This is a genomic window from Parahaemophilus parainfluenzae (assembly GCF_001055095.1).
GTDB lineage: Bacteria > Pseudomonadota > Gammaproteobacteria > Enterobacterales > Pasteurellaceae > Haemophilus_D > Haemophilus_D parainfluenzae_Z.
On record NZ_JVHG01000026.1, the window covers coordinates 57,672 to 115,342 of the forward strand.

Annotated in this window: 48 protein-coding genes and 4 tRNA genes (2 of these 52 cut by a window edge); 32 read left to right on the forward strand and 20 right to left on the reverse strand. The window is 38.5% G+C overall.

Translation table 11 applies throughout. The features are described from left to right. Together ADA56_RS09120 and dnaK are read right to left on the reverse strand one after the other, a co-directional pair. A protein-coding gene (locus ADA56_RS09120; RefSeq protein WP_014065655.1) for a GyrI-like domain-containing protein crosses the window boundary here: on the reverse strand, window positions 1-174 show its 5' end (the start). 225 nt of this gene lie to the left of the window's left edge; only the first 174 of its 399 coding nucleotides appear in the window; its start codon is at window positions 172-174; its stop codon lies beyond the left edge, outside the window. 120 nt (window positions 175-294) lie between these two features. Further along, on the reverse strand, window positions 295-2,196 hold the full coding sequence (gene dnaK, locus ADA56_RS09125) for a molecular chaperone DnaK (RefSeq protein ID WP_049370243.1): 1,902 nt from the start codon (window positions 2,194-2,196) through the stop codon (window positions 295-297). Window positions 2,197-2,465: 269 nt separating this feature from the next. On the opposite strand from dnaK, the gene ADA56_RS09130 reads away from it, so the two are divergent. Then, window positions 2,466-3,968: a YdgA family protein gene (locus ADA56_RS09130; RefSeq protein WP_049370244.1), complete on the forward strand. Its 1,503-nt coding sequence runs from the start codon at window positions 2,466-2,468 to the stop codon at window positions 3,966-3,968. A gap of 49 nt (window positions 3,969-4,017) precedes the next feature. On the opposite strand, the gene mgsA is transcribed toward ADA56_RS09130, so the two are convergent. Next, window positions 4,018-4,476 carry a methylglyoxal synthase gene (gene mgsA / locus ADA56_RS09135; protein WP_049370245.1) on the reverse strand — a complete coding sequence of 153 codons (459 nt, stop codon included), beginning with the start codon at window positions 4,474-4,476 and terminating at the stop codon, window positions 4,018-4,020. A 308-nt stretch (window positions 4,477-4,784) separates the two neighbouring features. Here mgsA and aceE point away from each other — a divergent pair, with 308 nt between their 5' ends. The 4 genes from aceE (at window position 4,785) to ADA56_RS09155 (ending at window position 11,656) form a co-directional block, all read left to right on the forward strand. After that, window positions 4,785-7,451: a pyruvate dehydrogenase (acetyl-transferring), homodimeric type gene (aceE, locus tag ADA56_RS09140; protein ID WP_049370246.1), complete on the forward strand. Its 2,667-nt coding sequence runs from the start codon at window positions 4,785-4,787 to the stop codon at window positions 7,449-7,451. An 88-nt stretch (window positions 7,452-7,539) separates the two neighbouring features. After that, window positions 7,540-9,426, forward strand: coding sequence for a pyruvate dehydrogenase complex dihydrolipoyllysine-residue acetyltransferase (aceF, locus tag ADA56_RS09145; RefSeq protein WP_049370247.1), 1,887 nt, complete (start codon window positions 7,540-7,542; stop codon window positions 9,424-9,426). A 91-nt stretch (window positions 9,427-9,517) separates the two neighbouring features. After that, window positions 9,518-10,942 carry a dihydrolipoyl dehydrogenase gene (gene lpdA, locus ADA56_RS09150; RefSeq protein WP_005695688.1) on the forward strand — a complete coding sequence of 475 codons (1,425 nt, stop codon included), beginning with the start codon at window positions 9,518-9,520 and terminating at the stop codon, window positions 10,940-10,942. Between the two features lie 162 nt (window positions 10,943-11,104). After that, on the forward strand, window positions 11,105-11,656 hold the full coding sequence (locus tag ADA56_RS09155; protein WP_049370248.1) for an NlpC/P60 family protein: 552 nt from the start codon (window positions 11,105-11,107) through the stop codon (window positions 11,654-11,656). Between the two features lie 78 nt (window positions 11,657-11,734). Here the strand turns inward: ADA56_RS09155 and ADA56_RS09160 are convergent, their stop codons facing one another. Further along, the gene (locus ADA56_RS09160; protein WP_080972366.1) at window positions 11,735-12,184 is read right to left on the reverse strand and encodes a LexA family protein; all 450 of its coding nucleotides are present in this window, start codon (window positions 12,182-12,184) and stop codon (window positions 11,735-11,737) included. A gap of 272 nt (window positions 12,185-12,456) precedes the next feature. On the opposite strand from ADA56_RS09160, the gene sstT reads away from it, so the two are divergent. The 6 genes from sstT to ADA56_RS09190 are packed head-to-tail and all read left to right on the forward strand — an operon-like array spanning window position 12,457 to window position 17,856. Then, window positions 12,457-13,698 (forward strand): serine/threonine transporter SstT, encoded by a 1,242-nt coding sequence (gene sstT / locus ADA56_RS09165; RefSeq protein ID WP_049370249.1) that lies wholly within the window; start codon window positions 12,457-12,459, stop codon window positions 13,696-13,698. A gap of 58 nt (window positions 13,699-13,756) precedes the next feature. After that, window positions 13,757-15,205: a molybdate ABC transporter ATP-binding protein ModF gene (modF, locus tag ADA56_RS09170; RefSeq protein ID WP_049370250.1), complete on the forward strand. Its 1,449-nt coding sequence runs from the start codon at window positions 13,757-13,759 to the stop codon at window positions 15,203-15,205. Between the two features lie 45 nt (window positions 15,206-15,250). Next, complete coding sequence (locus ADA56_RS09175; protein ID WP_049366068.1) at window positions 15,251-16,165, forward strand: SPFH domain-containing protein; 915 nt, start codon at window positions 15,251-15,253, stop codon at window positions 16,163-16,165. Window positions 16,166-16,217: 52 nt separating this feature from the next. Next, window positions 16,218-16,673, forward strand: a complete 456-nt coding sequence (locus ADA56_RS09180) for an NfeD family protein (protein ID WP_049370251.1) — start codon at window positions 16,218-16,220, stop codon at window positions 16,671-16,673. Continuing rightward, complete coding sequence (locus ADA56_RS09185) at window positions 16,670-17,275, forward strand: NAD(P)H-dependent oxidoreductase (RefSeq protein ID WP_049370252.1); 606 nt, start codon at window positions 16,670-16,672, stop codon at window positions 17,273-17,275. Before ADA56_RS09180 ends, ADA56_RS09185 begins: the two co-directional genes overlap by 4 nt. 23 nt (window positions 17,276-17,298) lie before the next feature. Then, window positions 17,299-17,856 (forward strand): TorD/DmsD family molecular chaperone, encoded by a 558-nt coding sequence (locus ADA56_RS09190; protein WP_049370253.1) that lies wholly within the window; start codon window positions 17,299-17,301, stop codon window positions 17,854-17,856. A 96-nt stretch (window positions 17,857-17,952) separates the two neighbouring features. On the opposite strand, the gene gyrA is transcribed toward ADA56_RS09190, so the two are convergent. Together gyrA and ycaO are read right to left on the reverse strand one after the other, a co-directional pair. Continuing rightward, window positions 17,953-20,598, reverse strand: coding sequence for a DNA topoisomerase (ATP-hydrolyzing) subunit A (gene gyrA, locus ADA56_RS09195; RefSeq protein ID WP_049370254.1), 2,646 nt, complete (start codon window positions 20,596-20,598; stop codon window positions 17,953-17,955). Window positions 20,599-20,751: 153 nt separating this feature from the next. Further along, entirely contained in the window at window positions 20,752-22,515 is a 1,764-nt protein-coding gene (gene ycaO / locus ADA56_RS09200; RefSeq protein WP_049370255.1) for a 30S ribosomal protein S12 methylthiotransferase accessory factor YcaO, read from the reverse strand. 179 nt (window positions 22,516-22,694) lie between these two features. Here ycaO and ADA56_RS09205 point away from each other — a divergent pair, with 179 nt between their 5' ends. Further along, complete coding sequence (locus ADA56_RS09205; protein WP_049370256.1) at window positions 22,695-23,033, forward strand: YegP family protein; 339 nt, start codon at window positions 22,695-22,697, stop codon at window positions 23,031-23,033. Here ADA56_RS09205 and ADA56_RS09210 read toward each other — a convergent pair whose 3' ends face one another. After that, window positions 23,034-23,750, reverse strand: a complete 717-nt coding sequence (locus ADA56_RS09210) for a class I SAM-dependent methyltransferase (RefSeq protein ID WP_049370257.1) — start codon at window positions 23,748-23,750, stop codon at window positions 23,034-23,036. It abuts the gene before it with no gap. 10 nt (window positions 23,751-23,760) lie between these two features. On the opposite strand from ADA56_RS09210, the gene gloB reads away from it, so the two are divergent. The 7 genes from gloB (at window position 23,761) to ADA56_RS09245 (ending at window position 27,161) form a co-directional block, all read left to right on the forward strand. Next, on the forward strand, window positions 23,761-24,462 hold the full coding sequence (gloB, locus tag ADA56_RS09215) for a hydroxyacylglutathione hydrolase (protein ID WP_049370258.1): 702 nt from the start codon (window positions 23,761-23,763) through the stop codon (window positions 24,460-24,462). 135 nt (window positions 24,463-24,597) lie between these two features. Further along, window positions 24,598-25,920 (forward strand): glutamyl-tRNA reductase, encoded by a 1,323-nt coding sequence (gene hemA, locus ADA56_RS09220; RefSeq protein ID WP_049370259.1) that lies wholly within the window; start codon window positions 24,598-24,600, stop codon window positions 25,918-25,920. A gap of 4 nt (window positions 25,921-25,924) precedes the next feature. Further along, window positions 25,925-26,647: a phosphodiester glycosidase family protein gene (locus ADA56_RS09225; RefSeq protein WP_239658996.1), complete on the forward strand. Its 723-nt coding sequence runs from the start codon at window positions 25,925-25,927 to the stop codon at window positions 26,645-26,647. Window positions 26,648-26,770: 123 nt separating this feature from the next. Then, window positions 26,771-26,847, forward strand: a tRNA-Met gene (locus tag ADA56_RS09230). A gap of 5 nt (window positions 26,848-26,852) precedes the next feature. After that, window positions 26,853-26,937, forward strand: a tRNA-Leu gene (locus tag ADA56_RS09235). A gap of 27 nt (window positions 26,938-26,964) precedes the next feature. Then, window positions 26,965-27,039 (forward strand) — tRNA-Gln (locus ADA56_RS09240). Window positions 27,040-27,086: 47 nt separating this feature from the next. After that, a tRNA-Gln gene (locus tag ADA56_RS09245) sits at window positions 27,087-27,161 on the forward strand. A 140-nt stretch (window positions 27,162-27,301) separates the two neighbouring features. On the opposite strand, the gene ADA56_RS09250 is transcribed toward ADA56_RS09245, so the two are convergent. The 10 genes from ADA56_RS09250 to ADA56_RS09295 form a co-directional block, all read right to left on the reverse strand. Then, the gene (locus tag ADA56_RS09250) at window positions 27,302-27,832 is read right to left on the reverse strand and encodes a hypothetical protein (protein WP_049370261.1); all 531 of its coding nucleotides are present in this window, start codon (window positions 27,830-27,832) and stop codon (window positions 27,302-27,304) included. A gap of 35 nt (window positions 27,833-27,867) precedes the next feature. Continuing rightward, the gene (gene prfC / locus ADA56_RS09255; RefSeq protein WP_049370262.1) at window positions 27,868-29,451 is read right to left on the reverse strand and encodes a peptide chain release factor 3; all 1,584 of its coding nucleotides are present in this window, start codon (window positions 29,449-29,451) and stop codon (window positions 27,868-27,870) included. A 125-nt stretch (window positions 29,452-29,576) separates the two neighbouring features. Beyond that, window positions 29,577-30,236 carry a HEPN domain-containing protein gene (locus ADA56_RS09260; protein WP_049370263.1) on the reverse strand — a complete coding sequence of 220 codons (660 nt, stop codon included), beginning with the start codon at window positions 30,234-30,236 and terminating at the stop codon, window positions 29,577-29,579. Between the two features lie 104 nt (window positions 30,237-30,340). Continuing rightward, the gene (locus ADA56_RS09265) at window positions 30,341-30,745 is read right to left on the reverse strand and encodes an SMI1/KNR4 family protein (protein ID WP_049370264.1); all 405 of its coding nucleotides are present in this window, start codon (window positions 30,743-30,745) and stop codon (window positions 30,341-30,343) included. Between the two features lie 9 nt (window positions 30,746-30,754). Then, on the reverse strand, window positions 30,755-31,411 hold the full coding sequence (locus ADA56_RS09270; RefSeq protein WP_053086268.1) for an HNH/ENDO VII family nuclease: 657 nt from the start codon (window positions 31,409-31,411) through the stop codon (window positions 30,755-30,757). Between the two features lie 9 nt (window positions 31,412-31,420). Beyond that, window positions 31,421-34,447: an ATP-binding protein gene (locus tag ADA56_RS09275; RefSeq protein ID WP_053086269.1), complete on the reverse strand. Its 3,027-nt coding sequence runs from the start codon at window positions 34,445-34,447 to the stop codon at window positions 31,421-31,423. A 9-nt stretch (window positions 34,448-34,456) separates the two neighbouring features. Beyond that, complete coding sequence (locus ADA56_RS09280; RefSeq protein ID WP_049370265.1) at window positions 34,457-35,035, reverse strand: hypothetical protein; 579 nt, start codon at window positions 35,033-35,035, stop codon at window positions 34,457-34,459. A gap of 10 nt (window positions 35,036-35,045) precedes the next feature. Beyond that, window positions 35,046-38,264, reverse strand: a complete 3,219-nt coding sequence (locus ADA56_RS09285; RefSeq protein WP_049370266.1) for a dynamin family protein — start codon at window positions 38,262-38,264, stop codon at window positions 35,046-35,048. Window positions 38,265-38,320: 56 nt separating this feature from the next. After that, on the reverse strand, window positions 38,321-38,566 hold the full coding sequence (locus tag ADA56_RS09290) for a hypothetical protein (RefSeq protein WP_049370267.1): 246 nt from the start codon (window positions 38,564-38,566) through the stop codon (window positions 38,321-38,323). 11 nt (window positions 38,567-38,577) lie between these two features. After that, window positions 38,578-39,471, reverse strand: a complete 894-nt coding sequence (locus tag ADA56_RS09295) for a helix-turn-helix transcriptional regulator (RefSeq protein ID WP_049370268.1) — start codon at window positions 39,469-39,471, stop codon at window positions 38,578-38,580. A 332-nt stretch (window positions 39,472-39,803) separates the two neighbouring features. Between ADA56_RS09295 and ADA56_RS09300 the strand changes: the two genes are divergently transcribed. The 3 genes from ADA56_RS09300 to argG all read left to right on the forward strand — a co-directional run bounded on the left by ADA56_RS09300 (window position 39,804) and on the right by argG (window position 42,953). Next, window positions 39,804-40,664 carry a phosphoribosylaminoimidazolesuccinocarboxamide synthase gene (locus tag ADA56_RS09300; RefSeq protein ID WP_049370269.1) on the forward strand — a complete coding sequence of 287 codons (861 nt, stop codon included), beginning with the start codon at window positions 39,804-39,806 and terminating at the stop codon, window positions 40,662-40,664. A 72-nt stretch (window positions 40,665-40,736) separates the two neighbouring features. Beyond that, window positions 40,737-41,567, forward strand: coding sequence for an NAD-dependent dehydratase (locus tag ADA56_RS09305; RefSeq protein ID WP_049370270.1), 831 nt, complete (start codon window positions 40,737-40,739; stop codon window positions 41,565-41,567). A gap of 51 nt (window positions 41,568-41,618) precedes the next feature. After that, window positions 41,619-42,953 (forward strand): argininosuccinate synthase, encoded by a 1,335-nt coding sequence (argG, locus tag ADA56_RS09310; protein ID WP_049370271.1) that lies wholly within the window; start codon window positions 41,619-41,621, stop codon window positions 42,951-42,953. Window positions 42,954-43,048: 95 nt separating this feature from the next. Here argG and fur read toward each other — a convergent pair whose 3' ends face one another. The 3 genes from fur to ADA56_RS09325 all read right to left on the reverse strand — a co-directional run bounded on the left by fur (window position 43,049) and on the right by ADA56_RS09325 (window position 44,951). Continuing rightward, window positions 43,049-43,483: a ferric iron uptake transcriptional regulator gene (gene fur, locus ADA56_RS09315; RefSeq protein ID WP_049370272.1), complete on the reverse strand. Its 435-nt coding sequence runs from the start codon at window positions 43,481-43,483 to the stop codon at window positions 43,049-43,051. Window positions 43,484-43,514: 31 nt separating this feature from the next. Further along, the gene (gene fldA / locus ADA56_RS09320; RefSeq protein ID WP_049370273.1) at window positions 43,515-44,039 is read right to left on the reverse strand and encodes a flavodoxin FldA; all 525 of its coding nucleotides are present in this window, start codon (window positions 44,037-44,039) and stop codon (window positions 43,515-43,517) included. Window positions 44,040-44,165: 126 nt separating this feature from the next. Beyond that, window positions 44,166-44,951 carry an alpha/beta fold hydrolase gene (locus ADA56_RS09325; protein ID WP_049370274.1) on the reverse strand — a complete coding sequence of 262 codons (786 nt, stop codon included), beginning with the start codon at window positions 44,949-44,951 and terminating at the stop codon, window positions 44,166-44,168. A gap of 70 nt (window positions 44,952-45,021) precedes the next feature. Between ADA56_RS09325 and seqA the strand changes: the two genes are divergently transcribed. The 10 genes from seqA to ADA56_RS09375 form a co-directional block, all read left to right on the forward strand. Continuing rightward, complete coding sequence (gene seqA, locus ADA56_RS09330) at window positions 45,022-45,663, forward strand: replication initiation negative regulator SeqA (RefSeq protein WP_049370275.1); 642 nt, start codon at window positions 45,022-45,024, stop codon at window positions 45,661-45,663. Between the two features lie 4 nt (window positions 45,664-45,667). Beyond that, window positions 45,668-47,020 (forward strand): o-succinylbenzoate--CoA ligase, encoded by a 1,353-nt coding sequence (menE, locus tag ADA56_RS09335; protein ID WP_049370276.1) that lies wholly within the window; start codon window positions 45,668-45,670, stop codon window positions 47,018-47,020. Between the two features lie 13 nt (window positions 47,021-47,033). Next, window positions 47,034-50,378 carry a mechanosensitive channel MscK gene (mscK, locus tag ADA56_RS09340; RefSeq protein ID WP_049370277.1) on the forward strand — a complete coding sequence of 1,115 codons (3,345 nt, stop codon included), beginning with the start codon at window positions 47,034-47,036 and terminating at the stop codon, window positions 50,376-50,378. A 15-nt stretch (window positions 50,379-50,393) separates the two neighbouring features. Further along, complete coding sequence (gene aroC / locus ADA56_RS09345) at window positions 50,394-51,467, forward strand: chorismate synthase (RefSeq protein WP_049370278.1); 1,074 nt, start codon at window positions 50,394-50,396, stop codon at window positions 51,465-51,467. A 65-nt stretch (window positions 51,468-51,532) separates the two neighbouring features. Next, the gene (mepA, locus tag ADA56_RS09350) at window positions 51,533-52,405 is read left to right on the forward strand and encodes a penicillin-insensitive murein endopeptidase (protein ID WP_049370279.1); all 873 of its coding nucleotides are present in this window, start codon (window positions 51,533-51,535) and stop codon (window positions 52,403-52,405) included. 10 nt (window positions 52,406-52,415) lie between these two features. Beyond that, the gene (locus ADA56_RS09355; RefSeq protein WP_049370280.1) at window positions 52,416-53,183 is read left to right on the forward strand and encodes a TSUP family transporter; all 768 of its coding nucleotides are present in this window, start codon (window positions 52,416-52,418) and stop codon (window positions 53,181-53,183) included. A 9-nt stretch (window positions 53,184-53,192) separates the two neighbouring features. Continuing rightward, window positions 53,193-54,152 (forward strand): lauroyl-Kdo(2)-lipid IV(A) myristoyltransferase, encoded by a 960-nt coding sequence (gene lpxM / locus ADA56_RS09360; protein WP_049370281.1) that lies wholly within the window; start codon window positions 53,193-53,195, stop codon window positions 54,150-54,152. Between the two features lie 113 nt (window positions 54,153-54,265). Next, complete coding sequence (gene apt, locus ADA56_RS09365) at window positions 54,266-54,808, forward strand: adenine phosphoribosyltransferase (protein ID WP_005698770.1); 543 nt, start codon at window positions 54,266-54,268, stop codon at window positions 54,806-54,808. A 16-nt stretch (window positions 54,809-54,824) separates the two neighbouring features. Beyond that, window positions 54,825-56,984, forward strand: a complete 2,160-nt coding sequence (gene dnaX, locus ADA56_RS09370) for a DNA polymerase III subunit gamma/tau (RefSeq protein WP_049370282.1) — start codon at window positions 54,825-54,827, stop codon at window positions 56,982-56,984. Between the two features lie 40 nt (window positions 56,985-57,024). Then, window positions 57,025-57,671, forward strand: the 5' portion of a protein-coding gene (locus tag ADA56_RS09375; protein WP_049370283.1) for a DUF808 domain-containing protein. Its footprint extends 202 nt past the window's final position; the window shows 647 of its 849 coding nt (coding positions 1-647); its start codon is at window positions 57,025-57,027; its stop codon lies beyond the right edge, outside the window.

The following is a 57,671-nucleotide window of genomic DNA, read 5'->3' on the forward strand; positions in this document are numbered from 1 at the left end:
AATCGCAAAATCATAGTCTGCTAGGTGATTCGTAGCATAATTAAAATAGATGCCATAACAACAGTGACCTTGTGGTAGTTTATCAAGATTGTTTTGCCAAAGGGTTGAGATTATCTCATTTGCTATGTTGTTATTTAAGCGTTGTTGTACGATTGGGTAGAGTTTTAACGCCATTTATCCTCCGGGTTTATTTTTCCTGACTTCACTTTTTTAAATAAAGTCAGGAAAAATGACATTTAATGAATATGCCAAAAGGGCGTATCGCTACGCCCTTTGATTTAGGTTAAAGTGAAATTATTTGTTGTCTTTCACTTCTTCAAACTCAGCATCAACAACATCATCATTTGGTTTGCTGTTGCTTTGAGCTTGTTGTGCATCAGCTTGTGGTTGAGCCGCTTGAACAAGTTTTTGCGCAACTTCTGCAAGCGCTTGAAGTTTAGCTTCGATTGCTGCTTTATCTTCGCCTTTCGCTGCAGTTTCTAAATTGCTTAATGCGCTTTCAATTGCTGCACGATCTTCAGCTGGAACTTTGTCACCTGCTTCTTCTAATTGTTTACGTGTGCTGTGTACAAGATGATCTGCTTGGTTGCGAGCTTGTACTAATTCTTCAAATTTACGGTCTGCTTCAGCGTTTGCTTCTGCATCACGAACCATTTTTTGAATTTCTTCATCACTTAAACCTGAAGAGGCTTTAATGGTGATTTGTTGTTCTTTACCAGTACCTTTATCTTTCGCAGAAACGTGGATGATACCGTCAGCGTCGATGTCGAAGGTTACTTCAATTTGTGGCATACCGCGTGGAGCTGGGTTAATGCCTTCAAGGTTGAATTGACCTAACGATTTATTCGCTGATGCTTGTTTACGTTCACCTTGTAACACGTGAATGGTTACTGCACTTTGGTTATCTTCTGCTGTTGAGAACACTTGCGATTTTTTAGTTGGAATCGTCGTATTTTTCTCAATTAAGGTAGTCATCACACCACCCATGGTTTCGATACCTAAAGATAACGGTGTTACGTCTAACAATAATACATCAGTTACATCACCCGCTAATACACCACCTTGAACTGCTGCACCGATAGCAACGGCTTCATCCGGGTTCACATCTTTACGAGGTGCTTTACCGAAGAATTCTTCTACTTTTTGTTGTACTAATGGCATACGGGTTTGACCGCCCACTAGGATAACATCATCAATTTGTGATGCACTTAAGCCAGCATCGTTTAATGCAACTTTTACAGGTTCAAGTGATTTAGCCACTAAATCTTCTACTAAAGATTCTAATTTAGCACGAGTTAATTTAATGTTTAAGTGTTTAGGACCTGTTGCATCTGCAGTGATGTAAGGTAAGTTCACATCAGTTTGTTGTGCAGAAGAAAGTTCAATTTTCGCTTTTTCACCCGCTTCTTTTAAACGTTGCATTGCAAGTGGGTCATTACGTAAATCAACGCCTTGTTCTTTTTTGAACTCATCCACTAAGTAGTTGATTACACGGTTATCGAAGTCTTCACCACCTAAGTGAGTATCACCGTTGGTTGCTAATACTTCGAAGGTTTTTTCGCCACCTACTTCATCAATTTCGATGATAGATAAGTCGAATGTACCACCACCTAAGTCATATACAGCGATAGTTTTGTTGCCTTGACCTTTATCTAAACCGTAAGCTAATGCAGCTGCTGTTGGTTCGTTGATAATACGTTTAACTTCTAAGCCTGCGATACGACCGGCATCTTTTGTTGCTTGACGTTGAGCATCGTTAAAGTATGCAGGAACAGTGATTACTGCTTCAGTCACTGGCTCACCTAAGAAGTCTTCTGCAGTTTTCTTCATTTTTTTCAATACTTCTGCAGAGATTTGTGGTGGTGCAAGTTTGTCACCTTTTACATTTACCCATGCATCACCATTGTCTGCTTTGGTGATTTCAAATGGCATAATGCTGATATCACGTTTTACTTCAGCATCTTCAAAACGACGACCGATTAAACGTTTGATTGCGAATAATGTATTTTTCGGGTTGGTCACTGCTTGGCGTTTTGCCGGTTGACCCACTAAAATTTCGTTATCATTTGTATAAGCGATAATTGACGGGGTAGTACGATCGCCTTCTGCGTTTTCAATTACGCGTGGTTTATCACCATCCATTACAGCGACACAAGAGTTTGTTGTACCTAAGTCAATACCAATAATTTTTCCCATGTTGTTACTCCTAATTAAATTTTAAATTCGTTGTAAATTGTTACGATGAATAAGATGTGGATACTTTTTCGCATTTCAAGAGGCAAGATTTAAAATTTTTTCTTCCTTTTAAAGTGCGGTCATTTCCGTTCTTGTTTTACAAAATAAGTCCAGAGATGAGAAGTTCAAGGGGGGGATATAAAATTATTTTTGAAAAATAAGAAAAAAATTGTAATTTGTGATAAATTGCCCGCAATTTTAATCATCTATTAGTTAGCAAAGGAATCAAAATGAAAAAATCAACTGTAGCATTAGGTGTCATTGTAGCCCTTGGTGTTGTCGGCGTCGGTGGTGCATGGTTTACTGGTGAAAAAGCACAAACTGAATATTTACGCCAAATTGAATTAGCGAACCAAAAATTACAAAGTTTAGGTTTGTCAGATTCAGTGAATCTTGTTTATAAAAATAAGCAATTTGATCGCAGTTTCTTTACCTCTCAAGTGGAAGATGAAGTGGTTATTTCTTTACCAAAAGAAGGACAAGTATTTACAATTCCACTTTCAACCAAGCTTTATCACGGTCCATTTCCACTTAATCAGCTAGAAAAATTCAACTTTGTACCAACAATGTTTTCTGCACAAGGTGTGATTGGTAAAAATGAAACAACTCAGCCGTTATTTGATTTTCTTAAATCAGATAAACCTGTTCAATATCAAGCTTCGACTAGCTATAGCTTAGCAACAAAAGGTAAAGTTGAATTAGCAGCAGGGGAAATGACAGATCCTCACTCACCGCAAAATAAGATCTCATGGTCAAATATCAACATTGGTTTCGATGTAGATAAAGATCGAGCAGGTAAATATGACATGACCTTAGACGAAGTGACTGCTGATTTAGGCCCTAGCAGTGCAGATGGGGAAGATAGCCAGGACGCTACTGCAGTTAAATCAGTAAAAACAAAGATGAAGGGCATGAAATTAGATGCTTCATTCAACCCTACAAAATGGGCTTATATTTATACGGGGAAAGGTTCTTATACAACTGAAAGCTTCGAAATGACGAGCACGGATTATGCTGGGAAAACGACCTCTCTTATTGAAAAAGGTTTAAAAGCGACCTCTGATTTTTCACTTAATGGTGATTTTGTAAACTTCAAAAGTGAAAGTACAGTAGATTCATTCGTGTTAGATGGAAAAGAGTTAGGGAAATTAACTAACAATAGCGAGTTAAATCATATTGAAGCAAATGCAGCAAATGCGTTAATTGAAGCTGTTTTCACTGTCTTTAAGTCAGTCAGAGATGATAAAAATGTGAATGATGAAGTGGTATCTGAAATTTTAAGTTCATGGGTTGAAAATCATGGTATGGCTATTTTTAATAATCAGCCTCAACTTAAACTCAACCCTGTGTCAATTTCAGATAATCAAGGTAAAGTGTCATTAGATTTAAATGTGGCGTTAGCGAAAGATCCGAAATTTGATTTAATGAAAGGGAGCTTATATAAACAATTTACGGATTTTGCAGTGCATATTCATGTAGATAAAGCGACAGCAGAAAAAATCCTGACACAATTTTCTCCAAAAGAAGATAAAGCGTTGATTAAAGAGAAAATTGAAGAGCAAGCTAAACAAGCGGCGGCACAAAATATTGTGGTGAATAACGATAAAAATGTGACGCTTGCCCTAGTGCTCGAAAAAGGCGAACTCAAACTTAATGGTCAAGTGATTCCTGAAGAGCAGGTGCAAGGCGTGCTGTTTATGTTAATCATGAGCGCAGCAATGCAGGGTAAATAATTAACGACTAAATAAAGGAGATAAAGTGATTTATCTCCTTTTTATTTGGTTAATTTAAACGCGCTTTTAAATATCCTTCATAATCAGGGATATCAATATTGATTTCTTGATCAAATAAGCTTGATGTTAAAAGGAAATCGGCTGTGCTTTGATTAATCGCTACGGGAATATTCCAAACAGTAGCAATACGCATGAGCGCTTTGACATCGGGATCATGTGGTGCTGCGTTCATCGGATCCCAAAAGAAAATCATCATATCAATTTTTTTCTCAGCAATCAGTCCGCCAAGTTGTTGATCGCCACCCATCGGGCCACTTAATAGCGAGGCTATTTTGAGTCCCGTTTCTCTTTCCAATAGATGGCCTGTTGTACCTGTCGCATAAAGTTGATGGGGAGCAAGTGCATCTTTATGTTTCTTTACCCAATTGAGCAGATTTTGTTTACAGCTGTCATGTGCAACGAGCGCTATGCGTTTATGAGAAAAGATTGGGCGAGTTGTCGTATTCATATTTTGTCCTCTAAAAAAGCTTAAAAGCATGCGGACACTTTAGATCAAAGCGGGTAGTGAATGCAATACATAAAACAGGCTTTAAATTAAACCAGAAAATCCTTTCAAAATGACCGCACTTTTAGTGAAGAGTATTGCAATAACTCGAAGAAATGCGTGAGAACAGTGAAAATCTACTATCTTTCTTGCAAAAAATCTTCTAAAATTTACAAGATTTGTTAAATGTTTGTAACATTGATTAACAAGCTTGATTTTCGTGTTTGGTCATAACCAAACTTCATTTTCACTCAGTAAAATAAGGAAAGACTATGTCAGATACCTTAGTAAACGATATTGACCCAATTGAAACACAGGATTGGTTGTCAGCTGTTGATTCATTAATTCGTGCCGAAGGCGCAGAGCGTGCGCATTACATCATCAATCAGGTGATCGACCAGGCTCGTAATGGTGGTGTGAACATTGCAAAAGGTGGCGTAACAACCCCATATGTTAATACCATCCCAGTTTCTGAACAGCCAGCATACCCAGGTGATAAAGCTATTGAGCGTCGTATTCGTAGTGCTGTACGTTGGAATGCGATCATGGCGGTATTACGTGGCCAGAAAAAAGATCTTGAATTAGGTGGTCACATTTCAACTTATCAATCTGCAGCAAGCATGTATGAAGTTTGTTTTAACCACTTCTTCAAAGCGGCGACAGATAAAAACGGCGGTGACTTAGTCTTCTTCCAAGGCCATGCGGCACCAGGTATGTATGCTCGTGCATTCGTTGAAGGTCGTATTACTGAAGATCAAATGAATAATTTCCGTCAGGAATGTGAACCTGGTAAAGGTCTTTCATCTTACCCACACCCGAAATTAATGCCTGAATTCTGGCAATTCTCGACCGTATCTATGGGTTTAGGTCCGGTAAATGCGATTCGTACTGCTCGTTTCTTAAAATACTTAGACAACCGTGGTTTAAAAGACACCAAAGATCAAAAAGTGTATGCTTTCCTTGGTGACGGTGAGATGGACGAAATCGAGGCAAAAGGTGATTTAACATTCGCTGCACGTGAAGGCTTAGATAACTTAATCTTCGTCGTAAGCTGTAACTTGCAACGTTTAGATGGACCAGTAACAGGTAACGGTAAAATCGTTCAAGAATTAGAAGGTTTATTTGCTGGTGCTGGTTGGGAAGTGATCAAAGTTATGTGGGGCTCTAACTGGGACAAATTATTTGCCAAAGATACCTCAGGTAAGTTAACTCAATTGATGATGGAAGTGCTTGATGGCGACTATTTAACCTTCAAATCTAAAGATGGTGCTTATGTTCGTGAACACTTCTTTGGTCGTTATCCAGAAACTGCAGCATTAGTAGCGGATATGACAGATGATGAAATCTGGGCATTAAGACGCGGTGGCCATGATTCTGAAAAACTTTATGCGGCATTCCATAAAGCGCAAACAGCAGGTAAACCTGTAGTAATCCTTGCACACATGGTTAAAGGTTATAAAATTCCTGAAGCAGAAAGTAAAAATACGGCTCACCAATCTAAAAAAATGTCGATCGAAAGTCTTAAATACTTCCGTGATCATTTCCACCTAGATATTAAAGATGAAGATATTCCTAACTATCCATACATTACCTTCCCAGAAGGTTCGGAAGAGTACAATTATCTTCATGGCAGACGTAAAGCGTTAAACGGTTACTTACCGAAACGTTTACCAAAATTCACCACTGAATTTAAAGTGCCATCTTTAGAAGAATTTGCCCCATTATTGGAAGCTCAAGCTCGTCCAATTTCAACTACAATGGCATTCGTGCGTTTCTTAAATACCTTATTGAAAGATAAAAATATTGGTAAACAAATTGTGCCAATTGTTGCTGACGAAGCACGTACTTTTGGTATGGAAGGTTTATTCCGTCAAATCGGTATTTACAATCCACATGGTCAAAACTATGTGCCTTCTGACCGTGATTTAGTGGCTTACTACCGTGAAGCGAAAGATGGCCAAGTATTACAAGAAGGTATCAATGAATTAGGTGCTGCATCATCTTGGTTAGCGGCAGCAAACTCATACTCTGTAAATAACCTGCCAATGATTCCATTCTTCATCTACTACTCAATGTTTGGTTTCCAACGTGTGGGTGACTTAATGTGGGCAGCAGGTGACCAATTAGCACGTGGTTTCATGATTGGTGGTACTTCTGGCCGTACAACATTAAATGGTGAAGGTTTACAACACGAAGATGGCCACAGCCATATTCAATCTCTTGTTATTCCTAACTGTGTGTCTTATGACCCAGCTTACGTTTATGAAGTGGCAGTTATCCTACAAGACGGTATCAACCGTATGTACGGTGAAAAACAAGAAGATGTGTTCTACTACATCACCACATTAAATGAAACTTACGAACAACCAGCAATGCCAAAAGGTGCAGAAGAAGGTATTCGTAAAGGTCTTTATAAATTTGAAACCGTTGAAGCGAAAGGCAACAAAGGTCATGTTCAATTATTAGGTTCTGGTGCGATCTTCCGTCACGTTCGTGAAGCAGCACAAATTCTTGCAAATGAATATGGAGTAAGCTCAGATGTATATAGCGTGCCTTCATTCACTGAAGTGGCTCGTGAAGGTGCGGATGCTGTACGTTGGAATATGTTACATCCAACTGAGACACCACGCGTACCTTACATTGCACAAGTAATGAACGATGCTCCAGCTGTTGCAGCAACTGACTACATGAAATTATTTGCAGAACAAGTTCGTGCATTCATCCCAGCACAAAGCTATCACGTATTAGGTACTGACGGTTTCGGTCGTTCAGACAGCCGTGAAAACTTACGTGAACACTTTGAAGTGGATGCACGTTATGTTGTGGTTGCAGCATTACATGAGCTTGCAAAACAAGGCAAATTTGATGCGAAAGTGGTGGCTGATGCAATCGCGAAATTTGGTTTAAAAACTGAAATTTTAAATCCGCTTTACGCTTAATTAAAACATCCTGTGTGTGAGAGCACACAGGAGCATCTACAAATAAAGTGCGGTTGATTTTAACTGCGTTTTTTAAAGGTAAGATAACATGTCAAAACAAATTCAAATTCCTGATATCGGTAGTGATGAAGTTACCGTAACAGAAGTGATGGTGAAAGTAGGTGATACCATTACTGCTGATCAAAGTATTATCAATGTTGAAGGTGATAAAGCTTCAATGGAAGTCCCTACACCTGAAGCCGGCGTGGTAAAAGAAGTATTAGTAAAAGTGGGTGATAAAGTCACAACTGGCACACCAATGCTTGTATTAGAGTCAGCGGATGCGGCAGCGCCTGCTCCAGCTGCAGCAGCACCTGCACCGGCAGCCGCACCAGCAGCTGCAAGTGTAGTTGAAGTCAATGTACCCGATATCGGTTCAGACGAAGTAAACGTGACAGATATCATGGTGAAAGTAGGCGATACCGTTGAAGTTGATCAGTCAATTATCAATGTTGAAGGTGATAAAGCGTCAATGGAAGTGCCTGCTCCAGTTGCTGGCGTCGTAAAAGAAATTTTAATCAACGTGGGTGATAAAGTTGTTACTGGCAAATTAATCATGAAATTTGAAGTGGCAGGTACTGCACCAGCCGCAGCACCAGTTCAACAGGCGGCAGCACCTGCAGCAGCACCAACAGCTTCAGCCATTAAAGAAGTGAACGTACCAGATATCGGTGGTGATGAAGTTAACGTAACTGAAATCATGGTTGCCGTTGGTGACAGTGTTTCTGAAGAGCAATCTTTAATTACCGTTGAAGGCGATAAAGCCTCAATGGAAGTGCCAGCTCCGTTTGCGGGTGTGGTAAAAGAAATTTTAGTGAAATCAGGTGATAAAGTTTCAACCGGTTCATTAATTATGAAATTTGAAGTGGCGGGTGCAGCACCTGCTCCAGCAGCGGCTCCTGCGGCAGCAGCTCCTACTCCTCAAGCAGCACCTGCAGCACAATCAGGTAATGTATCTGGCTTAAGCCAAGAACAAGTTGTCGCAAGCGCAGGCTATGCACATGCAACTCCAGTGATTCGTCGTTTAGCGCGTGAATACGGTATTAACCTTGATCGCGTAAAAGGTACGGGTCGTAAAGGTCGCGTAGTAAAAGAAGATATCCAAGCTTACGTGAAAACCGCTGTTAAAGCGTTTGAAACCAGCACGGTTTCTTCTGCAGCAGTGGGTAATGGTGTGGCAAACGGTGCGGGCTTAGGTTTATTACCATGGCCGAAAGTTGACTTCAGCAAATTTGGTGAAGTGGAAGAAGTTGAATTAAGCCGTATCAACAAAATCTCTGGTGCAAACTTACATCGTAACTGGGTAATGATTCCACATGTTACTCACTTCGATCGCACAGATATCACAGATTTAGAAGCATTCCGTAAAGAACAGAACAAGATTGTTGAAAAACAAAAATTGGATGTGAAAATTACACCAGTTGTGTTCATTATGAAAGCGGTAGCGAAAGCATTAGAAGCGTTCCCACGTTTCAATAGCTCTATCTCTGAAGACGGTCAAAAATTAACACTTAAAAAATACATCAACATTGGCGTAGCGGTAGATACACCAAACGGTCTCGTTGTACCTGTATTTAAAAACGTGAACAAAAAAGGTATTATCGAACTCTCTCGTGAATTAATGGAAGTCTCCAAAAAAGCACGTGACGGTAAACTTTCAGGTTCTGATATGCAAGGTGGTTGTTTCACCATTTCAAGCTTAGGTGGTATTGGTACAACTCACTTTACGCCAATCGTAAATGCACCTGAAGTGGCAATCTTAGGTGTGTCTAAATCAGAAATGCAACCAGTTTGGAATGGTAAAGAATTTGAGCCACGCTTAATGCTTCCATTATCATTATCTTTCGACCACCGTGTGATCGATGGTGCTGATGGTGCTCGTTTCTTAAGCTATATCAATGGCGTATTAGCTGACTTACGTCGCTTAGTGATGTAATTAACACGGTAAGATGTGAGTGATTAGGCTCACATCTTACAGAAAGGACCGCAAGTGCGGTCAAAAATTTGAACGTTTTTACGAGGTAAAAATGAGTAAAGAAATTAAAACCCAAGTTGTGGTACTTGGTGCTGGTCCTGCAGGTTATTCAGCGGCATTCCGTTGTGCGGACTTAGGTTTAGAAACAGTACTTGTTGAACGTTATTCAACATTAGGTGGGGTATGTTTAAACGTAGGTTGTATCCCTTCTAAAGCATTACTTCACGTTGCTAAAGTAATTGAAGAAGCAAAACACGCAAGCAAAAACGGTGTGTATTTTGCTGAGCCTCGCATTGATTTAGATGAAGTGCGCGCAGGTAAAGAAGCGGTTGTGGCTAAATTAACAGGCGGTCTTGCAGGCATGGCTAAACAACGTAAAGTCACCGTTGTTGAAGGTTTAGCGGCGTTTACCGATCCACATACATTAGTAGCACGTGATCGTGATGGTAAACCAACCACTATTAAATTTGATAATGCAATTATCGCAGCAGGTTCTCGTCCAATTCAATTACCATTCATTCCACATGAAGATCCGCGTGTTTGGGATTCAACGGATGCACTTAAATTAAAAGAAGTACCGAAAAAACTGTTAATCATGGGCGGTGGTATCATCGGTTTAGAGATGGGTACCGTATATCATGCATTAGGTTCTGAAGTTGAAGTGGTTGAAATGTTTGATCAAGTGATTCCAGCAGCAGATAAAGATGTTGTTGCAATCTACACCAAACAAGTTGAGAAAAAATTCAAGTTAATGCTTGAAACTAAAGTGACCGCAGTTGAAGCAAAAGATGATGGTATCTATGTTTCAATGGAAGGCAAAGCATGTAACGATACTAAACGTTATGATGCAGTGTTAGTGGCAATCGGTCGTACACCAAACGGTAAATTGATCGATGCAGGTAAAGCAGGCGTTGAAGTGGATGAGCGTGGTTTCATTCATGTTGATAAACAAATGCGTACCAATGTGCCTCATATCTTCGCAATCGGTGATATCGTTGGTCAACCAATGTTAGCTCACAAAGGTGTTCACGAAGGTCACGTTGCGGCAGAAGTGATTGCAGGACAAAAACATTATTTCGATCCAAAAGTCATTCCTTCTATTGCTTATACTGAACCAGAAGTAGCTTGGGTAGGTAAAACTGAGAAAGAGTGTAAACAAGAAGGTTTAAACTACGAAGTTGCGAAATTCCCTTGGGCAGCTTCTGGTCGTGCGATTGCATCTGAATGTGCAGAAGGTATGACCAAATTAATCTTTGATAAAGATACTCACCGTATACTTGGTGGGGCTATCGTAGGTGCTAACGGTGGTGAATTATTAGGTGAAATCGGTCTTGCGATTGAAATGGGGTGTGATGCGGAAGATATCGCATTAACCATCCATGCTCACCCAACACTTCATGAATCTGTGGGTCTTGCGGCTGAAGTCTTTGAAGGTTCAATTACCGATCTTCCAAATGCAAAAGCGAAGAAAAAATAATCGATTTTAATCCTTTTAAGGGCTGCTCATTGAGTAGCCCTTATTTTTTTGAGATCTCACTCACAAAATTGCATAAAAATTCAATAAAGACTGGCGGGCATAATGACTTTTTGATAAAATCCGACCAGTTTTGTTTTTATATTTTTTTATTATTTAAAAGCTATGTTAAAGAAGATTTTGATTATTGTAGGTTTGGTTGTTTTGACAACAGCCTGCTCTAACAACTCGGGGCAGGCACAAAACGGCATGATTAGTGAAAGTGATGATGCTGAGTTAACGGGTTTGATTGCTGGTTTAGATGGGAAAAAAGGGGGCGTTTACCCTAAATTAAGAACTAACCGTCCTAAATCAGGTTTAATTGGTGATAAAGCGCTTGCTCAAGTTTATAACGAATGGGTTGGTACTCGTTACAGAATGGGGGGCACTTCAAAACATGGTATTGATTGCTCTGCATTTATGCAAACTGCTTTTCTCGATGCTTACGGCATGGAGCTTCCACGTTCAACCTCAGAACAACGCTATTTAGGTCGCCAAATCCAAAAACATGAATTACGTAAAGGTGATTTAGTGTTCTTCCGTCGCAACAATCATGTTGGCGTTTATATTGGTAATAACCAATTTATGCATGCAAGTACAAGTCAAGGTGTAACAATTAGTTCATTGGATGAAGATTATTGGTCAAGAACTTATACACAATCTCGTCGTGTGATGTAATGACAATTTTATTTCAATAAAAAAGTGCGGTTAATTTTAACCGCACTTTTTCTTTATTTAGATTATCTGATTATTGGCTTAAGCCGCAAATTTCATTAAGTCTCTTCTTGGTTTCATTTGATGGATAGTATTCGTCACCGTGCCAACTAATGGTAGGTTTGTCCATTGTGTTGTTTTAATATTTTCCACTTTAGAATCTAATGCCATGAATACAAATTCATTACCGCTTACGCCGGCAAATTCATAAATATGGAATTCGTCTTGTTTTTCTAAAACAATAAGATCACCAATGAAAAGGCTGTCATTTTTTTCAACCACTAACATATCGCCCATTTCAATTCCCCAAGCAAGCATATTTGGATTCGTTACACGAATAAAACAAGTTTGTTGTGGACGTTTGATGCAATAAAGGTTGAGATCTAATTTTTTATTAAATGTCGATTTGCTTTCAACATCATTGAAAAATGGCATAGGATGATAAGAAAACGTCATATTATTTTGTGCAACTGTATTTGCGTAGTTCATCATCTTGTGTTCCTTTTAGTTTGTGTGTTTTTAATCAGTGGTTGTTTATACAGTGTAATATACTGGTATTAGATACAGTGTGTCAATAGGGCATAGAAAAAATTTTTTTATAGGCGAAAATTTTAGAAAAAATTCATTCCTTACTGAAAAAGTTCAATTTTTTAACAAAATAATAAAGAAAAAATTTTCTTTTAAATAAAATTTGAGCTATCTTTATCTTGTTTCGGTGGATCGTAACGATCTGAAGTTCAACTTAATCTTCATTTAAAACTATTATGAATACAACACGTTTATTTCATTTTTTGTTCCAAGGTAATTTGGTAAAACGAATTGCCGTTGGTTTGGTACTCGGGATCCTTGTTGCCTTGGTGAATGAGAGTGTAAAAAATTCAACAGGTGTTGATCTTGCATCTAGCTTTGGTGTGCTCGGTCAAATCTTTGTTAAAGCATTGCGTGCTGTTGCACCAATTTTAATTTTCTTCCTTGTTATGGCGGCCTTAGCGAATAAAAAAGTTGGCTCTAAAAGTAACATGAAAGAAATTATTATGCTTTACCTTGTAGGGACTTTCTTAGCCGCTGTTGCTGCGGTAATTGCAAGTATGGCATTCCCGTCAGATGTGGCTCTTGCAGTAAAAGAGGATGCGAGTTCAGCACCTCAATCTGTTGGTCAAGTCATGTTAACGTTAGTATTGAATGTGGTGGATAACCCATTAAATGCAATTTTCAAAGCAAACTTTATCGGTGTTTTAGCGTGGTCTATCGGTTTAGGTTTAGCCCTTCGTCATGCATCAGATGCAACTAAACAAGTTGTGGCTGATTTTGCAGAAGGCATTTCTAAAATTGTTCATATCATTATTTCTTTTGCGCCTTTCGGTGTATTCGGTTTAGTGGCTGAAACATTATCTGACAAAGGTTTATCTGCGTTAGGTGGATATGTTCACTTATTATTCGTGTTAATCGGTACAATGTTATTCACTGCATTTGTGCTAAACCCAATTCTCGTTTATTGGAAAATCCGTCGTAACCCATATCCATTAGTTTGGACTTGTGTACGCGAAAGTGGTGTAACGGCATTCTTTACACGTAGTTCTGCAGCAAACATTCCTGTAAACATTGAATTAGCAAAACGCTTAAATCTTGATGAAGAAACCTATTCTGTGGCAATTCCATTAGGTGCAAATATCAATATGGCGGGTGCGGCAATTACAATTACTGTATTAACCTTAGCAGCTGTTCATACATTAGGCATCGAAGTATCTTTCATCAGTGCGGTGTTATTAAGTATTGTGGCGGCGCTTTGTGCATGTGGTGCTTCTGGTGTGGCAGGTGGTTCATTATTATTAATCCCATTAGCTTGTAGCTTATTTGGTATCAGTGATGACATCGCGGCACAAATGATCGGTGTAGGTTTTGTGATTGGTATCTTACAAGACTCAACAGAAACCGCGCTAAACTCTTCAACTGACGTATTATTTACTGCGGCAGTATGTATGGAAGAAGAGCGTAAAAACGGTTAATTAAATTAATCTGACAAGGCGGGCAAATTGCTCGCCTTTTGTTTTTAAAGGAAAGCGAATGACACTTTTAATTCAGCAGGCAAAATTTGAGCTTCATCAAAAACAGACCTTAAACTTACCGCACTTTGCGATTGAGCCACGACAATATTGGGTTGTGGTAGGCAGTAATGGGAGTGGAAAATCAGCGTTTGCTCTCGCTTTGCAAAATGAATTGTCTTTGCAGGAAGGGAAGTATCATAATTCCTTTCAACGGGTTCAATCCTTTTCTTTTGAAAAACAACGAGAAATTCTTGAGTCCACATTAAAGAATTTAAACAACGATGATACCGATCCGGATTTTTTTGGTCAAACGGCAAGAGAAACCATTTTAAATGGTGGTTCTGAACTCACTTTTTGTGAACAAATTGCAGAAAAATTAGGGATTACTTATCTCTTAGATCGTTTCTTTATCAAACTTTCCACTGGAGAAGCGCGTAAAGTCTTATTGACACAAGCGTTATTACAAAAGCCCGATCTATTAATTTTAGATGAGCCTTTTGAAGGGCTAGATCAACAATCAGTGCAAGATTGGATGGCGATGTTGAATGAACTGGAAAAAGAATGCGCAATCGTTCTAATCGTTAATCGTCTGGCCGATATTCCGGCTGAAGCAACTCATTTAGCCATGTTGGAAAATTTAGAGTTAGTATTAGAAGGTGAACGACAAACCATTGAGCAACAAAGTATTTATCAACAATTAGTTTATGCGGAGCAATCTGTTGATGTGGCTTTGCCAGAACCAGCATCACCATTACTAAAACTGCCTGAAAACCAACCGCACTTTGAGCTTAAAAATGTCACGGTCCAGTATGGCGATAAAGTCATTTTGGATCATTTAAACTGGGTTGTTCAACCTCATGAAAATTGGTGGATTAAAGGACCAAATGGTGCAGGAAAGTCAACCTTACTTTCTTTGATTACAGGCGATCATCCTCAGGCATTTTCGAATCATGTGGTGATCTTTGGTAAACAACGAGGCTCAGGTGAAACGATTTGGGATATTAAACAAAAAATTGGTTACGTAAGTAGCCAACTGCATTTAGATTATCGTGTGAATTGTTCAGTGCTTGATGTGATTATTTCGGGCTTTTTTGACAGTATAGGGATTTATCAACAGGTGCCAGAGGCAATTCGTTTGAAAGCCATGCAGTGGTTAGCTCGTTTAAATCTAACTCATTTAGCAAAAACGCCATTTCGTTCACTTTCTTGGGGGCAGCAACGTTTGCTTTTAATCACACGAGCGATGGTAAAACATCCGCCTGTTTTAATTTTAGATGAGCCTTTTCAAGGGCTTGATGGGTTAAATCGCAAGTTAGTAAAACATTTTATCGAACAACTGGTAAATAATAGTGAAACGCAGCTTTTATTTGTTTCTCATCAAGATTTAGATGCCCCGAATTGCATTACGCATCTTTTTGAATTTATAAGAGAAAACGATAAATATATTTATGTACAAAGTGCGGTCTAATTTGATAGACTTTTCTTATATTTCCTCATCATTAAGGAGCAATCTATGGAAGGCTTATCTATTGCCGCAATCGTCTTTATTGTATTAGTTGTTGTTGTGCTATTTTCGGCACTTAAAACTGTACCGCAAGGTTATAACTGGACGATTGAGCGTTTTGGGCGTTATACCCACACCTTAATGCCAGGCTTGAACTTTGTGGTCCCATTTGTGGATCGTGTTGGTCGTAAGATCAATATGATGGAACAGGTATTAGATATTCCCTCACAAGAAGTTATTTCTAAGGATAATGCGAACGTATCCATTGATGCGGTTTGTTTCGTCCAGGTGATTGATGCTCGCAGTGCAGCTTATGAAGTGAATCATTTAGAACAGGCGATTATCAATTTAACCATGACCAACATTCGTACCGTGCTAGGCTCGATGGAATTGGATGAAATGCTTTCTCAACGTGATTCCATTAATGGTCGTTTATTGGCAATTGTGGATGAAGCGACCAATCCTTGGGGGATTAAAGTCACCCGTATTGAAATTCGCGATGTGCGTCCACCACGTGAATTGATTGATTCTATGAACGCACAAATGAAAGCGGAACGTAATAAACGTGCGGAAGTGTTGGAAGCGGAAGGTATTCGTCAGGCGGAAATTTTACGTGCAGAAGGGGAAAAACAAGCCCGAATTCTGAAAGCGGAAGGGGAGCGTCAAGAAGCCTTCTTACAAGCAGAAGCGCGTGAACGTGCAGCAGAAGCGGAAGCGAAAGCAACTCAAATGGTATCAGAAGCGATTGCCAGCGGTGATACCAAAGCGATCAATTACTTTATCGCACAAAAATACACAGAAGCCTTAAAACAAATCGGTGGTTCACCAAATAGCAAAGTGGTCATGATGCCGCTTGAAGCCGGTAATTTAATCGGTTCGGTAGCCGGCATTGCCGAACTGTTAAAAGGCGACAAAAAAGCGTAATTTCCTAAAGTGCGGTTAAAAATGACCGCACTTTTTCTCTCAAGGAGTTGATATGGCAGATTGGTTAACAACTTGGTCAGTATGGCATTGGTTGGTATTAGGTTTTGTATTATTAATTGCTGAAACCCTCGTGCCCGGGGTATTTTTATTGTGGTGGGGCTTGGCTGCGATTGTGGCTGCAGGCGTAATGGCGTTAGTACCGAGTTTATCCTTAACCGTGTTAGCCGTTTTTTATGCGATTTTAGCGATTATTCTCTCGTTGCTTTGGTGGAAATATCAACATAGCAAAGATAATCAGGACCAATCACGTACAACTTTAAACCAACGAGATCATACTTTGTTAGGTAAAAAAGGCACGGTATTAGAAATTGGTTCTAATGGGATTGGTCGTGGTGCCTTTGGCGATACCACATGGCGTATTCAAGGCGAACATTTAAGAGTGAATGATCTGGTGGTGGTAGAACGCGTTGATGGCATCACATTGTTAGTGAAAAAGGTAACGGAATGAATCATTTAATTATTTTTGCGCATCCAAATAGCCAAAAAAGCTTTGGTCGTGCCATCATGGATCGCGTTGTAAAAGCAAGCCAACAGCTTGGTGTTGAAACCCATTTGCGCGATCTTTATACCATGGAATTTAATCCGATTATTTCCTTTGAAGAATTACAATCGGCGAATAAAGGGATTATTCCGGCAGAAATTCAGCAAGAGCATGATTTTATTCGCCAAGCAGATTTGATTACGATGATTTATCCTTTATGGTGGATGGGTTTTCCCGCAATCTTGAAAGGCTATTTGGATCGTGTATTAAGTCATGGTTTTGCTTATAAAACAGAAAATGGCGAATCTAAAGGTCTGCTTCAAGGTAAAGCGATGCAACAATTTATCACCATAGGGAGTAGCGTAGCAAAATATCAAGAATACGGCGTGGATAAATCCCTCAATCATTGTTTGATCAACGGTTTATTTAATTATTGCGGTATCGAGAATGTGGATTACACCCTGTTTGGGGATATTCATATTATCGATGATGCTGCTCGCCAAGCGATGCTTGGTGAAGCTGCCGAAAAAACAACGGCAAAATTGACCGCACTTTTAGCTCAATCGTGAGCACAATTATAGGAAAGCAACTGATGTCAGAAACTCAAGTGAATAATTTTTCTTTAATAAGCCGCCTATTTGGCAACTTATTTTATCGCAGCCCTACGGATCCCATTTTGAGTGGGGTATTTGATTGGCTGCAGCAACAAGGTTTAAGTCAAGTGTGGGCTCTTTCTACGGATAAAGAAAGCGAAGCGGCCATGGATAATTTACAAATGAAAATTGATTTAACGTTGCTTGATCAAGAATATCAAAAATTGTTTGGTCAAAACGGTAACGTACCAACGGCTATTTCAAGTTATGATATGGATGTGCAACGTTTTGTGGATTTTCGTCATGCGCGTAATGTGCCAGAAGCAGAGAATGTGGATCATTTTGCCTTGTTATTGCTTACGGCTTCTTGGTTAGAAGACAACACGGAATCGCTATCTGCTCAACAAGATTTATTCGGTGATTTCTTATTACCTTGTGCAGCGAAATTCTTAACCCAAGTGGAAACTTATGCAACACTTCCTTTCTATCGTTCATTGGCGTATTTAACCCGTGAAATTCTTGCGGCAATGGCTGATGAATTAGAAGAAGGCGAGTAGTTTTCATCAATAGAATAGAGCTCTAAAAGAGATTTTAGATACAATAAAAAAGCCCCGCGAATCAAAACGCGGGGCTTTTATTTAATGGAAGATCAATTATTCTCCAGAAGTCACATCTTCAGTGCCTTCGTCTTCATCATCCACATCACAAACACGTTCAAGACTGACTACGTGTTCATCTTCTGCGGTACGAATTAAACGAACCCCTTGGGTGTTACGGCCAACGATACTTACTTCACTTACACGAGTACGCACTAAGGTACCTGCATCAGTGATAAGCATAATTTGGTCGGTTTCTTCTACTTGTGTCGCTGCAACGACTTTACCGTTACGTTCGCTCACTTTAATCGAAATCACCCCTTTGGTATTACGCGATTTGGTTGGGTATTCGCTTAATTGTGTACGTTTACCGTAACCGTTTTGTGTCGCCGTAAGGATTGCACCATCATTTTTCGGCACAACTAAGGATACGACTTTATCGATGTTGAGATCGAGTGTTTCTTCTGCATTATCGTCAGAAACATCTTCAATTTCGACCGCACTTTCATCGTCAGCGATATCATTGGTAAGAGCGAGTTTAATACCGCGTACACCTGTTGCTAAACGACCCATTGCACGGACTGCACTTTCAGCGAAACGCACCACGCGACCTTGTGAAGAGAACAACATGATTTCGTTAGAACCGTCAGTGATATCTACACCGATTAATTCATCTTCATCACGTAAGTTCAAGGCGATGATGCCGCTTGAACGTGGACGGCTGAATTCGGTTAGTGCAATTTTCTTCACGATACCACCAGCGGTTGCCATGATAACGAATTTATCTTCTTCATAAGCAGAGATTGGCAGGATTGCGGTGATACGCTCGTTTTCTTGTAACGGTAGAATATTGACAATTGGACGACCACGCGCACCACGGCTCGCTTGTGGTAATTGATAGACTTTTAACCAATATAAGCGGCCACGGCTAGAGAAACAGAGAATCGTATCGTGAGTATTCGCCACTAAGAGTTTTTCGATGAAGTCTTCATCTTTCATCTTCGTTGCAGATTTACCTTTACCGCCACGACGTTGTGCTTCGTAGTCGGTAAGTGGTTGATATTTTACATAACCTTCGTGAGAAAGGGTTACAACCACATCTTCTTGAGCGATTAAATCTTCTAAATCAATATCACCGGAAGCTGCAGTAATTTCGGTACGACGTTCATCGGCGAATTGTGTACGTACTTGTTCAAGTTCTTCACGAATCACTTCCATCAAGCGTTCAGGGCTGTTGATGATGTGGAGAAGTTCTGCAATTTTAACCAATAACTCTTTGTATTCATTGATGACTTCTTCGGTAGCAAGACCGGTTAAACGGTGTAAGCGAAGTTCTAAGATTGCATCAACTTGTTCTGGAGAAAGGTAGTAATCAGAACCTTGAATACCAAATTCAGCCGCTAATTCAGCTGGGCGTGCCGCTGCATCAAGCAGACCTAAAATTTCGTTATTCAGTTTCCAAGGGCGAGAAATTAATTTTTCTGCCGCTTCTTTACGCTCTTTTGATTGACGGATAATGTCGATGATTTCATCGATATTTGATGTTGCAACCGCTAAACCTTCTAAAATATGGGTACGCTCGCGGGCTTTACGCAATTCAAATAAAGAACGGCGAATCACCACTTCTCGACGGTGCATCACAAAGGCTTCAATGATTTGTTTTAAGTTGAATAAACGTGGTTGACCGTGATCTAAGGCCACCATGTTGATCCCGAAGGTCACCTGCATTTGTGTAAGCGCATAGAGGTGATTTAATACCACTTCACCTACGGCATCACGTTTGATGTCGATTTCAATGCGGATCCCTTCTTTGTTAGAAAGATCGATAATATTGCTGATGCCTTCAATTTTTTTATCTTTGATAAGCTCTGCAATTTTTTCCACTAATTTGGCTTTGTTCACTTGATAAGGCAATTCGGTCACAATGATTTGCTCTTTGCCTTTATCTGTGGTTTCTACGCTAGCGCGAGCGCGAACATACACTTTGCCGCGACCGGTGCGATAAGCTTCTTCAATCCCTTTACGGCCATTAATTAATGCTGCTGTCGGGAAGTCTGGGCCCGGGATATATTGCATTAACTCATCAATGGTGATGTTTTCGTTATCAATATAAGCCAAGCAGCCATCTAAAACTTCATTTAAGTTGTGTGGAGGAATATTCGTTGCCATCCCCACCGCAATACCGGAAGAACCGTTTGCTAAAAGTGCTGGAATACGGGTTGGTAATACGTCCGGAATCATTAATTCGCCATCATAGTTTGGCGAGAAATTTACGGTTTCTTTATCCAAGTCAGTTAATAGCGCTTGGGTAATTTTTTGCATACGAACTTCGGTATAACGCATTGCTGCTGGCGCGTCACCGTCGATTGAACCGAAGTTACCTTGCCCATCTACCAACATGTAGCGTAATGAAAACGGCTGCGCCATACGCACAATGGTGTCATACACCGCAGAATCACCGTGCGGGTGATATTTACCGATTACATCACCTACAACACGGGCAGATTTTACGTATTTTTTGCCGGCAGTGATGCCAGATTGATCCATGGAGAAAAGCACACGTCGATGCACCGGTTTTAAACCGTCACGCACATCAGGCAAAGCACGCCCAACAATCACCGACATGGCGTAGTCAAGGTAAGAAGATTTGAGTTCTTCTTCAATATTGACTGGGGTAATAGAGGAATGGATTGAATCCGTCATTTTTATTCCTTTTTTGATCAAAAAATTGTGACGAATTATAGCATAAATTTAAGCGTTTTTGTGTGAAAAGTGCGGTTGATTTTAAAGCAGTTTTTTAATGCGGAAATAAATAAGGCAGACATAAAGTCCGCCTTATGATTGAGAGAAAATCGTCTATTTCCAATTTTCTCGTTTAGCTTTTTGTAATTTCGCATAAGCGCCAAGTAAAGCTTGATGTTCTTTAAAGTTTTCAAGCGTTTCATCGCTGGCTGGCAAGTTATAGAATGGGTTACCTTTTTCTGCTACCGCAGCCCAAGCTTGTTGAACGGCTTTTTTGCCATACATTCTTTCAAATACAGTACGATATTGTTGTGGATCGCGAGTATTGTCTAAATGCAATTCAATGATACTGATTAAGGCACGATAGTAATTCACACGTTCTGGCGTAAATACAGAGCTGTTCATATTCATCGTCCAGTTTGCCCAATCTAAGGCTAATTCTAATTCACCTAATGCTAAGTAAAGCATGGATTTAAGCTCACCAACACGTAATGTTGTCCAACCGCTTGCTTTTGGTGCCACGATACCGATAAATTCACGAACACGTGTGGCATCGTCAATATCTTGCTCATCTAATTCTGCTAACAACTCTTCGTAAGTTTCAGCATCATGATGATGGTGTGGTAAATCTAATAAAATCTCGCGCCAGTCCATCCCCATATTGTTATTGGCATAAATGAGGTCATCAGCAGGATAGATATCAGACATGCCTGGTACGATAATGCGGCAAGCGTAAACGTCTAAATGGTTGTAATCCATGATGTAGACTTCTTTTTCCTCTGCATTAAAGATTGCCATCAAGTTTTCATATTCTTCTTGTGTTGAACCAGAGAAATCCCAATCTACAAACTCATAATCTGGCGTATTTTTGAATAAATCCCAAGAAATTAAACCGCTAGAATCAATGAAGTGTGTTTCAAGGTTAGCGTGTTCCGCCACATCATCATTATTAAATGATGGAGGAGAGAATACATCGAGATCTTTTAAACTGCGACCTTGTAAAAGCTCTGTTACGGTACGTTCTAATGCCACTTGGAAATTCGGATGTGCACCAAAAGAGGCAAAACAAGTGCCGTTATTAGGATTAAGTAATACCACACAAATCACAGGATATTTTCCACCTAATGAGGCATCGAAAGCATAAATAGGGAAGCCTTCTTCCTCTAATTTTGCAATAGAGGCTTGAATGGATGGATAGCGATCCATCACGGATTTTGGAATTTCAGGAAGACTGATGGCTTCTGCAATAATGCGATTTTTCACATAGCGCTCAAAGACTTCTGAAAGCCCTTGCACACGCGCTTCATTTCTTGTGTTACCAGCGGACATCCCATTAGAAACATACAAATTCGCAATGATACTTTGTGGAATATAGACGGTTTGTTGATCGGATTGGCTCACATAAGGCATGGCGACAATACCACGATCGTAATTACCGGATTGCAGGTCCACGAGTAATTCAGGCGTTAGTTCTTGGTTTGGATCGAAATAATCCCATAGATAATCATCTAAAATTCCTTCTGGTAAAAGGGCGTCATCTTCAATTGGAAACCATTTTTCAGTGGGGTAATGAACAAAATCACTATTAGCAATTTCTTGTCCTAAATAGAAATCAGCAAAGAAATAGTTGGTGGAAAGACGTTCGAAATATTCACCTAATGCAGATGCTAACGCTGCTTTTTTACTTGCGCCTTTGCCGTTAGAAAAACATTGTGGGCAATCCTTATCACGAATGTGTACAGACCATACATTTGGCACAGGATTAAGCCAAGAGGCTTCTTCAATATTGAAACCAAGTGCGGTCAATTTTTGTTGAAATTTTGAAATACTGTCTTCAAGTGCGGCATCTTTGCCGGGAATAAATGTTTGTTCGGTCATAATTGTTCCTGTTATAAAAAGCCCCAGCATCATAGGGGAGTTTAGAGAGCTAATCAAGCATAAAATTTATGCACTTTTGCTCTTGTTTTCCTTGATTTTTAAGGGTAAATTAGCTTGGCGCAGAAAGGCATTTTCTGTGTGGGTAAAATTATAAACAAATCAACCAATTGGGAGATATTATGGCTCAAGGATTTTATGAATTAAAAGTGGCTAAAGACGGACAATTTATGTTCAACTTAAAAGCAGCAAACGGACAAGTGATTTTAACTAGCGAACTTTATAAAACTAAAGCATCAGCTGAAAACGGTATTGCATCAGTACAAAAAAATGGTGTGGATGCGAAAAACTTTGAATATCGCGTAGCGAAAAATGATAAACCTTATTTCGTATTAAAAGCGGCTAACCACCAAGAAATTGGCCGTAGCCAATATTATTCTTCTCAAGCTGCAGCAGAAAAAGGCGTTGAGTCAGTGATCAATAACGCATCTTCTGCAGTAATCAAAGAAGTCTCAGAATAATTATTCTGTTCTTATTTCTTTAAATGCACCTGCCGGCTCTAAAAATGCCGGCATTTTTGATCGCGCTTTCTCCGGATTCAGTGTTAATGGATAGGTTCGTTTTTGAGCAACGATGACCGTAAGCGGAGAGCAGAGCGTGGTCTTTTCTTGTTTTATAGATAGTCTTTCTTCTGCAATCACATCAAAATTTAATAACGATAACCAGTCAATGACTCGCCAAGTAGCATATTGTCGGAACTTAAACTCGCCTAATTTCGGTTTGAAAAGCAAGGGACTCAGCGGATTAAATAACGTGATGAAAATCCAACCGTCATCTTTTAAAACACGATGTGCTTCACGCAATATTTGATGAGGATCTTGCGCAAAATTTAAGGTATTTGCTAATAAGCAGGCATCCATTTCTTTTTCAATAAAAGGCAAGGTTAATGGCGATGCTTGGAGCAAGCTATCACTTTCATTTAAAAGTGCGGTAGGAAAATGCGCTGTTTTTTCAGCTAACACAATTTGATGACGTAAAGGCAAGTCAAAGGCAATTTCGCCACTTAAGGCACCGACTTTCAGAATTTGATAGCCTAAAATTTTTGGCGTCCATTGGGCAAAATAATGTGTTAATACGTTACAATAGGCTTCACCTTGTGGTAACGCTTGCCAACTTTCAGGTAAAAGAAGTGGTTTGTGCCATTTGGCTTTCCAATTCAATGTTAATCCTATTTTCATAAGGTAATTTATGCTAGTTCCTATTCCTGCACTCAATGATAACTATATTTGGCTTTATAGACGAGAAAATTTCCCCGTAATTGTGATCGATATCCCAGAAATAACCCGTTTAATTCCGTATTTAGAATCGAATAAATTAGACGTAGAAGCGGTGTTATTAACCCATAATCATGATGATCATGTGCAAGGTGTCGCGGAGTTTAAGCAATATTATCCTAATGTGCCTGTTTTCGGTCCAACAGAATGTGCAAATAAAGGGGCAACCAATATCGTGGATAGTGGTGTGATTAATACGGCACATTATCATATTGAAGTTTTGCCAAGCGGTGGTCATACGGCAGGGCATGTCAGCTATTTGGTGGATGGGCATCTATTTTGCGGCGATGCGTTATTTTCTGGTGGTTGTGGACGCGTGTTCACGGGAAATTTTGCTCAAATGTTTGAATCTATGCAGCGTTTTAACCAATTACCAGATGAAACCGTTGTTTGTCCGGCTCATGAATATACGCGGGGTAATTTAGCTTTTGCAGAAACCATATTGGCGGATAAAAGTGCGGTTGAAAATCAACGTATTTTAGTGGAACGTTATCGAGCAGAGGGGAAACCGAGTTTGCCAACAACAATTGGATTAGAGAAACAAATTAACCCGTTTTTGCAAGCAAAAAATTTAGACGAATTTACGCAATGGCGTTTAGCGAAAGATAAGTTTTAACTCGTTTTAGTTATTTGTTTGAGTTTTTTCTCTTGAAATTTGCTCAATTCTCAACAATTCATTAAAATAGCGAAACTTTTACTTTCTACTTAATCCGCATGTTCATAAAAGTGCGGTTGTTTTTATTAGGTTTTTATGACCCTTCTTGTTCTAGGCATTAATCATAAAACGGCTTCTGTTGCTGTTCGTGAGAAAGTCGCTTTTTCTGAAGAAAAGCGGCAGCTTGCCTTACAACAAATTCACCAACAAGATTTGGCAGAAAGTGCGGTTATTCTTTCTACCTGTAACCGTACAGAGATTTATCTTCACCATCGTCAAATTTCACCCCAAGAGTGTAAGCAATGGCAAACGAACTGTACAAATTGGTTTGCTAATATTCATCAGCTTTCTGTCGATGAATTAAATAAAAGTATTTACACACATCAAAATCAACAAGCAGCGAATCATTTAATGCGCGTGGCCTGTGGTTTGGATTCATTAATTTTGGGTGAGCCGCAAATTTTAGGACAGGTGAAACAAGCTTTCCAAATCAGTGAAGATTATTATCAAGCGGCGAATATTCCGCTTTCAAGTACGCTTTCTCGCTTGTTCCAAAAAACCTTTGCAACAGCAAAACGAGTGCGTACTGAAACCAATATTGGTGAAAGCGCTGTGTCGGTAGCTTATGCAGCTTGTAGCTTGGCTCGTCAGATTTTTGAATCTTTACGTGAACTACAAATTTTACTTGTTGGGGCAGGAGAAACCATTGAATTGGTGAGCCGTCATTTATTACGCCACGGGGTAAAAAAATTGATGATTGCTAACCGCACTTTATCTCGTGCTGAGCAGTTGGTGGAAAAACTAGCGTCTAATACACCGATTGATGTGTATTCGCTTGATGAATTGCAAACCCCATTAAATCAAGCGGATATTGTCATCAGCTCTACAGGCAGTCCGACTATTTTAATTACTAAAGCGATGGCTGAAATTGCGGAGAAAGCACGCCAATTTAGACCAACTTTAATGGTTGATATCGCCGTGCCTCGTGATATTGATGAAAATGTCTCGGAATTAGAAAGTGTGTATCATTACACCGTGGATGATTTGCAAGATATTATCCAACGCAATCTTTCTCAACGTGAGCAAGCATCAGAGCAAGCACAAGATATCATCACGCAAGAATGTAATGCCTTCTTTGAGTGGTTGAAAGTTCAACAATTCTCCAATTTGATCCGTCATTACCGTGATGAGGCAGAGAATACTCGCCAAGAATTACTCGAAAAAGCGTTACACCAAATTCAACAAGGTGAGAATGCTGAAAAAATTCTGCAAGAATTAAGTTATAAATTAACAAATAAACTCATTCATGCACCAACCCAAACTATGCAATCCATGATGAGATCGGGTAATGCAGAAGGGTTGCATGCCTTTTCAAATGCGTTGCATTTAACCCATCCTTTAAATGAAAAAAACGATTAAATTTTTGACTGCACTTTTCAGTAGCGCATCGTTACTGATGAGTGTGCCAGCCCTAGCGGAATACCGAACTTTTGATGATGGCAATATTACTTATGGAATTTTTCAAGCAAAGCCAGAAGAAGTACAGCTACATTGGAAAGATGCTGAAGGTAAAGATTATCAAAGTTTAACGCGTCTCAAAAATGCCTTAGAGCCTAGCTATAACGTGAAAATGATCATGAATGCAGGCATTTATAGCATGGATAATACGCCAGCGGGATTATGGATTGAGCATGGAAAAGAGCTCAATGCGTTAAATACAAAATCAGGCAAAGGTAACTTTCATGTACAACCCAATGGTGTGTTTGCCATTGCAGGAAATAAGCCCTATATTTTAACAACCACCGCTTATCAGAAAAGCAAGCTCAAGCCGGATTTTGCGTTGCAATCAGGCCCGATGTTGATTATTCATAGCAAAATAAATCCGCAATTTAGAGCAAATCTAGAAAGCTATCATAAGCGTAATGCAGTGTGTTTGACGAAGCAAAATGAATTACTGTTTTTGATGACTATAAGAGGTGAGCCTAATCTTTATACCTTGAGTCAAGGTTTGCTTAAAATTGGTTGTCAGGATGCCTTATATCTTGATGGAACCATTTCTAATTGGTACATCCCAGGGCAATTTAGCTCTTTGCATTGGAAGCATTTTGTGGGAATGATCTCCGTTCTTGATGTGAACAAAAAATAGCAAAAGCGTTTTATTTATAATCAACTAAATCAAAAAATCCGTTTTTTGCAAAAAAATGATTGACGAGAATAGGTCAAATCAGGATAATACGCCCCGCAAAGCCGATAAGGTAAAGCAAATGATGGCTACATAGCTCAGTTGGTTAGAGCACAACACTCATAATGTTGGGGTCGCAAGTTCGAATCTCGCTGTAGCCACCAAATTTGCGGGACTGGCGAAATTGGTAGACGCACCAGATTTAGGTTCTGGCGCCGAGAGGTGTGTGGGTTCAAGTCCCTCGTCCCGCACCATTTATCAGCTTGCAGTCAAATAGTAGTTGGGGTATCGCCAAGCGGTAAGGCACCGGGTTTTGATCTCGGCATCCCTAGGTTCGAATCCTAGTACCCCAGCCATACTATCTAAGTAAAATCTTCTTTATTTCCAATCAAAGAATTCCAGTTGGGGTATCGCCAAGCGGTAAGGCACCGGGTTTTGATCTCGGCATCCCTAGGTTCGAATCCTAGTACCCCAGCCATCTTATTTTCTCTATTTCTTTTATATAAAAAATGCGATTAATTTAAGCGCACTTTGTTTTATCTGTCTGTTGTTATTAGCTACAATTTTAATGTCTTTATATAAAAGAAAAGCCACCTTGCGGTGACCTTTCACATTGATTTATTTTAGTTCTACTAAAGTTAAATTACATTGGGCTGTTGATGCTGCAGGTAATGCTTCATAATCTTTTCCTGCCTGAGGCGTGAATACAAGTTTTTTGCCTAGGCAATGTTCAGGTCCTACGAACTTACCATTGACTATATAATTAATATTATGGGGTGTAATAATTTCACTTTGTAGAGTGATTTCTGCATCTGATGGGATTATAAATTCTTTAAAAAAAGTACCAGAACCTATTTCATTGAATTGACTAGGATTCATACTTGCACTAGAGCTTGGCATGCCAATAGATTCATTCCCTTTAAGATAGAGTAATGAGCTGAAAGATTGTCCAAGGCTTCCTCCAACATTCACTTTTTCTGTTTTTCCATTTTGTTTTACTTCCATCTCAGTGTAGCGGCCATTTTGTCCGTATAGACGGATACGTGCGTCAGTTTGTGGATTATAAGCTTTTCCCGCATTTGACAGCTCGGTGTTTACACAACCTGAAAGTAGTAACGCTGCTGTACTGATAATCATCAATTTTTTCATGATTTTTCCTTTTGTTAATGATAGGAAATGGTGAATTAATGTTCCCTTGTTTTAAAGAAGGTCACATCAGGATAACGTTCTTGTGCAAGATTTAAGTTAACCATGGTAGGTGCGATATAAGTGAGATTATCACCACCATCTAATGCTAGATTTTGCTCATTTTTACGTTTGAACTCTTCAAATTTTTTGTTATCCGCACATTCTACCCAACGAGCTGTTGCTACGTTGACAGTTTCGTAAATGGCTTCAACGTTATATTCTGATTTCAAACGAGAAACGACCACATCAAACTGTAGCACACCGACCGCGCCAACAATCAAATCATTATTGCTTAATGGACGGAATACTTGCACAGCACCTTCTTCAGAAAGTTGTACTAAGCCTTTTAACAATTGCTTTTGTTTGAGAGGATCTTTCAAACGGATACGACGGAATAATTCAGGGGCAAAGTTTGGAATACCGGTAAATTTAAGCTCTTCACCTTGTGTGAATGTATCACCAATCTGAATTGTGCCGTGATTGTGCAAACCGATAATATCACCCGCATAAGCTTCATCGGCATGGGTACGATCCCCCGCCATAAAGGTGAGCGCGTCAGAAATAACCACATCTTTACCAATACGCACGTGTTTAAGTTTCATCCCTTTTTCGTATTTACCAGAAACTACGCGTAGGAAAGCCACACGGTCGCGGTGTTTTGGATCCATATTAGCTTGGATTTTAAACACGAAACCAGTGAATTTTTCTTCTTCAGCTGAGACTTTACGCGTGTCTGCCTGACGAGCTTGTGGGGCTGGCGCCCATTCAGTTAAACCATCTAAGAAATGATCGACACCGAAGTTACCTAATGCCGTACCGAAAAAGACTGGCGTTAATTCACCACTTAGGAATAAATCCAAATCAAATTCGTTACTCGCACCTTTTACTAATTCTAATTCATCACGCAATTGTTGGGCTAAGTCATCGCCTATGGCAGCGTCTAATTCTGGGCTATTTAAGCCTTTCACAATGCGTACTTCTTGGATTGTAGAGCCTTGACCACTTTGATAAAGATAGGTTTCATCTTTATATAAATGATAAACCCCTTTAAACAATTTACCGCAACCAATCGGCCAAGTAATCGGTGCACAATGGATTTTTAATACGCTTTCCACTTCATCTAATAATTCCATTGGATCGCGAATATCACGGTCAAGTTTATTCATGAAAGTGATAATTGGCGTATCGCGTAAACGGGTCACCTCCATTAATTTAATGGTTCGTTCCTCAACCCCTTTTGCCGAGTCAATAACCATTAAGCAGCTATCTACGGCCGTTAAAGTGCGGTAGGTATCTTCCGAGAAATCCTCATGACCCGGCGTATCTAATAAATTCACTAAGCATTCATTGTAAGGGAATTGCATCACGGAAGTGGTAATGGAAATACCACGTTGTTTTTCCATTTCCATCCAGTCAGATTTTGCATGTTGTGCCGAGCCTTTACCTTTAACAGAGCCTGCTTTTTGAATGGCATTGCCGTATAACAATACTTTTTCGGTGATGGTGGTTTTACCTGCGTCAGGGTGGGAAATAATCGCAAATGTGCGACGTTTATTCACTTCTTCTAATGGATAACTCATTGCCTTGTTTCTTCTGTTTTAAATAATGCTGTATTGTCGCTGATTTTCAGATTGAGCTCAAATTAAATTGGATAAATAGTTTAGGTGGAAACATGCAAGGTTGATTTATGAATATATGAATCTAATTATTGAGTGATAACGGGATAAAATGGTTTCCCCCAACTTGGTTCATCATCATTACGCAACATGATCTTTACCATAGCAGGAATAAACAATGATAGTAGTGCGCAAGCTTCTTCTAGCTGTTTTCGGTTTGTACGGCTTTCGTAAGTTGAACCACCGTGTATAAGCTGATTTCTCAGAGTATATAGATGTCCAAATATCACCTCTAATACCTCTGCGGTTTTCTGTTCCTCAAAAGCAAAATTGGCTTTTTTCTTCGCTGAAGCAAACATTGACTTCCATTCTTTTCCAGCTAGAAAACCATTATGTGCATCCCAAAATGGTTGGAATGTATAAGGTGTATCTAGCAGTGCTTTCACAGTGCCAGGAAACTCATCCCAAATAATCCCATAAAGTAGATGCTCGGAGTCTAATTCACAAAGACGAGTGATAAATTGATGAAATACCTTACGTTCAATTTCTTCTTTACTTAACTCGTCAGCATAGGCTGCATTGAAGGCAATCCAAAGTGCGATAAATCTGAAGTCTAAATTATCTTCTTCATTGGCTTTTTTTAACCAGCTTAATGTACGGTGCATTTTTAAGCGAAAGTTATCGTTAAAAGCATCACGATTTTCTTTGTAATAAGCGGTCAAATTTTCTAATTGTTCTGTTAGTGACATAATAGACTCCAATATAATCAAATATAACCATTATGGTATAGACTAGAATATTTGTAAATTACAAAAGAAAACCAACCTCTAAGGTTGGTTTGAATGGTTCATATTTAGTTAAAAAATAATGAAATTAAAAAATCTTCTAAATTGGATTGGATTTCTTTTACTATACCACCATTTGGAGAAGCCCAAATTAAAATAGTTTTAGAATCATTATCATACAGGTAAAAATGCCCATCTCCAATTTCGGATAACGGAACTGCAGATTTAGGAAATTGCGGAGATTCTCTCATTTCAGGTAAAACTTTATAAAGGCTTAAATAGGATGTATTTTTTATACCTAAACCATAAATTTCTGTTGATTCAAATGAGATAACTCCAAAAGATGAAAGATAATCGCTATATTCCTCTGAAAATCCAATACAAAGATCTTTTTCAGCTTGCGTGATCGTTTCATGATCAACAGGACGAGTTAAAGCATTTGTTTGTTTTAATTTTTCAATAAGTTTTTTCATAATAATTTCCTATGCATTCATTTCAGATTCTAGCTGTTCTGCACGCGCTTTCCAATGTTCTGCTCGTTCTTTAGCAAAATCTTCTCGATTTATTTCAGATTCTTTCTGTTTATTATGTAACACTGTATCATTACCTTTACCACGATGTTCATTTCGCGTTAATTCCGCTAATGGTGAATCCATTTTTTGCCCTACATGATGTAATTCTATTGGATTGCCATCCTTATCTAATGGTGCAAGTCCCTGCTTCATCCGTTCAAGATTGGTTCGACCAAAATCATCCTCTTTAGTCAAATCAATATCATTTTTTACCAAAGCATCACGTTCATTAACTTCTTTTGGGGTTACACCCGAATTTTCATAGATGTTTTTTTCCTCTTCACTTCCTATATTATCAATCACTGAGTCAGGGTACCCTTGTTCTTTTAATTTAGCTTTTGACGCTTCAGAAAGCGGTGTTAACTCATTTGGGGTTTCACTGGCAGCATCCTTAGAATCTTTAACCTTATCCACTGGTGGTAGCTCACTTGCTGGAGGCAGAGGTTTAATATCAGTGGGTTGCATTCCACTTTCATCATCAATGAGAGGCAAATCCTTAATGTCAGGTATTTTAAAAGGGTTTTCTTCTGGAGTTGGTAAATCCGAAGGTTTAAAATTTTCTAACATAAGAGATACCTACATAATGTTAGCTAAATGTTGTTGTAATTCAACAGATAAATCTTTTTGAACCAATTCTATTTGTTGCTGAATAATGCGCTGATAAAGATCGACCAAATAATTATCGTCTTTTTCCAAAATTGGCGGAATTATATTTTGCTCAAGGCGATTAACAACATCTAAAAAGTAATTTTTGTATTCTACGCCTAGTTTTGACTGCTCAATACTTTTGGATATTTCTACCAAATCTAACTGTTTTTTTGTCTTTTGGCTAAATAACAAATCTGCAATATGTTGATGAAATGCTTTTTTCTCATCACTTAGCTGATTTTTCGGCTCATATTGATACGGCTTTTCTTCCTCACAAAAGTGATGAATCTTACAAAGCACAGGTTCTAACCAGTCGTTTTGATATACCACTGCTACACCTTTTGGCAATTTTGCGATTTCTTCTAACTGCTCATCGCTGACACCGGCGGCTTTACCTGCTAAACAGCGATCTGATTCATCAGGCAAGCGCATAATAATTTTGGTGTTGGTGTTACGAATAGCTGAAATGTCTACCGCACTCGGTGACTGATCTGCAATAATAAAACCCTCGCCATAAGTCCGCATTTCGGCAATTGCATTAGATAACATTTCCACCGCCTTACCTGCTACGTTTGAATCTTCTGAGCTTTGTTCTGTTGAAGTACGTTTTAAAATATTATGCGCTTCTTCTAATACAGTAACGTGTTTGAGTGGTTGGTTCATCCCAGCAGTATTCGACATACGATGTTCGCTCAAACGCATCACTAAAATCCCCATAATAAGAGACTTCGTTTCTTGTGAACCAATACGACTTAAATCTACGATGACATTGCTATCAAATAATCGCTCATTATCAATTTCGTCTGCTGCAAAAATTTGACCATTTAAACCATTAGTGAGTGATTTCACACGGGTCACTAATGAACCAATATAGTTACTTTTCACTTCTTGTGAGAATGCCGATTGCTGAATCACTTTTTCTAATTGAGTGAGTAAATCTGTAAAGGTTGGGAACAGTACTTTACCAAACAGATTACAAGATACATCTAAATCCCAACCGCTTATTTTATAGGCTTCTAACATTGCATCTTTCAACACTGCTGGCATTGCTGCATACATAGGCCAGCAAACATTGATAATTTCCACTAAGCGATCAATATGTTCTAAAACGTGTATCCCCTCTGGGAATTTAAACGGATTGATTTTAAGCAATTCTGCTCGTAATGGATTTGTGCCAAGCACAGTGACATCTTCACGATGCCCAAAGACATGTTTATATTCGCCTTTCGCTGGCTCAATCACCATAAAATTCACATCATTTTTATTTAATTCAGAAAGTAATTGATAAACCGTATTACTTTTCCCTGAACCTGTCGAACCTGTTACAAAAATATGGCTTGCTAATTTCTTCACATCTAATTCGACTTTTTGTGGTAAATCCGTCCATAAATGACGTACCACCCCCAAATCAACAATTTTCTCTGCTTTTGGTGTAAAACTATCCACATTTTGGATCTGACGACCAAATGTTTTTGCCTCAACAACGGAAACAGTTGAAGTAGAACGGCGTGGTAAGCCAAGTTGAATTGCCATCTCTTTACCTGATACCAAAGTCGCAGGGCTTAACTCACCTAATTCCGCCATATCAATCACAGGGTGAGATAATTGACTGAGTGAATCAAAAATAGGCTGTGCTTTTTCATTTTCCCACGTGTTCAGTGCAAAATATTCACTATTCGATTTTTCCCCACGCATTAAGCCCAAGAAAATACTTGCAAGAGATTCACTTGCATAACTATGTGATGACACAAAATAAGCCGCGGTGTACCAAGCACCGTAATTATGTGCTTCATCAATGCGTTCAAGATTTTGATCTAATTTTGCTAATAAGCGGTCGATAAATTTATTCGCAGAATCAAAGGCAATAGTTCGGCTTATACCAATCGTTTGAGTTTCATTTTGCCCTGTTGTATCCGTCGTGCTATTGCCGTGAGCATCAGAAGTGCCGATAGTCGATGAATTAGTTTCAGTATCAGTAGTGGTTGTACCCTCTGATGAGCTTGAATTCTTGCTATAAGAAACTGTTTCTGAAGCGTTTATCGTAGTTTGACTATGTACAGGAAAGAATGATGAAGTTCCTACAGATGTTGAGCCTCCTATAGTGGTACTTGAACCAATCGTAGTTCCTTCAGTTTTAGTAATAGAATGCCCAATCGATTTGCCAACACTAATGGTTTTACTATTTGACGTTGTTTGCGTAAAACTTTCAGTAATACCTTTACTAATGCTTGTGCCAATGCTTTCTGAGCTGTTCTCACCGAATGAAACTTGTTGTTTTAACAAAGGTGATAATTGTGTTGCAATATTGGCATATTTTGCTTCAATGGCATTGAGTTCTTGATTTCTTACAGGTTCCGCTAAGATTAATGCTTGATAATCTTGATTTTCTGCCGCATCAATAAAATGCTCCAAACCTTGCATAAAATTATCACGTTCTTCTATTGAGGTAGAAGGAACACAACTTGCAGAAGTGACTGCACGATATAGCCCGAAATTCGCATTTAATGGTTGTAATTTATTAATAGCATTTTCACGAGTTAATTCACTTCCCGTAAAATGTCCATTAAACGCTGAGGTAATCAGTTCGCCTCCCACTTCGGCTAAACCTTTTTTACCTTTTACCCCAAGATAAACATCTGTTTTACCATTTTTTCCTTCTAAATAGAGAAAAACGGTACACCCTCTTGTGCCCAAAGCGGTGTAAATTGCAACTAAACTTTCCAGTATGGCTTGTTTATTTTCTGTTACTAAGCGTGAAAGTTTAAATAAGCGAACATCCATATTAAGCTTAAGTGATGCTTCTGAATGTAAAACAGGATATTGTGCTAACGTAGGCAAATAGGTTTTATTTAACCAATAACTTCCCAAATCAAGTGCAGTAGCTGCATTTTTTAACATAACATCTGCACCTGAGTTTTCTACGGAAGATTGTTTTAATACAACATTATTTGTCATAAACCATCCTTACCAAAATAAAACTAAGCCAACCACAATTAATACTGCAATTGCTGCTGCTTTTTTAGGGTTTTCTTTTGCGAAATCCGCAATATCTGAAGCAAATTTCTTCATTTTTTCTAGAATACCATCGTTTTTTTCTGGTTGATTAGGTAATTTTTGTTCCGCTTTTAATGTTGGATTGATGTAGGATTTTACATCCACTAAATGAATAAAGCGTGCTACAGAGAAATTTAGGGTTAAATAACTCTGTTGTTTTAAGAAATAGTCCTTATTCCAATGCGTTTGATCAGAATCCGTATCTTTAATCGCTTCATAGAACTTAGAGATATTGTAAGGTTCTAAACTATCAGGCATTTCTTTTGCCACCAATGTAATTAAAAATAACAGTTCATCAGGTGAAACTGATGCATCCGTTAATTCTGTTTTTAACATAGAACGAACTAAATGTTTGTCGTTATTTTTAATCGCTTCTAACCAATGTTTGCCTTGTGGTGTCTTTTTATAAGCTTCAAGGCGAAGTGCATATTCTTGTTTTAATTGTTCAATACGTGCTGCGTATTTTTGTTGGATTTGTTCAATAGTCATATCATTTTCCTTATACTTCAATAATGGCATTTAATCGAGCTTGATATTTTTCAATGGCATCAATATTACTTTGTGCTCGTTTAATTTCTGCTTCGCGTTTTTCATTATCTTGAGCAAGCTCAAGTAACTCTTGAGTTAAACGAGCTAACTCAGGTTTAAACACTTCATCTAATTGTTTAATATAGATTTCCGTCATTTCTCGAGCATATTCTTGAACGGAACTTACCGCTTCAGGAATCACTTGGCTAATTTGACTAAGTAATACAGGTTTATGTTGTTTCCACAATGCTTCAAGATCGACAACCGTTTCTTTAATAGTAACATTTTCGTATCCACCGAATCCAAAGAGCCTTGCAACGCCAGCAAAAATACCCGATTTTTCACGAGATACAACTTTATTTTTTGTTTTCATATATTCAGGTTTAATCACCAATTGAATATCTAAATCTTTTAAATGATGCTCAAAACCTTTAATTACATCAAGTTCTAAATTAGGTACATTTTCAAAGAATTTAGCAATATGTTCTTTATATTCTTCACTTAAGTTCTTAATCATTTCCTTTTGCGCTTGCTCCACTCTATCATTAAGATTTAATACAATATCTTCACTTAGTTTTTTAATTTGATGTCTAACACCGAGTAATTGATTTTCAGCTTCAGATTTAGTAACTCTTTGATCCCTAAATTCATTATCCCATCCATTAAATTGTCTTTCTAATTCTAGAAGTTCTGCATTAAAGGCATCTGAAATATGTGTAGGAATTGCAATTTCTCTTGTTTTCAGACTATTGATATAATTTTGAGTTAAATGCCCTTTTTCTTCAGAGTTGTTTAAATATTCAATTGCCTTCTTAAGTTCTTCTTCTTGACCTCTAATCTTATTTAAAGCAGCTTTATAATCCTCTGAGTTATAAGCCCTTCTTAGTAAATCAGTTATTACCTCTTGAATTCGTTCAATTCGATAAATAATATGGTATTTACTAATATATTCATCAATCACTAATTCAACCGCAGGAATTCCTGTGCGATAAAATGCTGGTGAAAGTTGTTTTTCTGTTAATCTATTTTTTACATTTTCACTTAAACGCATATATTGGTTAAGATCACGACCTTCACGGCTAATTTTACTGCTTAGTTCTATAATTTCATCTTCATCATCTTCATCTAAAAGAGATGAACTTAATTGTTGATTTTTTAATGCTAAGGCAAAACGTGAGCAAATTGGGAAAACATTAGGATTTTCAATACCAAAGCTAGCTAAATAATCTCTTACTCGTTTTAAAGTTTCTTCGATACTTTCACCTTTTTTGAAGAAAACATCCATTTTATTAACAAGGAACATAAAGCGATCTTGAGCTAATTTTCCTTTTTCTTTCATAATATTGCTCATATCTGAAAGGAAGGTATTATCATCGTTCACGCATAAATTATCACCACGTAGTACATAAAGCACTAATGGATTACGCTGATCATCTCGTAACATTTTTCGTGAAGTTAAAGCATGTTGGGAAACATTTGATTTATCTGTATTTGATCCTGGTGTATCAGTAATACGGAGCTGTACATCATCACGCTGCTGAATACCCGTAATATTGCCTTTTAGTTCAATCAAATAAGTTCTTTCATTTTCTGGTTTTTCCTGATTTTTAATATCAGCATTCCATTCTGCTAAAAATGCTCGAGACTTATCCGCTTGTTCAGGCGTTAATAAATTTAAAGTACAATCTTTATCAAGGTAGTTTTCCTCTTTATTTAAACGGCTAGCAGAAAATTCCCCTTGAGGAAATTTTTTATTATCAATAATTTTTGTGATACTTGCTGTTGTATCTTCTTGAAAGGCAGGCAACACTGCGGAACCTAATAAAGCATTGATAAAGGTCGATTTACCCGATGACATAGTTGCAATAACCCACGCATCAAAGTACTTATCCATTACATCATTCCATTGTGATTCAGACATAATTGGATTCAAAATAGGATTTTCTCGAATTTCGTTAACCAATTCTTCAAGCTCCGCCATTCGTTCATTTTGGCTTCTGATTTGAGTAAATTGATAGGTAATATTAAATCCAGCTGCATTCGCTTGTTGAATCGCCTCTTCTACATCTGCACAATCTGAAGGCACGCCCGTAAAATCAACAAAAAATTCTTTTGTTTGTAATGTATTCTCTACGGTTTGAAAAAACTGACTGATCCACATTTGCAAACGTTGTGTTGCAAAGGTTTTATATTTTCCATGTGTAATAGTTTCACCATTTAATGAAAAGCTAGTTTCATTTTTAAATGGATTATGTGTAAATTTAACTTCTTGTTGCATACGTTGACCTCGACGATGGTTAGATGAAATTAATTGTTGTAAATAATGATAAAATGCATTGATACCTGTATTCTCTAGCAATAACGCATTAAATTCTGTTTCAGTTAGATATTGTTCTTTAAATGCTCGTTTCCCTTTTTTAATTAGTAGTTCTAAATCGATCATTTCATCTTCATCTAATTCTTGATGATTGATTTTCTTATGGAGCAATAAGGCAGAATAAGCTGATATAGGGAAAATTAAGGGCTCTTTAAATCCAATGTTGGTAAGGTTTTCTTTTACCCGAATTATTGTTTCTTCAAAATTTTCAAGTACTTCTTTTTTATTCAATAAGAAAACAACTTTTTTATTAGGTGAATTTTTTAGGGCATTTTGTACAAGGTGAAGTAAATCATTCTCATCGTTCGTACCTAAATTTGAGCTATTTAGTACAAAAATAACGAGGCCATAATTACCATCTTCAAGAATTTCTTCTGTAAGTGCTTTATGACTATTATTTTGGCTATTATTAGGACCGGGCGTGTCATAAATCACTAATTCAGCATTGTCATTCTTAATAGCAGCAATATCCCCCATTAAATCAATCGTTTTAATACTAGGATCAGCATTCCACTCCTTTAATGTTTGTGCATCAATCCGATTGCTTTCTTTAAGCAGTTCAGATTGATATCCATAGGCACAACCAGAAAAGAAAGGTAATCCGTCCTTATCGTGAATACGAGTAATCGTTGCTGTGGTTGCTTCATTAGCAGAATGCAACAGCTCCTGTCCAATAAGCGCATTAATTACGGTAGATTTACCTGCACTCATTGTTGCTACCACTATTATTTCAAATAAATTTTTATTTTCATCTTCCTTTAATTTATCGAAAGTAGATGATATGGTAGCTTGGATAATATATGGTGAAATCATAACTAAATGCCTGTTTTATTGTTTTTTTTCGATAGACTTTTAAGTCTTGATTTATTCTAGAAAATGCTAATTTCATTATCTAAATCAGGTTTTTTTACTTTTTCTATCATTTTTTTCAATTTGGCAGCTGAAATCATGCAGTTTTTCTCGATGAATTTATTTTTTCGTTTGAGTTTTATCATCTCTTTTTTCATTTCTTTTTGCTCTTTACGAGAAAAGAGTTGTCCTAAATCTCTACTCATTTTTTCTTGACGATTTTTGAATTCTTTTAGCGTTATTTTTTTCTTCATATAAGCTTTCATAAAAAATCTCCTTAGATTCTGACCGCACTTATGTATGCTTTTAATTTATCAATCATTTTTTCTTGTAGATTAGTGGGACTGATTATCACTAAATGAGGGAGCCAGTATTGCACTGTGGGAATAATCTCCATTTCATGAATATTTTTACAGGAGATAAGGAGTTCGCCATTTTCAATGTGTCGAATAATTTCTTGATTGGGTAATAAGGCGCGCTGAGAGAAATAGCGAGCGACTTGAGCATTTACTTTAATGATAACTTCATCTAATTGATTACCATGAGAAATGCTGTCGCTTTTCTTGATTTCAGCAAGCAAATTTTCATTAGGTGTAAAGATTTGCTTTGTTATGTTTAAAAAACTGATTTGATTGAAGCAAAAAGTTTTTTCTTTACCATTTTCTAAAGCAATGAGATACCAGATTCCATTTCTATTAACTAGCAGGTAAGGTTCAACGATTCTTTGGCTGGTTTCTTGATTATATTTCCTATAATGAAAAGAAATGATTTGATGATTTTTAATGGCTTGTTGTAGTTGTTTGAATTCAATTTGTCTATGGTAGATAGATTCATATTGCAAACCATTGACTTTAATGCTTTCATTTAAACTATTTTGAAAAAATTCACGATCTAATTTCGGAAATAAATCTTGTATGCTAGCAAAACGAGCAAAGCGATTAATATCATCTTGATTGAAAATACCGAGTTGATTTCGGTTAAGAGAGTAGTAGCGCGGTCCTGACTTTTCCCAATTAAGGAAAGCAAGACGTTCATTAAGGTCTTTTTGTAAAGTACGCTCCCCAATATTAAAGCGATCGACGAGCGCCTTAATATCAACCATACCGTACGTATTTAGCTCAATAAGAATTGAAGCTAAACGCTCGGCCAGCTTTTCATGTTTACTTGTCATTTGTTTTGTCCTCTTCAGCAAGTTTTATAATAGTTTATATTGCTGAATTGCACGGTTGGTTCGGTTATATAAAAGTAAAAAAATTTTTGAGATTATAGAATTATTGCTTTTGTTTTCAATATAGTTAAATGTAAATTTATGTAAAATTAGTATCAGGTTGAATAGCTAAACAACTTAAACTGTCGTTTATGAGAACAATGGATGTATTTATTCTTAAATCATATAGTTTAAGAAAAAACTCTTATTGAAATGAAAAAAAAAGCAAACGTTTGCGCTAAAAGTGCGGTACAATATCCACCGATTTTTTATTCTTATAATTAAAGGTGCAAGCAATGACACAACTTAGTCTAAAAAAAATCTATTCGGGAAAAGTGCGTGATCTTTATGAGATCGATGATAAACGGATGTTAATGGTAGCCAGTGACCGTTTGTCCGCATTTGATGTGATTTTAGATGATCCTATCCCACGTAAAGGTGAAATCCTGACTCAAATTTCCAATTTCTGGTTCAATAAGTTAGCTCATATTATGCCGAATCATTTTACTGGCGATTCAGTTTATGATGTGTTGCCAAAAGAAGAGGCTGATTTAGTAAAAGATCGCGCAGTGGTTTGCAAACGTTTGAATCCAATTAAAATTGAGTCTATCGTGCGTGGTTATTTAACAGGTAGCGGGCTAAAAGATTATAAGCAAACAGGGACCATTTGTGGCTTGAAATTACCGGAAGGATTAGTTGAGGCAAGTAAATTACCTGAACCAATTTTTACGCCATCAAGTAAAGAAGAAGTGGGTAATCACGATATCAATATCAGCTATGAACAATGTGAAAAAGCTATTGGCGCAGAGTTGGCGGCACAAGTGAGAGAAAAAGCGATTGCACTTTATACTGAGGCAGCAAAATATGCGCTGACTAAAGGTATTATTATTTGTGATACTAAATTTGAATTTGGTTTAGATGAAAATGGCACACTCACTTTAATGGATGAGGTATTAACACCGGATTCTAGCCGTTTTTGGTCAGTTGATACTTATAAAGAAGGCACAAATCCACCATCATTTGATAAGCAATTTGTACGAGATTGGTTAGAACAAAGTGGTTGGAATAAACAACCACCTGCACCGAAAGTACCAAAAGAAGTGATTGATAAAACAGTGGCTAAATATCAAGAGGCCTTGGATTTATTAACAAAATAACATTAACAAACTCCCTGCTATGCTTTAGAATAGCAGGGATTTTTATGGATAAAATATTGTGAATAAAAGAGTATGAAATCTGTTGCGATAGTTGGTTTAGGTTGGTTAGGCTTACCGCTGGCGCTACACTTAAAAGAGCTTGGTTGGTGTGTAAAAGGATCCAAACAATCCTCTGAGGATGCTCAAAAATTGCATCAGCTAGGTATTGAAACTTATCCTTTTTCGCTTTCTGAGAAAATGACGAGTTTACCAGACAATATTTGTCCCCTTTTTAATGTAGATGCTCTCATTCTCACCCTACCACCTAGCAGCTTTTCTTCTCAACAGTATTGTGAATATCTTGCTTTTTTAATTAATCAAGCCAAGAAACAAGGTGTACAGCACTTGATTTTTACCAGCTCAACGTCTGTTTTTCCTGATATTTCGGGGCAATTTGATGAAAGTGCTCAACGTTCAGCTGAAACAGAAATTGGCAAAACACTGATACAAGCCGAGCAGTGTTTATTCCAATCAGAAATATCCCATTGCGATATTCTTCGACTAGCAGGATTAATTGGTAAACAGCGCCATCCTGTTAAATTCTTAGCAGGAAAACGTAATTTAAAACAAGGCAATTCGCCTGTTAATTTGGTGCATCTAGAGGATTGCATTGAAGCTATTACTGCCTTACTTATGAATCCAAATGGATTGCGAACTTACCATCTTTGCGCGCCAATTCATCCTACTCGAGCAGAATATTACACAAAAACAGCGGTATTTTATGATTTATCCATACCACAATTTGAATGTAGTGATTCGGATCCGAAACGAATCATTATGGCAGATAAAATTTGTCGAGATTTAGGCTTCACTTATCGTTATCCAAGTCCCGATGATATGTTAGAAAAGCGCAGTGATTTTTGACCGCACTTTTTAAATACTCACTCACCATAACCAAAATGAAGGAAATAAAATATGTCAAATACGATTCTGCAACATTTACCTAAAGGTCAAAAAGTTGGTATCGCTTTTTCAGGCGGGCTAGATACCAGTGCTGCATTACTTTGGATGCGTCAAAAAGGTGCAGTACCTTATGCTTATACAGCAAACTTAGGTCAACCAGATGAAGATGATTACAATGCAATTCCCAAAAAAGCGATGGAATATGGTGCGGAAAATGCGCGTTTAGTGGATTGTCGTGCGCAGTTAGCCCATGAAGGGATTGCGGCTATTCAATGTGGCGCATTCCATATTTCTACTGGTGGAGCAACCTATTTCAATACCACACCACTTGGTCGTGCGGTAACAGGTACGATGCTTGTTGCAGCCATGAAAGAAGATGATGTGAATATCTGGGGTGATGGCTCAACTTTCAAAGGTAATGATATTGAACGTTTTTATCGTTATGGTTTATTAACCAACCCAAATTTAAAAATTTACAAACCATGGTTAGACCAACAATTCATCGATGAGTTGGGTGGTCGTTTTGAAATGTCACAGTTCCTAATCGAAAATGGTTTTGACTACAAAATGTCGGTAGAAAAAGCGTATTCAACTGACTCTAATATGTTAGGTGCAACACACGAAGCGAAAGACTTAGAAGAATTAAGCACAGGTATTAAAATTGTGAAACCAATTATGGGCGTGGCATTTTGGGATGAAAATGTTCAAGTAAAACCAGAAGTGGTGACTGTTCGTTTTGAAGAAGGTGTGCCGGTTGCATTAAACGGTAAAACATTTGACAACGTAGTAGAGCTTTTCTTAGAAGCAAACCGCATTGGCGGTTGTCATGGTTTAGGCATGTCAGACCAAATTGAAAACCGTATTATTGAAGCAAAATCACGTGGTATTTATGAAGCACCGGGAATGGCATTATTCCACATTGCTTATGAGCGTTTAGTAACGGGTATTCACAATGAAGATACCATTGAACAATATCGTATCAACGGTTTACGTTTAGGTCGTTTATTATATCAAGGTCGTTGGTTTGATCCACAGGCATTGATGTTACGTGAAACTGCACAACGTTGGGTCGCTCGTGCGGTGACTGGTGAAGTGACATTAGAACTTCGTCGTGGTAATGACTATTCCATCTTAAATACTGAATCACCAAACTTAACTTATGCGGCAGAACGTTTAAGTATGGAAAAAGTGGAAAATGCACCATTTGATCCAATCGATCGTATTGGTCAATTAACTATGCGTAACTTAGACGTAGCAGATACACGCGGCAAATTAAGTATTTACTCTCAAGTAGGTCTATTAACTGCGGGTAAAGATTCAGTGTTACCGCAATTAGGTAAAAAATAATCTATGTAAAAAGTGCGGTCGATTTTGACCGCACTTTTGATTAAGATAATAAAAAACCTTAGGTTTTAGCCTAAGGTTTTTGTCTTTAGCAAGAATTATTTTTTCTCTTCACATTTGTTGATATCGCTACATTTGCCGTAGAGATATAAACTGTGTGCTTTTAATTTGATGCCATGTTGTTCACTGATTTCTTTTTGACGTTGTTCAATGATGTTATCAGTAAACTCAAATACTTTACCGCAATCTTCACAGATAATGTGATCATGGTGTTCTGTTGGTGCAAGTTCAAAAACAGACTTGTTACCTTCAAAATTATGACGAATTAAGATATGCGCTTCATCAAATTGGTTAAGCACGCGATATACAGTTGCAAGACCAATATCACTGCCTTGTTCTAATAAGATTTTATACACTTCTTCAGCTGAGAAATGCTCGTTTTTATGTTCTTGCATTAACGCAAGGATAGTCAGCCGGGGTTCGGTGATTTTCAACCCTGCTTTTTTGAGTAATTTGATGTTTTCTTCAGACATAATGTTCCCTTAATTTGCTAAATAGAGATGGTTAAGCCAATTCTGCTAAACACATTTCATCGTAGATTTGTTTCGTCCATTTCTCTACGCGTTCTGCTGTGAGTTCTGGTTGACGATCTTCATCGATACACAAACCGATAAAGTTTCCGTCATCTAATAATGCTTTTGATGCTTCAAAGGTGTAACCATCAGTTGACCAATTGCCCACGATAATCGCGCCACGTGGTTCAACGATATCACGTACTGTACCGATCGCATCACAGAAATAATCTGCGTAGTCTTCTTGATCGCCACAGCCAAAGATACCGACTAATTTGTCAGTAAAATCAATTTCTTCTAAGGTTGGGAAAAAATCATCCCAGTCAGCTTGTGCTTCACCGTAATACCAAGTTGGAATACCGAAAAGTAAAAAATCATAACCTTCGATATCTTCTTTAGAGCTTTTTGCAATGTCACGAATATCAACGAGTTCGTTGCCTAATTGCTTTTGAATCATTTTTGCAATGTTTTCTGTATTACCTGTGTCACTACCGTAAAATAAACCGACAACTGCCATTGTTCTTTCCTTTTGAAATAAAATTAGGTGAGTAGAAAAAAGATGAGGGATCAAAGCCCCACAATTTGTGCGAACTATAACATAAATGAATTCTCATTTGAATAGAATAATTCTCATTTAAAACGATTAATTCTTATTTAGAAACCTATCAATAGCACGTATCACAAAATCAGGTTTTTCTGCATGAACCCAGTGCCCACAACCATTGATGGTGAAGGAGGTCGCATTCGGGAATTGTTTTAGAATGGTTTCGGTATATTCAGGTTTAATATAAGATGAAAGCCCACCTTTGATGAAGAGTGTAGGCGTATTAGCGAAGACCTCTTGCCAATCCATTAGCTCCGCATAATGTTCAAAAAGTGCGGTCAAATTGAAACGAAAATATTCACTTGAAGACGGCTCAAAAGATTTCAACATAAATTGCACCACACTCGGATCGGCAATTTCAGTTTCTAAAATAGGCTTAGCTTGTTGACGAGTTTGTGGCTGCGCTTTTTTCACAGCAAACAAACCACGGAACACATCATCATGTCCAGCACTGCTATTTGCGACTGGGGCAATATCAATGACGACCAATTTTTCTACGCGCTGTGGTTGAAGAGCGGTCATTTTCATGGCCGTTTTTCCACCCATTGAATGACCAATTAAGATAATCTTATCTAATTGAAGATGATCGATAAGTTGCCATACATCATCAGCCATGACATCGTAATTCATTGTTTCTGAATGAAAACTATGCCCATGATTACGTAAATCTACGCGCAAAATATTATAGTTATCGCTAAATGCACGCGCGATGACACCAAGATTATTCATATCCCCAAATAAGCCGTGAATGAAAACTAAAGTGGGCGAATTAATTGATTGTTTTGCTTGGTGAAATTGATGGTTTAATAATTGGGAAGATGACATATATTTTGCGTGAGAATTTGGTTAGAAATCGTTATAATGGACGAAAATTTTAGCAAACGGAGAGAAAAAAATGAAGATAATTGAAGTCGATGAAGAATTGTATCAATACATTGCGGCACAAACTCAATCTATTGGAGAAAGTGCGTCTGATATTCTTCGCCGTTTGTTGAATTTACCCACTCACGCAACAAGCTCAGTTGATTTCTTTGAATCAGTCGTATCAGCTGAAACGCCAAAAAGTGCGGTGCATTCTGAGCCTGTTTTAACGGAAAAAGCAACCGAAGCATCTCAACCAAAAGTTGAACCTGTCGAACCGCCAAAAGCAGTGAAAAAACAATCGGATGAAGCAATCAATCATATTGTTGATAAAGTCCGTGCGCTCTTGAATTCTGCTGAATTTAAAGAAGAGCCAAAAGCGGTTGTACGTTTTTTAAGTATATTACGTACGCTTTATCGTACCAATCCAGAAAGCTTTGCACAGGCAACAGAAAGCTTGCAAGGCCGTACTCGTGTGTATTTTGCTCGTGATGAAGGGACGTTGCTTGTGGCGGGGAATCATACTAAACCAAAACAAATTCCAGATACGCCATATTGGGTGATTACCAATACCAATAGTGGCCGTAAAATGTTGATGTTAGAAGGGGCGATGCAGTCTATGCATTTGCCAGAATATTTAATCGACGAAGTTCGCCCTTATTTCGTTAGCAACTAAGTCGATGCAAAAATTCCCTTGGCAAGCATTTGCCCAAAATTCAGCACATGTAAATCAGGTCGCGTTGCGAAATTCGCAGGGCGATCCTTTTACTTGGGCAGAACTTGCTGAGAAAATTAATCAGGTAGAAGCCTTTCTTTTACAACAAGGTGTGACAGCGCAAAGTGCGGTTGCTTTTTGTGGTAAAAATTCAGAACAGATCTTATTTCTTTATTTAGCCGTTATTCAGCTAGGTGCAAAAATTTTAGGTATCAACCCTGCATTTCCTCAAGAAAAAAGAGAAGAATTGTGTCGAATGTATGGTGTGGGTTTTTGTTATCAAACCGAAGATATTCATTATTTAGCTGTTAAAGCATTACCCGAACATAACGCTGATTTTACAAAAGCGGCAACGATGACATTAACATCGGGCTCGACTGGTTTGCCTAAAGCGGTGGTGCATAATGTTTCTGCTCATTTAGCTAATGCAGAAGGCGTTTGTGCCTTAATGAATTTTGGCAAAGATCAATCATGGCTACTTTCTTTACCGCTTTATCATGTTTCCGGACAAGGTATTGTGTGGCGTTGGCTGTATGCGGGTGCAACTTTAGTACTACCGAAAGAAGATTTTTATCAATCTATTGGTTATGTTTCCCATGTTTCTCTCGTGCCAACTCAATTGCAGCGTTGGTTTGATTATTTGACGGAGTATCCTCAACCTATCCAAACGCAAGCCGTGTTATTAGGTGGGACACAAATCCCTGTAAAATTAACCCAAGTATTAAGTGAATTAGGTATTCGAAGCTATTCAGGCTATGGTATGACAGAAATGGCTTCTACCGTATTCGCTAAACAATCGGATGGAAAAATTGGTGTAGGTCAACCTTTACTTGGCCGAGAGTTCAAGTTAGTGAATGAAGAAGTTTGGTTAAAAGGTGCAGGGCTTGCCATGGGATATTGGCGCGATGGACGTATAGATCCACTCACGAATCACGAAGGCTGGTTCCAAACCAAAGATAAAGGTCAATGGCTTGATGATGAATTAGTCATTCAAGGCCGATTGGATAATATGTTTATTTCCGGTGGTGAAAATATTCAGCCGGAAGAAATTGAAAAAGTGATTGCACAATCAGATTCAGTAAAACAAGTTTTTGTTTTACCTAAACATGATGAGGAATTTGGCCATCGCCCTGTCGCGATTGTTGAATTTCATACCTCATTTAATGAAAGTGCGGTCGAATCTCTCAACATTTTTTTACAAGGGCGATTGGAACGATTTAAGCAACCTGTTGCCTACTATGAACTCCCGCAGGATTTAATCCAAGGGGCAATAAAGATTTCTCGCAAGGCACTCGCCGATTGGCTGTCGCAACAATAGGAAAGTTAGTTTAATGAAAAATATCTCTCGCGTTTTGACCGCACTTGGTCTTTCATTTGTTTTTACGCTGGCGCTTTCTCAGCCTGTTTGGGCAGAGAATAATAATGCGGATTTACCGACGGAAAAAACACTAAAAAGTGAATTAGCCGAGGCACAAAAATTACCAGATGGTGATGAAAAAACAAATAACGTCGCGACAATCCAGGCTTCGCTTGATTTCTTGCAACAAATTCAAACACAGCAAAAAAATAATAACGATTTGCAAGATACGCTTATTGATGCAGATTCTGAAATTCAGAAGAATAATGCCGATCTTCAAAATCTTAAAAAACAGCTAAGCACGCCAAATAACACCGATTATGCTTCGCAAAGTTTAGCGACTTTACAGGCTCAGGTTGAGAAACTGACCAATCAACAACAAGATGCTCAATCTGCATTAAGTGCAGTGAATGCACAACTTGCAGGGCAAAGCGCTGTATCCGAACGCGCCCAAACAGCCTTAACAGATAATGTTAAACGTACGCAAGAATTGAATCAGAAATTGGCTGACCCAACAGCTAGTTCGCTATTAAAACAGCAAATTCAGCTTGAATTGCAACTGATAGAACTAAAAAATATCTATAATCAAGTGCTATTAAAAAATAGCGATCAGTTGACAGTGCTTTATCAAAGTCGATATGAGTTATTAAATACTCGTGTTCAAGCATTGCAGCAACAAATTGCAGCCATTCAAGAAGCGATTAACCAAAAGAATTTGGCGCAAACACAAAGCCAAGTTGAGCAGGTACAACAACAAAGTCAAAGTGCTGTAAAAAATCCATTTATTCAGAAAGAATTAGATCTGAATGCGCAGCTGAGCCAATATTTACTTGAGCAAACAGCGAAGACGAATACATTAACGCAAGATGAATTGCGTATGCGCAATGTATTGGATAATTTAACTCAAACCCAACGTACCATTGATGAGCAAATTAGTGCTTTGCAAGGAACGTTAGTGCTTTCACGTATTATTCAACAACAAAAACAAAAATTACCAACCAATTTAAATATTCAAGGGCTTTCAAAACAAATCGCAGATTTGCGCGTGAAGATCTTTGATATTACTCAGAAACGTAACGAGCTTTATGATATTGATGCCTATATCAGTAAAATAGAGCAAGATGAAAATAAGTCTTTTACCCCTACGGAAAAAGCACAATTAGCCAGTTTATTGACAGAACGTCGAAAAGTGGCCTCTGATTTGATTAAGTCATTGAATAATCAGTTGAACTTGGCGATTTCCTTAGAGCTAACCCAACAACAGATTACTCAAATCAGTGATCAGATTCAGTCTAAACTCGATCAACAAAGTTTCTGGGTAAAAAGTAATAATCCAATTAACTTAGATTGGATCAAAAAACTGCCAATGTCACTCAAGGCACAATTTGATGGCATTGGAAAGAAAATTGGCTTCCCAACAAATTTTGATAATTTGCCGTATTTACTCACTTATGTCTTTATTTTGTTTGTGATTGGTGGGTTGATTTTCAAATTTAAAGAATCGATTAAACAACGTTTGAGCGTGATTAATGGCGAAATTAATAAGCTTCGTTCTGATAGCCAGTGGCATACGCCGCTTGCGTTATTTTATACGGCGCTTTTATCGTTATCAGGTACCCTTTGGTTCTTAGCGGCTTGCCAATTGTTGGGCTTTTTCTTGGTGAAAAATCCACAGGAGTTTTGGGAATGGTCGCTCAGTATGGCGGGCTATTGGTGGTTCTTTAGTTTTGTTTTAGCTATTCTTCGTCCGAATGGTATTTTAGTGCGCCATTTTGGTTTTGCTAAAGAGAGTGCAGCTAGCCTACAAGATGTTACGAAACGTATTATTGTTTCTGTTGTGTTATTACTGAATACATCAATTTTCAGTAATGTCATGGATACAGGCTTAGCAAATGACGTATTGGGTGAAATACATACCATTGTTGCGTTGCTTTTCTGTATTGTGATTATTGCACCACGTTTTGTTCGTACAGAAAAATCCTTGAGTTCAAGCATAACGGATCAGCGTGATAGAACGCTTTTAAAAATTATGCGCGTTTTATTGCAATTGGTCCCTGTTATTTTAATTGTACTAATTGCTTTAGGATATTATTACACCTCCTTAAATTTAATTACGCATATTATTAATACCTACATTGCATGGGTGGTGTGGTCGTTGGTGCGTCATACAATTTATCGTGGTGTCACCGTAGCATCAAGACGTTTAGCTTATCGTCGTTTACAAGAGAAGCGTCAGCAAAAAAAACAAGATTTAAATGATGGCTCACCATCTGATGATGTGGTCGTAATTACCGAACAAGAAGAGGGATTGGCCTTAAATGAAGTGCGTAGCCAGTTACTACGCTTTGCCGATCTCTTTATTTGGACCGCACTTTTTGCCATCTTCTATTATGTATGGTCAGATTTAGTCACTGTTGTAAGTTACTTGCGAGACATTACCTTATGGCAGCAAACTTCAACGACTGAAGCGGGTGTGGTGACAGAAACCATCTCACTCTTTAACTTGATTGTTGCATTAATCATTGTCGTGATTACCTATATTTTAGTGCGTAACATTCAGGGTATTTTAGAAGTATTAATCTTCTCTCGAGTGAAACTTTCACAAGGTACACCTTATACCATTACAACATTATTAACCTATATCTTGGTTGCAGTTGGTGGAGCATGGGCATTCTCAACACTCGGGATGTCTTGGTCGAAATTACAATGGTTGTTTACAGCCCTTTCCGTTGGTCTCGGTTTTGGTATGCAAGAAATTTTTGCAAACTTTGTTTCGGGTATCATTTTATTATTTGAACGTCCAATCCGTGTAGGCGATACAGTAACAATTAATGGCGTGACAGGGACGGTGGCTAAAATCCGTATTCGTGCGATTACCATGATTGATCCTGATCGAAAAGAAGTGATTGTGCCAAATAAATCTTTTGTAACAGGTCAAGTGATCAATTGGGCATTGTCTAATACCGTTACTCGTTTAGTGGTGTCAGTTGGTGTGGCGTATGGTTCAGATTTAGACTTAGTGAAACGTTTATTATTGCAAGCTGCAAATGAGCAACCAAACATCTTAAAAGAGCCAGAACCAAGAGCGCTATTTTTAACCTTTGGTGCAAGCACGTTAGATCACGAACTACGTGTTTATGTTGGGCAAGTATCTGAGCGAAATGATACGTTGGATGCGCTCAATCGTCGTGTAAATGAGTTATTTGCAGAAAATAATATTGATATTGCATTCAATCAATTAGATATCTTTATTAAAAATAAAGATACTGGCGAAGAAATTCCATTTATTGATGTGGCAAAATTAGCCCAAAATCATTAATTAAAGAGAGACAATATGGCAGGGAATACTATCGGACAACTTTTTCGTGTGACAACCTTTGGGGAGTCACATGGTATTGCATTAGGCTGCATCGTTGATGGTGTGCCACCGAATCTTGAATTATCGGAAGCCGATATTCAACCTGATTTAGATCGTCGTAAACCGGGTACATCACGCTATACCACACCGCGTCGTGAAGACGATGAAGTGCAGATTTTATCTGGGGTATTTGAGGGTAAAACAACGGGTACCAGCATTGGAATGATCATTAAAAATGGTGATCAACGTTCACAAGATTATGGCGATATCAAAGATCGTTTCCGTCCAGGGCATGCAGATTTTACCTATCAACAAAAATACGGTATTCGTGATTATCGCGGTGGTGGACGCTCTTCAGCCCGTGAAACCGCCATGCGTGTTGCTGCGGGAGCGATTGCAAAGAAATATTTACGTGAGCAGTTTGGCATTGAAGTGCGTGGCTTTTTGAGTCAAATTGGCGAAGTGAAGATCGCACCACAGACTGTCGGCAAAATTGATTGGGATAAAGTGAATAGCAATCCATTTTTCTGTCCAGATGAAAGTGCGGTCGAAAAATTTGATGAATTAATCCGTGAATTGAAAAAAGAAGGCGATTCGATTGGTGCCAAACTAACCGTGATTGCAGAGAATGTTCCTGTTGGTTTAGGAGAGCCTGTTTTTGATCGACTTGATGCCGATTTAGCCCATGCCTTAATGGGGATTAATGCCGTTAAAGGCGTAGAGATTGGCGATGGTTTTGCGGTGGTTGAACAGCGTGGCAGTCAACATCGTGATGAAATGACACCCAATGGTTTTGAAAGCAACCATGCTGGCGGTATCTTAGGAGGTATTAGCTCAGGTCAGCCAATTATTGCAACGATCGCATTGAAACCGACGTCTAGTATTACTATTCCAGGTCGTTCTATAAATTTAGAAGGCGATCCTGTCGAAGTGGTGACAAAAGGTCGTCATGATCCTTGTGTGGGTATTCGTGCAGTACCCATTGCAGAGGCTATGGTTGCAATTGTTTTACTCGACCATTTATTGCGTTTTAAGGCGCAGTGTAAATAACTATTTTAAATTAAGCTTCTTGCGCTCTTTTATTGAAGAGAAATCAACTTATTTTAGTAAATCTTATGAATAAATCTTTAGCAAAATTACTTTCAAGTGCGGTTGCTTTAGGGTGTGTTTTTTTCTCGTTGCAAACAACAGCCTCGCCACAAGACTGGCAACGGATTAAACGTCCAATTCCTGCAACAGATGGTAAAGCAAATCCAATCGGCAGCTATTCGAATGGTTGTATTATCGGGGCAGAGCCATTGCCTTATAAAGGTGAGGGCTACCAAGTGATTCGTATGAATAAAAATCGCTATTATGGTCATCCGGATATGATTGCCTATTTACAGCGTCTTGGACAAAAAGCGAAGTCAGCAGGCTTACCAACGATGTTAGTTGGGGATATTGCTATGCCAGGTGGTGGTCGCTTTTTAACGGGGCATGCAAGCCATCAAATGGGATTAGACGCGGATATTTGGTTGCGCATGGGGACCATGACAGACAGTGAAGCGTTAAATTCTGACGGAAAAGGCTTGCTTGTGGTGAACCGTCAAACACAACGTGTTGATGAAAATGTATGGAATAACAATCATGCAACGTTAATTAAATTGGCTGCGCAAGATCCCAAAGTGACCCGTATTTTTGTGAACCCAGCGATTAAATTAAAACTTTGTCAGACTGCGGGTGATGATCGTGCTTGGTTACACAAAATTCGTCCATGGTTTGGGCATGATTCACACTTCCACGTTCGCATTGCTTGCCCGAAAGATGCTGCTTATTGTGAAGATCAAGCACCGGTACCAGCAGGCGATGGTTGTGGCGATGAACTTTATTCTTGGCTTGAACCTGCAAAACCAGGTTCAGGCTCTTCTAAACCAAAAGTGACACCACCAGAGCCGTTTTTATGCCAACAGGTGTTGAGTTCGCCAAATAGTAGTGAATGGTTAGAGTAGGAGTTAAATCATGGAGTTGGGGATTGATATATTAGCCATGCTTTTTGCTGCTGCCTTTATTGCCGCATTTATTGATGCGATAGCGGGTGGTGGAGGCTTAATTACAATCCCTGCCTTATTAATGACAGGCATGCCACCAGCAATGGCATTAGGCACGAATAAATTACAAGCATTCGGTGGTGCGTTGTCGGCAAGTATTTACTTTCTGCGTAAAAGAGCGGTCAATTTATCGGAGTTTTCTTTCATCTTACTGGTGATTTTTATCGGCTCGGTGATTGGTACGTTACTCATACAAAATTTAGATGCATCATTAATTAAAAAAGGGCTTCCATTTCTCATTTTAGCGATCGGCTTATACTTTTTATTTACGCCTAAATTGGGTGAAAGTGATCGTAAACAACGAATTTCTTACGTTGTTTTTGCGTTATGTTTTGGTTCATTACTGGGTTTTTATGACGGCTTTTTCGGGCCTGGGACGGGTTCATTGATGAACCTAGCTTGTGTGACGTTACTTGGATTTAACCTCACTAAAGCTACTGCGCATGCCAAAGTGATGAATTTAACCTCAAATTTAGCCTCATTAATTTTTTTCCTAATTGGTGGTCATGTGATTTGGACTGTCGGTTTAGTGATGATGGCAGGAAGCCTGATAGGTGCAAATTTAGGTGCAAAAATGGTGATGGCCAAAGGTAAACAACTGATCAGACCGATGGTGGTGATTATGTCATTTATCATGACGATAAAAATGGCGTATGATCAAGGTTGGTTTCATTTTTAACGATTGATTATGACAGATTCTCAAAAAAAATTACGTATTACGGCACGAACAGGCTATGAACCACATTTTTCATGGTCATATTTGCACCCGAAAAATTGGGGCATTTGGTTTGGTATTTTTGTGCTTTTGTTACTTGCTTTTGTGCCATTTCGTTTACGCGATAAAATGTCCGAGAAACTGGCTCGTGCGCTGACGAAAAAAATTGGTAAACCACGTATTCGTGCCGAGATTAATTTGAAACTCTGTTTCCCGGATTGGACGGCAGAGCAGCGTGACAAAGTGATTGAAGAGATGTTTGTGACCGTCGCGCAAGTGATGCTCGGAATTGGTGAGATTGCCATTCGTTCAAAAAAACATTTACAAAAACGTAGCGAATTCATTGGCCTTGAGCATATCAAACAAGCGAAAGCTGAAGGGCATAACATCATTTTGATGGTACCACATGGTTGGGCGATAGATGCCTCTGGCATTATTTTGCATACACACGGCATGCCGATGACGTCAATGTATAACCCGCACCGAAATCCGTTGGTGGACTGGTTGTGGACTTTAGCGCGTCAACGTTTTGGCGGAAAAATGCATGCTCGCCAAAATGGTATTAAGCCTTTTTTAGCACACATCAAACAAGGTCAAATGGGATATTATCTTCCTGATGAAGATTTTGGTGCCGAGCAAAGTGTCTTTGTGGATTTCTTTGCTACTTATAAGGCGACGCTTCCTGGGTTAAACAAAATGGCAAAATTAGCGAAAGCGGTGGTTATTCCAATGTTCCCTCGCTATAACGCCAAGAGTGGGAAATATGAAATGGAAATTCGCCCACCGATGCAATTAAGCGACGATCCTGAGCAATCAGCCCGTGCGATGAACGAAGAAATTGAGTATTTCGTTACGCCAACACCCGAACAATATGTCTGGATTTTACAGCTTCTTCGTACTCGAAAAGACGGGGAAGATATTTACCCAGATTAATTCATTTTATTTACAAAAGTGCGGTCAAAATTCACCGCACTTTTGCCTTTTTATATGCTAGAATGCGAGCCTAAAAACAGGATTTTTTCTTACTCTTTTTTGAGCAATTATTTATGAACAAACAACTTGAATTAATCAAATCTTCTATCAAATCTATCCCAAATCATCCAAAAGAAGGCATTATTTTCCGTGATATCACGAGCTTACTTGAAGTGCCTGCTGCTTTTAAAGCCACAATCGATTTGATCGTTGAAAAGTATAAAGATCAAGGACTCACAAAAGTAATTGGTACCGAGTCTCGTGGATTTATTTTTGGTGCGCCAGTTGCATTAGCATTAGGCTTGCCATTTATCCCCGTTCGTAAACCAGGCAAATTACCGCGTGAAGTGATTGCACAGTCTTATCAATTAGAATACGGTCAAGACACCCTTGAATTGCACACTGATGCCATTTCGCAAGGTGATAATGTGTTAATCATTGATGACTTGTTAGCAACGGGTGGAACAGTTGAAGCTACCGTGAAATTAGTTCAACGTTTAGGTGGTGAAGTGAAACATGCTGCTTTTGTGATTAATTTGCCAGAATTAGGGGGCGAAAAACGCTTACGTGATTTAGGCATTGATTGCTACACCTTAGTCAATTTTGAAGGCCATTAATTTTTAAAGAGATGCGATGAGCTACCAAGTTTTAGCCAGAAAATGGCGACCAAAAAACTTTTCTGAAGTAGTGGGGCAAAGCCATGTACTCACTGCTTTGGAGAACGGTTTAAAAGAAAACCGTTTACATCATGCTTATTTATTTTCCGGCACCCGTGGCGTGGGGAAAACCTCTATTGCTCGTTTATTTGCGAAAGGCTTGAATTGTGTAAACGGTATTACTGCCGATCCTTGTGGTGAATGTGAAAACTGCAAAGCGATCGAAGCGGGCAACTTTATTGATTTAATTGAAATCGATGCGGCTTCTCGTACCAAAGTAGAAGATACGCGTGAGCTATTAGACAATGTGCAATATAAGCCGGTAGTAGGGCGTTATAAAGTCTATCTTATCGATGAAGTTCATATGCTTTCTCGCCATTCTTTCAATGCGTTATTAAAAACCTTGGAAGAGCCACCTGAATATGTGAAATTCCTACTCGCTACAACGGATCCACAAAAATTACCGATTACGATTTTATCCCGTTGTATGCAATTTCATCTTAAAGCATTAGATGAACCGCAAATTTCAGCGCATCTTAATGGCGTGCTTACTGCCGAAAATATTCCTTTTGATGCACCAGCATTAGATAAATTAGCCAAAGCGGCACAGGGGAGTATTCGCGATAGCTTAAGTTTAACGGATCAAGCGATTGCCATGGGTAATGGTAGAGTTTCCACCGATGTGGTGAATACCATGCTTGGGCTGTTAGATGAAGATCAGCCGATTGAAATCATTTACGCCTTACATCAAGGTAACGGTGAGCGTTTAATGAAAACCATCCAAACTGTGGCTGAAAAAGCGGGCGATTGGGATGAGTTATTGGCAGAGACAGCAGAGAAATTGCATCAAATTGCGTTAATGCAGTTGCTCGCTAAAAATGCTACGGATGAAAACGATCATCTCGGTTTTCTGGCTAAACATATTTCACCGGAAGACGTACAATTTTTCTATCAAGTGATTGTATCGGGTCGAAAAGAATTGGCTACCGCACCAAATCGTCGAATTGGTGCAGAAATGACATTATTGAGGGCATTGGCATTCCACCCAAAGTTCCTTACGGCAGCACAAACGCCTAAACAAGGCGGGCTATCCCCTGAACAAAATACACAGAAAAGTGCGGTTGAAAATCAGCCTGTTTCTGGTTATGTGGATATGCCGGTGCTGTCGCAAAACATCAAAGCAAATTATTCTGCACAAGTGCAAAAGCCAATGGTTCAATCAGCGGCTATGCATTCTTCAACTTCTCAACCTGTTTCCACTCAAACCTCATCTTCATTGAATTTAGCCAGCCTTGCTGCGCTAGAGGCATTGAATCAATTAACGAAAATTGAGCAATCAGAGCGCCAGCATCATCATGATGAACAGCAAGCCGCAGTGGAAGAAACCTTGCATTACCTCCAAGAGTTAGATGAGCAAAAAAATTCGCCAAAAATGACCGCACTTCCTGTGCGAGAGATGACACCACCGAAAGCTGCGCAAACGAAAGCGACGCAAACGAAAGTAGCGGTACTAAATCCAATGACTCAACAAGCTGACGAGTTAAAGCAAGGTATTGAGACGGTTGAAAATACCATTGATGACAATGCTGAAATGGATGCGGAAGAGCAAGAAATTCTCGATGCGGAAACCTACCGTTGGGAGTGGAGTAATCCGGATTTAGCCAAAGTAGATAGTGGTGTGCGTCCTTCTGATATTAAACAGGCAATGTTGAAAGATGTGACACCAGAATTGCGTGAGAAAATTATTCAAATTACGCAAAAACAAGATCCTTGGACGGATATTGTCGAACGTTCTGGTGTGATTGGCTTTTCAAAAGAGTTAGCATTAAATTGCTTCATTAAGTCGCAAACAGAAGATGAAATTCAACTCGGGCTTCATTCTGAAAAAGCGCATTTAAAACAAGATCGAAATATTAAAAATCTAGTGGATCATCTTGAACGTTTATATGAAAAACCAGTCAAATTATCTATTTTTGTTGAAGATTCCGATGTTTTAACACCGATGGATTACCGTAAAAAAGTTTATCAAGACTTACGTGAACAGGCGCGTACTGATTTGCAGCAAGATAAAAAACTGCTTTTATTACAAAAAGAGTTTGATGCGAAGTTGGATGTCGAAAGCATTCGACCAGTCTAAAACTCATTTCTCTAAATTTTAACTTTATAAAGGAAAGAATATGGCGTTTAGCTCTCTTTTTACCCTTATTGATGACATTGCATCGATTCTTGATGATGTTGCCTTAATGACCAAAATGGCAGCCAAGAAAACCGTTGGTGTGGTAGGCGATGACTTAGCCTTAAATGCTAATCAGGTAACAGGGGCATCTTCCGATCGTGAATTACCCATTGTCTGGGCTGTCACCAAAGGATCGTTAGTCAATAAAATCATTTTAATTCCAATTGCTTTATTGCTTTCTGCGTTTTTACCTTGGTTGATCGTGCCGCTTCTGATGATTGGTGGGGCGTATTTGTGTTTTGAAGGTGTAGAGAAAATTCTACATAAATTTATTGCTCACGAAGAGCATGAAGAAAAAACAACCTTTAATGAAGCCGCTAAAATTAAAGGGGCAATTCGTACCGATTTTATTCTTTCCGCTGAAATTATCATTATTGCATTAGGTGAATTAACTGAAGCGAGCTTGCTGACTCGCATCATTTCTCTTTCGATAGTGGGTATCGGAATTACTATTTTTGTTTATGGCTTGGTCGCATTGATTGTTAGAGCGGATGATTTCGGCTTATACCTTATCAAAAAAGGGGGCGTAGCGAAGTCAATCGGGAATGCAATTTTAGTGATTATGCCAAAATTTATGCGTTCACTTAG

Excerpts from the sequence above, each read along its gene's own strand:
- sstT (WP_049370249.1), top strand. The coding sequence starts at position 12,457 with ATGAATACAACACGTTTATTTCATTTTTTGTTCCAAGGTAATTTGGTA.
- ADA56_RS09185 (WP_049370252.1), top strand. The coding sequence starts at position 16,670 with ATGAATCATTTAATTATTTTTGCGCATCCAAATAGCCAAAAAAGCTTT.
- ADA56_RS09285 (WP_049370266.1), bottom strand. The coding sequence starts at position 38,264 with ATGATTTCACCATATATTATCCAAGCTACCATATCATCTACTTTCGAT.
- ADA56_RS09295 (WP_049370268.1), bottom strand. The coding sequence starts at position 39,471 with ATGACAAGTAAACATGAAAAGCTGGCCGAGCGTTTAGCTTCAATTCTT.
- aceF (WP_049370247.1), top strand. The coding sequence starts at position 7,540 with ATGTCAAAACAAATTCAAATTCCTGATATCGGTAGTGATGAAGTTACC.
- ADA56_RS09180 (WP_049370251.1), top strand. The coding sequence starts at position 16,218 with ATGGCAGATTGGTTAACAACTTGGTCAGTATGGCATTGGTTGGTATTA.
- menE (WP_049370276.1), top strand. The coding sequence starts at position 45,668 with ATGCAAAAATTCCCTTGGCAAGCATTTGCCCAAAATTCAGCACATGTA.
- ADA56_RS09300 (WP_049370269.1), top strand. The coding sequence starts at position 39,804 with ATGACACAACTTAGTCTAAAAAAAATCTATTCGGGAAAAGTGCGTGAT.
- fur (WP_049370272.1), bottom strand. The coding sequence starts at position 43,483 with ATGTCTGAAGAAAACATCAAATTACTCAAAAAAGCAGGGTTGAAAATC.
- ADA56_RS09280 (WP_049370265.1), bottom strand. The coding sequence starts at position 35,035 with ATGACTATTGAACAAATCCAACAAAAATACGCAGCACGTATTGAACAA.
- prfC (WP_049370262.1), bottom strand. The coding sequence starts at position 29,451 with ATGAGTTATCCATTAGAAGAAGTGAATAAACGTCGCACATTTGCGATT.
- ADA56_RS09130 (WP_049370244.1), top strand. The coding sequence starts at position 2,466 with ATGAAAAAATCAACTGTAGCATTAGGTGTCATTGTAGCCCTTGGTGTT.
- dnaK (WP_049370243.1), bottom strand. The coding sequence starts at position 2,196 with ATGGGAAAAATTATTGGTATTGACTTAGGTACAACAAACTCTTGTGTC.
- aroC (WP_049370278.1), top strand. The coding sequence starts at position 50,394 with ATGGCAGGGAATACTATCGGACAACTTTTTCGTGTGACAACCTTTGGG.
- ADA56_RS09155 (WP_049370248.1), top strand. The coding sequence starts at position 11,105 with ATGTTAAAGAAGATTTTGATTATTGTAGGTTTGGTTGTTTTGACAACA.
- gloB (WP_049370258.1), top strand. The coding sequence starts at position 23,761 with ATGCTAGTTCCTATTCCTGCACTCAATGATAACTATATTTGGCTTTAT.
- hemA (WP_049370259.1), top strand. The coding sequence starts at position 24,598 with ATGACCCTTCTTGTTCTAGGCATTAATCATAAAACGGCTTCTGTTGCT.
- ADA56_RS09270 (WP_053086268.1), bottom strand. The coding sequence starts at position 31,411 with ATGTTAGAAAATTTTAAACCTTCGGATTTACCAACTCCAGAAGAAAAC.
- ADA56_RS09355 (WP_049370280.1), top strand. The coding sequence starts at position 52,416 with ATGGAGTTGGGGATTGATATATTAGCCATGCTTTTTGCTGCTGCCTTT.
- gyrA (WP_049370254.1), bottom strand. The coding sequence starts at position 20,598 with ATGACGGATTCAATCCATTCCTCTATTACCCCAGTCAATATTGAAGAA.
- ADA56_RS09210 (WP_049370257.1), bottom strand. The coding sequence starts at position 23,750 with ATGAAAATAGGATTAACATTGAATTGGAAAGCCAAATGGCACAAACCA.
- ADA56_RS09175 (WP_049366068.1), top strand. The coding sequence starts at position 15,251 with ATGGAAGGCTTATCTATTGCCGCAATCGTCTTTATTGTATTAGTTGTT.
- ADA56_RS09205 (WP_049370256.1), top strand. The coding sequence starts at position 22,695 with ATGGCTCAAGGATTTTATGAATTAAAAGTGGCTAAAGACGGACAATTT.
- mgsA (WP_049370245.1), bottom strand. The coding sequence starts at position 4,476 with ATGAATACGACAACTCGCCCAATCTTTTCTCATAAACGCATAGCGCTC.
- ycaO (WP_049370255.1), bottom strand. The coding sequence starts at position 22,515 with ATGACCGAACAAACATTTATTCCCGGCAAAGATGCCGCACTTGAAGAC.
- argG (WP_049370271.1), top strand. The coding sequence starts at position 41,619 with ATGTCAAATACGATTCTGCAACATTTACCTAAAGGTCAAAAAGTTGGT.
- seqA (WP_049370275.1), top strand. The coding sequence starts at position 45,022 with ATGAAGATAATTGAAGTCGATGAAGAATTGTATCAATACATTGCGGCA.
- fldA (WP_049370273.1), bottom strand. The coding sequence starts at position 44,039 with ATGGCAGTTGTCGGTTTATTTTACGGTAGTGACACAGGTAATACAGAA.
- dnaX (WP_049370282.1), top strand. The coding sequence starts at position 54,825 with ATGAGCTACCAAGTTTTAGCCAGAAAATGGCGACCAAAAAACTTTTCT.
- ADA56_RS09290 (WP_049370267.1), bottom strand. The coding sequence starts at position 38,566 with ATGAAAGCTTATATGAAGAAAAAAATAACGCTAAAAGAATTCAAAAAT.
- ADA56_RS09250 (WP_049370261.1), bottom strand. The coding sequence starts at position 27,832 with ATGAAAAAATTGATGATTATCAGTACAGCAGCGTTACTACTTTCAGGT.
- lpdA (WP_005695688.1), top strand. The coding sequence starts at position 9,518 with ATGAGTAAAGAAATTAAAACCCAAGTTGTGGTACTTGGTGCTGGTCCT.
- apt (WP_005698770.1), top strand. The coding sequence starts at position 54,266 with ATGAACAAACAACTTGAATTAATCAAATCTTCTATCAAATCTATCCCA.
- lpxM (WP_049370281.1), top strand. The coding sequence starts at position 53,193 with ATGACAGATTCTCAAAAAAAATTACGTATTACGGCACGAACAGGCTAT.
- ADA56_RS09265 (WP_049370264.1), bottom strand. The coding sequence starts at position 30,745 with ATGAAAAAACTTATTGAAAAATTAAAACAAACAAATGCTTTAACTCGT.
- aceE (WP_049370246.1), top strand. The coding sequence starts at position 4,785 with ATGTCAGATACCTTAGTAAACGATATTGACCCAATTGAAACACAGGAT.
- ADA56_RS09325 (WP_049370274.1), bottom strand. The coding sequence starts at position 44,951 with ATGTCATCTTCCCAATTATTAAACCATCAATTTCACCAAGCAAAACAA.
- mepA (WP_049370279.1), top strand. The coding sequence starts at position 51,533 with ATGAATAAATCTTTAGCAAAATTACTTTCAAGTGCGGTTGCTTTAGGG.
- ADA56_RS09160 (WP_080972366.1), bottom strand. The coding sequence starts at position 12,184 with ATGATGAACTACGCAAATACAGTTGCACAAAATAATATGACGTTTTCT.
- ADA56_RS09305 (WP_049370270.1), top strand. The coding sequence starts at position 40,737 with ATGAAATCTGTTGCGATAGTTGGTTTAGGTTGGTTAGGCTTACCGCTG.
- ADA56_RS09190 (WP_049370253.1), top strand. The coding sequence starts at position 17,299 with ATGTCAGAAACTCAAGTGAATAATTTTTCTTTAATAAGCCGCCTATTT.
- mscK (WP_049370277.1), top strand. The coding sequence starts at position 47,034 with ATGAAAAATATCTCTCGCGTTTTGACCGCACTTGGTCTTTCATTTGTT.
- modF (WP_049370250.1), top strand. The coding sequence starts at position 13,757 with ATGACACTTTTAATTCAGCAGGCAAAATTTGAGCTTCATCAAAAACAG.
- ADA56_RS09260 (WP_049370263.1), bottom strand. The coding sequence starts at position 30,236 with ATGTCACTAACAGAACAATTAGAAAATTTGACCGCTTATTACAAAGAA.
- ADA56_RS09275 (WP_053086269.1), bottom strand. The coding sequence starts at position 34,447 with ATGACAAATAATGTTGTATTAAAACAATCTTCCGTAGAAAACTCAGGT.